Below are 57277 nucleotides of genomic sequence, written 5' to 3'. Positions count from 1 at the left end.
AGGTAAGTATGAGAATCGCTTCGGTGGAAGACGACAAGAGCCAGTCCGAGCTGATCCAGCAGATCCTGGTCTCGGCGGGCCATGAGTGCGAGTGCTTCGCCAGTGGCAGCACGTTCCTGCGGGCCCTGCGCGAGCAAGCGTTCGACCTGCTGGTGGTGGACTGGCAACTGCCCGATACCAGCGGCTTTGAGGTGGTGACCTGGGTGCGCCAGAACTCCGGGCGCAATCCCCCCATCCTGTTCCTGACCAGCCGCTCGCAGGAAGAGGACATTGTCGCCGGGCTGGGCGCGGGCGCCGACGACTACATGATCAAGCCGATCCGCCGCGCCGAGCTGGTGGCGCGCGTATCCGCGTTGCTGCGCCGCACGTATCCGCAGGCGCAGCAGGACAGCGCGCTGATCCGTGTGGGCAACTACGCTGTCGATCCGCAGGCCCGCACCGTGACCTGCGCAGAGAGCCGGGTAGACGTGTCGCCGCGCGAGTTCGACCTGGCGTTGTTCCTGTTCCGCAACCTGGGGCGCCTGGTGTCGCGCGAGGTGGTCGAGCAAGCCGTGTGGGGCCGCACCATCGGTGTCGGCTCGCGCACGCTCGATACCCATATCTCGCGGTTGCGGATCAAGCTGGCATTGCGGCCCGAGAACGGTGTGCGCCTGACTTCCGTGTATGCGCACGGTTACCGCTTCGAAGCCGCGGGCGACGGGGATATGCAGGGCCAGCAGGATTCGCAAGATTCACAGGATTTGCAGGATCAGCAGGGTTTGCAGGACAAGAAGGAAGACTGAGTTTATGAAGCGGTTCGACATGGCGGCAGGCAGGAAGGCAGGCGCTGGAGCGCACTCGCGCGCGGCATGCACGAGGGGCGCGAGGGGTGCGATCGGTGTGGCCGGCACGATCGGCATGGCCGGATTGGTTGGCGTGCTGGGTGCCGCATGGTCCCCAAACGCCGCGGCGCAGGCTGCAGGCGCCGAGGGCGCCAACTTTATCTACCAGGTGCGCCCGGGCGACACGCTGATTGGCGTGGCGGACCGCTTCATGGCCAATTCCGCCGGCTGGCGCGAACTGCAGGCACTGAACAAGGTGGCCGATCCCTACCGGCTGCCGCCCGGCATGCGCCTGCGCATCCCGCTGGCGCGCATCCCGGTGACGGAGGGCACCGCCCGCGTGGTCTTCGTGACGGGGCCGGCGAGCGCCGATGGCCGCACGTTGCAGGCTGGCATGGAGCTGCGCGAAGGCGCCCGCATCGAGACCGGCTCCGGCGGCACCGTCACCATGGAACTGGGTGACGGCTCACGCGTGACGTTGCCGCCGGCGACAGCCATGGAAGTCAAGCGGCTGCGCGCGTTCGCCCGCACGGGCCTGACCGATGCCGTGATCGGCATCGGTCAGGGCGAGGTGGAGTCGCGCGTGGCGCCGCGCGGCACCGGCGTGGGGCGGTTCGAGATCCGTACCCCATCGCTGGTGACCGGTGTGCGCGGCACGCGCTTTCGCGTGGGCACCGAGGACGGCGCCAGCCAGAGCGCCGTGCTCGAAGGCCAGGTGCAGGCCCGCTCGCGCCGCGGCCAGCAAGCGCTAGTGCATGCCGGCTACGGTGTCAGCGTATCGGCCACGGGCGCCCTGGCGCGGCCTGCCGCGCTGCTGCCGGCGCCGGCGCTGGTGCCGCTGCCCCGGCCGCTGCTGGCAAGCCATGCCACCGTGAGCTGGGGGGCGGTCGCACGGGCCGCCAGCTACCGCGTGGTGGTCTCGCGCGATGCAGCCCAGACGGAGTTGCTGTCCTCCCAGGCCGTGGACGGCACGCAGGCCGCGCTGCAAGACCTGCCCGAGGGCCAGCTCTACGTGGGCGTGAGCGCGCTCGATGCCCGGCACCTTGGCGGCGCGGGCGCGGTAATGCCGTTCGTGGTGCGCCTGAATCCGCCCGCGCCCTTTACGCTGGCGCCCGAGCGCGATGGCACCGCCTACGGCGAGACGGCGATGTTCACCTGGGCCGAAGTCGCAACTGCGGCGCAATATGAATGCGAAGTGGCGGCCAATGCGGACTTCACGCAAGGCGTCATGCAAATGCGCGGCACGGCGCCCTCGGCCAGCCAGGCGCTTGCGCCCGGCCGCTGGTGGTGGCGTGTGCGCTCGGTTGACGCCGGCGGGCAGCCGGGCCCCTGGAGCGAGCCGGTGGCGTTCGCGCTGGAGCCGTCGCCACCGCAGCCGCGCCTGGAGGACGATGGCGGCGACGCCTTGCGGATCGCATGGCCGGCCGCCGGTGGAGCCAGCGCCAATGGCGCGGCGCAAGCCTACCGCGTGCAGATGGCATCCGACGCCGCCTTTACGCAGATCGTGGCCGACGTCGGCACCGAGACCAATGCGGCGCGCCTGCCGCGGCCCGGCAGCGGCACGTATTTTGTGCGGGTGGCCCGCCTGGACCCGGCCCGCGAGCCGCATTTTTCAGCGCCCCAGCGCATCGAGGTGGTGCAGTACGTCCGCGATTCGCAGGGCCAGCCCGTGAGCGCCGGCTCACGCTGGCTCAATCGTGCCAACTAGCCTGGCGCAGCTCGCCGCGCGCGCGCGCTCGCTGGGCCGGGTACCCGGACGCATGATGGCCGGCTACCAGCGCCGTACGCTGGTCGAATGGGGCCTGTTGACGGCCGCCGTGCTGGCGCTGGTGGCAGCGTGCGCCCTGCTGGGTTGGAGCGAGCGCGCCGACAAGGCGGTCTACGACCTGTCGGTCGCGGCCCAGCATCACGCGCCCGGCGACGAGATCGTGATCGTCTCCATCGACGACCCCAGCATCTCCGCCATTGGCCGCTGGCCCTGGCGCCGCCGGGTGCTGGCCGACCTGATCGATCGCATTGCCGCCGACGCGCCTCGCGTGATCGGGGTCGACGTGATTCTCTCCGAGCCGGACGCCTCGCATCCCGAGGACGACCGCGCGCTGGCAGCCAGCATGGCGCGCGCCGGCAACGTCGTGCTGCCCGCGCTGGCCGAAGCGGGGCAGGGCGGCTTGCTGGTGCGCTATCCGCTGACGGGCCTGGGCAGCGAGGTGGGGCACATCAATATCGCGGTGGACCTCGACGGCATTGCCCGTCAGGTGTTCCTGCAGGAAGGGCTGCCGGGCCGCCAGCTCAATCATTTCTCTGCTGCGATGGTCGGCTTCGGCAAGCCGCCGCGGCCGGTGTCCGCCTACCGTCACGACGGTCCCGCGGATGACAGCGGCGCCGACGGCTGGACCCGGGACTACCGGTTGCGCATTCCGTTTGCCGGGCCGCCGGGGACGTTCCGGCAGGTCTCGGTACTCGATGTGCTGGGCGGCACGTTGCCGCGCGACTTCTTCCGCGGCAAGTCCGTGCTGGTAGGCGCTACGGCGAGCGGGCTGGGCGACGTGTTCCCCACGCCGGTATCGCGCAACGGCCACGGCATGAGTGGCGTGGAAATCATCGCCAACGCCATGCAGACGCTGCAGCGCGACACCGCCATCGTCACCCTGCCGGCGCCCTGGTTCTGGCTGTGCACGTTGCTGCCAGTGTTGCTGGCGAGCCTGGCCTCGCTGATGCTGACGCCGCGCAACGCGCTGCTGGTCACCATGGTGCTGCTGGCGGGCACGCTGGCGGCCAGCCTGCTGCTGGTGGCGTCTGGCCACTTCTGGTTCGCGCCGGCCAGCGCGGCGCTGGGTTGCAGCCTGTTCTACCCGCTGTGGAGCTGGCGGCGCCAGGAAGCCGCGCTGCAGTTTCTCACCGACGAGCTCGCACAGCTCGAGCAAGAGCCCGGCCTGCTGGCCATGCCCGCCGGCGAGGGCGAATCGGGCCGCAACCTCGATACCCGCATGCGCGCGGTCTACCGCATGACCACGCGACTGCGGGACTTGCGGCAATTCCTGGCGGACGGCCTCGAAGGCCTGCCCGAAGCCACCGTGATCTGCGATCCCGGCGGCCGCGTGCTGCTTGCCAATCGGCGCGGCCTGCTGCTGGCGCCACGCACGCTCGGGTCGCTGGGCGACATGAACGCACCGCCCCCCGGCATTCGCGAACTGATCGACGAAGTATTCGTCCAGCCCAAGGCCGGGCTGGACTATTGGGACCAGTTGCGCAGCGTCTATGCCAAGGGCGAGGCCGACGCCGCGCACCCGGTGCAGGCACCGCCCGGGGTGGAGCTCGAAGCGCGCGACGAACACCCGATGCTGCTGCGCGGCGCGCCGCTGCGCAGCGACACCGGCGGTGTCGCCGGCCTCATCGTCAGCGTCATCGATATCACCCAGGTGCGCATGGCCGAGCGGCGCCGCGAGGAGTCCCTGCGCTTTATCTCGCACGACATGCGGTCCCCGCAGTCCTCCATCCTTGCCCTGATCGACCTGCAGAACGAGCCCGGCCGGGCGCTGCCGGAGGCAGCCCTGCTGGCCCGCATCGGCGAGCACGCCAACCGCACGCTGGAACTCGCGGACGACTTTATCCGGCTGGCCCGTGCGGAAGCGACGCACCTTAACTTCATCGAGGTCGACCTGGCCGGCGTGGTGCTGGACGCCACCGACGAGTTATGGGCGCTGGCCAGCGCCGCACGGATCGAACTGAAGGTGGACGTCGACGTGGACGAGGAGCAGTCGCAGTTCCTGGCCGAGCCGGTGCTGCTGGTGCGGGCGATTGCCAACCTGGTGAGCAATGCCATCAAGTTCAGTCCGCCGCAAACGACCGTGAGTGTGCGCCTGTATCGCGTGCCGCAAGGGCTGGCGATCGATGTGGCGGACCAGGGCCGGGGCATCGCCGAGGAAGACCAGGGCCGCCTGTTCCAGCCCTTCTCGCGCCTGCGCGACACTGAGCAGGATGCGCCCGCCGGCAGCGGGTTAGGGCTGGTGTTCGTCAAGACCGTGGTGGAGCGTCATGGCGGCGAAATCAAGCTGACCAGCGCCGCGGGTGCCGGCGCCACCTTCACGATCTTCCTGCCCTGCTGATCCGCTCGCTGGCGCTCAGCGCGATGCGCGCGTGGCGGCTGGCTGTCCAGCCTGGCCCGCGGTGGTGACGGTGGCCGTGGCGCGGCTGTCCATCTGGCGGACCTTGCGCGCCGCGCGCTGCTCGTTGTCATCCTGCAGCGTCACGCACAGCACGGTGATGAGCGCGAACGCCACCATGCAAAGCGCGATGTAGCCCAGCAGTCTGTACCGTTCGGATCGCGATCCCATATTTAAGCCAGCTATGAATAGCGCAGCATTCTAGGGCGAGACCGCGTCGGCTACTGTCAACAAATGCAAGGACGGCAAGGACGCTCACCCAGGGGCCGCCGGGCGTGCTGCGCCGCGCATCGACGCTGGCCAGGCCTGGCGATACAATCACCGCGCAGAGCCCTTGCGCGCCGGGTCACGCCCACCCGCCGCCGATGGTGTCAAACGCCCCAACACGCTGCCACCGATGCACAGCAACATCGAGCCCCTCGACACAGGCGCCAGCGGGCGCCCGTTACGTCACTTGGTCGCCACCGAGGCCGCCATGGCGGCGGCGGGCCTGGACGGCTGGCAGCAACGCTACCAGCAGCTCACGCCCGGGCATTTTCTTGCGCAAGTGCAGCAGGCTACCTATGGCGACGTCCACGTCTTCCGCGAACGCACCAACCAGGCGTTGCTGGAGGAAGGCGAGGCACGGCGCGGCTATCTTTCCATCGCCTTGCCCCACCGCGAGTGTGCCGATGGCTGGTTCTCCGGCTACCGGATGAGCGGCGACACCGTGCTGCGCGCCGGCAACGGCCAGCCGCTGGCCATGCGCACCCCGCCGTCGCTGGACCTGCTCGGCGTGACGTTGCCGCTGCCCGCGCTGCAACGCGTGATGGAGCGCGAGGGGGTTCCGGAGCTGATCGCGCGCTTGCAGCCGGCCACGGAGGTGCGGCGCGCCGCGTCCGATGATTTCCGGGCGGCGATGCTGGCGGTGCTGGCTGCCTCAGCCATGCAGGGCGAAGTATTCAACCAGCGCTTTGTCGAGAGCGCCATGCGCGATGCGTTGCTGATGGCGGTGGTGTCCACGCTGACGCATGACCTTGGGGATGTCCTGCTGCCTACACCGCCTGCGCGGCGGCGGCTGGTCGCACAGGCATATGAGATGGTGCGCGCTGCGCCCGAGGCGCCCTGGAGCGTTCTGGCCCTGTGTGAACGGCTTGGGGTTTCAAGGCGGACGCTGCAATACAGTTTCAATGAGGTTACCGGGTTGGCGCCGTTGGAATTTGTTCGGGCTTTGCGGATGAATGGGGTGAGGCAGGCGTTGGGTGGACGGCAGGCGCAGGAGCCGGTGGGCGTGGTGGCGGCACGGTGGGGGTTTAATCATCTGCCGCGGTTCGCGGCGCAGTATCGGGCGTTTTTTGGCGAGTTGCCGTCGGCGACCGCGGGTAGGGGGAAGTGAGTCGCTGACAGGGTTGAGGGGGGCTGAGCCGGAACCGCACGATGCCATCGGTCCTGGTGCGATTGCCTTTGACGGCTCGGCCACTCGCTCGGTCACTCACTCACGGTCACGTTCGGCTTTCAGCAGCTTGAGGCGCGTCTGTCCATCGGGCGTGAAATGGGTGCCGAATCGCACCAGCCCGGCCTGATGCAGCTGACAACTCATGGTGAAGCTGAGCAACATGCCCGGTTCGGTTTCTTCGATCGCGATGTCGATGGATTTCAGCCTCGGCTCATAGCGCAGCAGCGTCGTTTCGATTTCGCGTTTGAGCGTGTGCGCCGACGCGGGTAGATGCCGGTAGATCCTGGACAGGTCGCCAAGCCCGTAATCCGGCAGATGCGCCAGGCTGCCGCGACGGCTATTGAGGATGCGCTGGATGTTGTCCCGCACGGACAGGAACGTCTGCGTCGCCGCATCGAAATCATCCACGGCCACGCCATTCGCAAAGTATCCCGTCACCGCTTCAAAGAGGCCCGGCCCGCTCCGCGTCACGCGCCGGCCCCGCTTGTCGTTGCCGTCTCTTCAAAGTCCAGGCCGATACCATCGTCCTCGGAGAATGACAGGTGAATCGATGCCGGCGCTTGCTGGTCAGACATGCGCACCAGCAGCTCACGCGACAGTACCGGCAGGATCTGCTGATCGAGCAGCGTGTCGATATTGCGGGCGCCGGAATCGGGCAGCAGGCAGGCCCGCACCAGCTCGGCCACCAGCGTGTCGCCGCACCGCAGCGGCACGCCAAAGCGGCGCGCGATGCGCTCAGCCACCTTGTCGAGCTTCATCCGCACGATCAGTGCCATGGCGTCGGCTGACAGCGGGCGGTAGACAATGGTCTGGAAGCGTGCCAGCAGCGCCGGCTGGAAGTGATCGACCAGCGTCGGGCGGATCGCTTCCATCAGCGTGCCGGTGGCAAGTTCGGTGCCGGCCATGACGGCGGCGTCGGCGGCCGCCAGAATCTGCTCGCTGCCGAGATTCGAGGTCATCAGGATGACGGTATTGCGAAAGTCGATCACCCGGCCTTCGCCGTCGCGCATGAAGCCGCGATCGAAGACCTGGTAGAACAGATTCAGTACGTCACGGTGCGCCTTCTCGACCTCGTCAAGCAGGATGACGCTGTAGGGCCGCTGGCGGACCGCTTCGGTCAGCACGCCTCCTTCCCCGTAGCCGACATACCCTGGCGGCGAACCCTTCAACTGCGAGACGGTGTGGGCTTCCTGGTATTCGGACAGGTTGATGGTGACAAGCGAACGCTCGCCGCCAAACATCAGGTCGGCCAACGCGCGCGCCGTTTCGGTCTTGCCCACGCCCGAAGGCCCCACCAGCAGGAACACGCCCAGCGGTGCATCCTCGGATTTGAGTCCTGCCTTGGCGGCCCGCAGGCTCTTGCCGAGCGCGGCTAGCGCCTCGTCCTGGCCGATCACGATGTGCCCCAAACGCCTTTCCAGCGCCAGCAACGTGGCCAGCTCGCTGGACAGCAGGCTGTCGACCGGAACCCCCGTCCAGTCGGCAATCACCTGTGCAATGGCAGTCTCGTCCACTTCCGCGTGGATCAGCGCGGCTTGGCCGTGCCTGGTCAGCATCTCGTGCGCGGCCTGGATCGACCGCGTCAGATCCCGCCGTGCCGACTCGTCGGCGGCGGCTTGCCATTGCGCACGCAACGCGATCAGTGTCTCGGCAGCCCCCTTCTGTTCGGCGAAGGCGCACTCAAACTGTTCGCGCTCGATGGCGAGTGCAGCCAGCCTGGCATCGATGGCCGTCAGTCGCTTGCCGACATCCGCGCCGATGGCCCCTTGGTCCTGCAGCAGGGCTGTCCGCTCGACCTCCAGCGCCGCGCGTTCCGCCTCGCAGGAGGAGATGGCGACCGGTGTGGCCTCCAGGCTCATGCGCACGCGGGCAGCGGCGGTGTCGAGCAGATCGACGGCCTTGTCCGGCAGTTGGCGTCCGGTCAGATAGCGGCGCGACAGCCGCACGGCGGCGGCGATGGCGGCATCGGTGATGTGAACGCCATGGTGCTGCGCATACCGCTCCTTCAGGCCGCGCAGCATCAGGCAGGCGCCGTCGTCATCGGGCTCGTCGACCTTCACCATCTGGAAGCGCCGCTCCAGCGCGGCGTCGCGCTCGAAGTACTGCTTGTATTCGGACCACGTCGTCGCCGCGATCGTGCGCAGTTCGCCGCGCGCCAGGGCGGGCTTGAGCAGGTTGGCGGCATCGGCGCCGCCTGCGGTGTTGCCCGCACCGATCAGCGTGTGGGCTTCGTCAATGAAAAGCAGCACCGGCGTTGGCGATTGCTGCACGGCCTCGATCACGTTCTTGAGGCGTTGCTCGAATTCGCCTTTGACGCCGGCGCCTGCCTGCAGAAGGCCCAGGTCCAGCGTCAGCACGCTGACGTTCTGTATGACCGCCGGAACATTGCCTTGCGCGATCTTGAGCGCAAGTCCTTCGACCAGCGCCGTCTTGCCCACGCCAGGTTCGCCAACCAGGATCGGGTTGTTCTTGCGCCGCCGCGCCAGGATGTCGACCATTTGGCGAATCTCGACGTCGCGGCCAAAAACGGGATCGATCTTGCCGTCACGGGCCTTCTGGGTGACGTCAGTCGTGAAGCGGGCCAGCGCCGATGTATCGGCCTGACCGGGCATTGGCCGGATTGGGGCGGGCGCCGCGGGCGTGGCGGGAGTGACTGGCGCTGACGACAACGGGGCGCAAGCCGGCCTGGCCGGCTCGCCAGCGCCGCGAGCGGCTGCCTCGGCCGAGATTTCGTCGAGTTCGTGCGTCAGCCGCTCGATCTGGACGGCTGATACGCTCAACAGCGGCCACGCGCCGGGCGCCCGCAGCAAGTGCGGGGTTTCGGCCAGTGCGGCCAGCAGGTGTGCGGAGCGGATGGACGTGGATTCTCCGGGCGTCGCAGCCTCTAGCGATGCGCGCATCCATGCGGCCTCCAGCCACTGGCCGAGGCGCTGTGACAGGCCAGGCTTGCCCCGCAGGTCATGCGGCAGACGGTCGACGGCGGCGAGCAGCCCGTTCCAGATGCCGTCCACATCGAGTTCATAGCGCCGCAGGATCGCCAGCAGATCGCCGTCGCCCAACTCCAGCAGCTTGATCAGCCAGTGCTCGACCTCGATGTCCCGGTGGGCGCGTGTTTCGCAGAGGCTGGCGGCGTCGGCCAGGGCACGGGCGCAATGGTCGTTGAGTCGACGCAGAAACGGAGAGAGGTCGCGGGCGGTCATGGAAGTGAAGAGGGACGCGGGGTGAAGGAGGGAGTGCGCGGCCCCTACGCCGGGTCCGCGCGAGATGGCAGGCCGGCGGCGGACGCCGGCCGGGCGCGTATTACGAGCGCTCGTTCCAGCTGTCGGCGTGGATGATGTTGCCGTCCTTGTACGACCAGGTGATCTTTTCGTAGCGCAGCTCGATGTCTTCGAGGTGGTTGTGCTTCTCGAAGGCCGGGTTCTTGATGTCCAGCATCTTCGGCGTGACGCCGACCACCTTCACGTTCTCGAGCTTGGTGTTGAAGTATTCCTTTTCCTTGCCGGCGTCGTCGATCTTGTACCACTTGATCTCGACCGACTTCAGGGTCTGGCCGCTGGTGACCGCCTTGTACAGGTACGGCGTCGAGGCATCGGTTTCCTTGGTGAACACCACCGGCTTGTGCACGCGCGTGCCAGTCAGCTTGCCGGTATTGGAATCCGTCGGAATACTGACGGCGTGATCGAAGGCGACCACTTCGACGCTGCCCTCGCGGCCATTGACCGTGACCGAGCCCTTGATATCGGCGCCGCCATCGTCCTTGATCCACATGTATGCGGGAATTGCCATTGCTTCTTTCTCCTTCTACTGGAATGAACAGGCCGGATGGCCCAAAGTTGTCCGGTTGTCGCGATCACCGTCGCGACAATCGGGGACGAGCGTGATCTCGACACGTCGGTTGGCGGCACGCCCCACCTCGGTGTCGTTGGCGGCTTTGGGACGCGTATCGCCATAGCCTTGAATCGCAAACCGGGTCGGCGGCAAGCCTGCCGCGTCGGCCAGCCAGTCACGCACTGACGCCGCGCGGGCCTCGGAGAGCTTGAGGTTGCTGCGAGGATTGCCGGCGGTGTCGGTGTGCCCGGCCACCAGCACGCGCTTGTACGGGTGGGCCTTGATCATCTCCAGCGCGCCGATCAGCACGCGATTCGAGCCGGGGTTGAGCGCCGCGCTGCCGCTCCTGAAGAGCGACAGGCTGTCCAGTTCGATGGTTGACGGCGGCGGTGGCGGCGGTTGATACGCGGCGATCAGGGCATCGAGCGGCGTCAGCAAGCCGGCACCACGATAGAAGCCCAGGCCAAGGCGCAGCGGTACGCCGAAGCGTGCGTATTGAGCGAGTTCGTCGCGATCGCGCTTGATGGCCTGCAGCGCATCGACACGGGCGGCGTCATGCTCCGGCTCAATGGCGCGATAGCGCGCCATATCGCCCACGACGCGCGCAACCAGCGCACGGTTCTGCCAGGCGGAAGCCGCCGCGGCGGCGCAGAAGGCCAGCGCGAGCCAGGCAAAGGCGTGGGCAAGGGCGCGCGGTAGCGCTCGCCGCACGGGCTGCAGGGCGATGCCCCGGATCAGGGGATCCGGCAGCGGGTAGCGTGCACGGCGGCCGTCCATGGCGGTGCGGGTAAGCGCGGTCGCTTGCTCGATGAAGCGGGCATACAACGAATCCGCGGCAGGGATGCCCTCGGTGGCGGTCACGCCGAATGCCGCGACGCGCACCTGACGGCTGCCGCGCTGGTGATCGACCAGCGCCGGGAGCAAGGCGCCGCAGGCCCAGCGCGCCAGGGCATCGAGCCGTGCGGCGCGGTGCATGCGGGCTTCGCGATCCGCTGGCAGCGCGGCCTGCCCGTACTGCAGGACGAGCGCGGCAATCTGGGCAGGCAACGTAGCGCCTTGCAGCATCTCGGTGCCCGAGACGCCGAACCACGGACGATCTTCCGGGGCGCCGTGGCTTCGGGTGGCTTCTTCCGCGTACACAGCGACGCAGACCGGAAGGCCGTAGCCAACCCCACGGCTGGCCTCGCCAATGGCCGAGCGCCAACGCCGAAGCCCGGCGTTCAGCGTGGCCGCATCGCGGGCCTGGTCGGCGCCGATCAGGTAGGCGATGGCATCCGGGCCCTGCCCTGCGCGCCAGCGCTTGAGTGCGTCAGCCACGTGTGCCAGCCGGGTCGGGTCGTCCACGCGCACCCAGATCGCAGCGTCCGTGATCCGGACCAGATCCTCGCCGAATGCCAGCGGCGGGGCGCCCGATGCGTCCCCGATGGCCAACACCAGCGGTGTATTGCGCCGGATACCACGGGGCAGCCCATCCAGCGACGCATCGATGGCTTGCAGCACCGGCTGCGAAGCGCTCTGCCGTGCGCGCACCCGCCGCGTGGCAACAAGGATCGCCAGAAGCGCCAGCCCGATCGTGAAGGCAGCGAGCAGCAGGTTCCACGTCGCCGGCCATGGCGAGCTGAGCGCCAGCCAGGCCAGCGTGAGCGCTGCGATCCAGCCGAAGAGTGTGCGGTAGGGGTAGCCGGTCACAAATGCCCTTTCAGCCAGCGAGCGGCGTGATCGCTGCGGCTAGCCACTGGTCCAGCGCGAGGTAGACGAGGCCCGCGCCGACGCAAGAAATCGTGATCCAGGCGAGCGGCGACAGATGAGCGCACCATCGACGCGCCTTGCCGTCTGTGACCAGCACCGGGCCGTCCGACTTGCGCCATCCGGCACGATCCAGGCGTTCATCGATGGCCTGCATCAGCGCGATACGTTCGCTGGCGCCATCCAGCGCGAACCTGCCGTGGAAACCCAGCCCCAATGTCGCGTAGAAAACGGTGAGCAGCGGCAGCACGGGCTTTGCCTCGCCCAGACGCCGCTCGATGCGAGCGATCAGCGCTTGCCCGGCATCGTGGCTCTGGAACTCCCGCACCTGCAGGGGCTCGCGTTCCCACGCGTCGCGATCGTCGTCGGGCAGCCTGCCCAGCGCGACTTCGTCCAGCAAAGCGCATTGGGCATAGACGGCATCCTCGACGACGTCGGCCGGTTGGCCGGCATCCGATAGCTCCTCACGCAGGCGAGACACCTGCTCGAGGCAAATTGCCTGGAAGGCTTCAAAGCCCATGGGTTTCGTATCGTCAGTGAGTTCAGTGACGGTCAGGGCCGTATCGCGCAAGGCGAGCGGCAGAATCGGGGCGGAGAAGGTTGTCATGCCGGCAGTACTGCGAAGAGTTCAAGTGATACGTCCGGCAGCGAAGCGGGAACGTAGAACTGACAGGCCCGCGCAGCCAGCATGCGCTCGAACGCCGGGTGCGCGCCGTCGAGCGCGAAATACTGGTTCTCGATGCGCACGGGGATAGCCGCGGGCAGGCGCGACATCGTCCGCAGCGGGATGCCGGGCAGCGCGGAATTGACGATCTGCTCGACCTCGTCCGGCGCGCCCGCTTTACACAGACGCGGCAGCTGTTCGAGCAGCGCATGGGCGGGGACGCCCGCCTGGACGGACAGGTAGTATTCGGCGCCTTCGACCAGGCGCTCGTCGAGGATCTTGCCGACCCAGACGGTGGGCCGCAAGCGTTCCAGGGTAACCGGTACCACCCGTGACGGGATCACCGTGTCGAGGAGGGTACGAATCAGCGACTCCAGCTCAGCGAACACGGGCTCCGGTGCGAGGTGGTCGTAAGGCGGGATGGCCTGCAGGGTCTCCATGGTGGAAAACGTCAGCAGCGACCCGGCCAGACGCGCGAGGATGCCATAGAGCCGCTCGGGATGCTGCTGCGGCACGGCGCACAGGCGAGCCAGTTCCGGCCAGTTACTGTTGACGCTGTGCAGCAGCCAGAACAACGCCACATCGGCAACCGCGTAATCGGCAATCTGGTCGGATCGCTCGCGACGGCGCACTGACAGGCTCGCGCTTTTGGCGCTCAGTATCTCGGAGAGCCGCTTCATGCGCTCGGTGAGCCGGTCGTTTGCCGACAGGAAGAGGCAGGGCGGCACAAAGGCCGGATCGCGCTCGAAGCGCCCCTGGGGCGTGCGCACCAGCCGAGCGACCGGGCAGGTCACGTAATCCACGTGCGATTCGAAATCGAACAGCAGCGCCACTGCGTGCCGCTCAACGCTGATCTCTTCCTTGCCGTCCCCATGCAGGTCGGCAACTTCAAGATACTCGCGCACGAAGCGGCGCGGCCGTGCGGGCCGTTCCCCGGCCTCGATGCAGTTGCCGCCTTGCGCATCCATCAGCGGCAGGCCGATCTGCACGACAACGGTGTCGATGTGCGCCGGCACGTCGCCCAGGTCGCGTGCGGCGGGCGTGCGGTCCGCCGTCTCGGTGTCGATCACTGTGCCGTCCGGCAGGCGCAGGGCCAGGGAACTTACCACCAGGCGATGAATGGACAAAGCCTGCTGGTCAAGGGCGACGCGAACAGTGCCCCACGGATCGGGGCTGGCAAGGCGCGCGACGCCCTCGTCGGCATACCGGTCCCACAGTGCCTGTTGCTGGAAATGCTGCGGGGTCATGAAAATGCCCTGCGCCCACAGAGGTCTGGTTATCTTCATTGTGATCGGCCGTTACGCGGAAAGGCCCTTTCCGCATGGGAGCGCCGCACGGTGGCTGTCGAGCCAGCGTGCAGCGGCGCTACGTCATGTCAGCGCGAATCGAGACTGATCGTGGCCGATCAGTTCTTCGCTTTCGGCATCTGCGACACGAGCGACAGATTGATGTCCATGCCTTCAATCTGGAAGTGCGGCACGATGAACAGCTTGATGCGGAAGAAGCCCGGGTTGTCCTCGATATCCTCGACGATCACCTTGGCCTCCCGCAGCGGATGGGAAGCCTGCAACTCATCGCCCGGATCGGTCATCTCGGTCACGAGTGTCTTGACCCAGGTGTTCAGCTCCAGCTCCAGCAGGCGGCGGTCCTTGGTGGTGCCGATGTTCTCGCGCTGAATCAGCTTCAGGTAGTGGGCAATCCGCGAGAGCAGGAAGATGTACGGCAGGCGCGCGTTGACGCGGCTGTTGGCCGTGGCTTCCTTGGTGTCGTAAAGCGCCGGCTTCTGGGCCGAATGGGCGGAGAAGAAGCACGCGAAGTCATGGTTCTTGTAGTAGGACAGCGGGATGAAGCCCAGATTGGCGAACTCGAACTCACGCGTTTCCGGGATCAGCACCTCGGTCGGGATCTTGGCCTGGTTGCCCGTGCCCAGGTCATACAGGTGGATCGGCAGGTCCTCGACCAGGCCGCCTGCCTGCGGGCCGCGAATCTGTACGCACCAGCCGTTCTTGATGAAACTCTGCACCATGTTCGCGGCGAACGCGAATGAAGCATTGGCCCACAGATAGCGGGTGTGATCGGGGCCCTTGACCGCCTCGGTGTAGTTGAAGGCGCGTACCGGCACGGTTTCCGGCCCATAGGGCAGCCGCGCCAGGAAATTCGGCAGCGTCAGGCCGATATAGCGGGCATCGTCCGACTCGCGGAAGCTCTTCCACTTCAAGTACTCGGCGCGATCGAAGTAGTTGCCGATGTCGCGGATGCTGGCCACCTCCTCCATCGATTCCTTGCCGAAGAAGGCCGGCGAGACGGAGCCGATGAACGGCATATGCGCCGCGGCGGAAACCTTGGAGATATTGCGCAGCAGGGCGATATCCTGCGGGCCGCGGCCGAACGCGTAGTTCGAGATGATCGAGCCGATCGGCTCGCCACCCGGGGTGTCGTATTCCTGGATGTAGGTGTGCAGGTACAGGCCGCTCTGGATGATCTCGGGGGTGTCCTCGAAATCCTGGCGCAACGCGTCTTTCGAGGCATCCAGCACTTCGATCCTGACGTTCTTGCGGAAGTCGGTGCGATCGACAAGGAACTTGAGGCCGCGCCAGGCCGATTCGATCTGCTGGAACGTCTCGTTGTGCATGATCGCGTCCAGCTGGCGGCTGATCTGCTGGTCAAGGTGCTCGATATGGAAATCGAGCAAGCTCTTGTCAAGGCGGTCCACCTGCTGCGACGAATCCTGGATCATCTTCAGGAATACGCTCATCGCCTGGGCGACGCGTTCATCCAGCGACGATTCGGCGAGTGCGTCTGCGCTCTGGAAGGATTCCACCGGGCGCGTGGCCTTGACCGGTGTCAGGTTGATCTTCTCGCACAGGGACTCGTAGACGCTTTTGCCGGGTGCATCCAGGACCGCGATGTCTGCTTCGCTATTGGCGCGCGCGGCGATTTCATGCTTTGCCATGGGATTCATTCCTCAAGGAAGACGTTTATTGGGCGGACGGTGCGGCCGGCGCGGCTTCGCCGATCTTCTGCAGATCGGTGCGCAGGCGCTCGGACAAGGCCGGGTCCTTGAGGATCTTTTCCAGTTCGCGGCGGAACATCGCGTTGTCGAGCAGGTTCGACTTCAGGTCGCGCAGCAGATTGCGGGCCGCCATCAGCGCGCGCAGCTCGGGCACCTTCCCGGCGACGACTTCCGGCTTGAAGTCGTCCATCGAGCGGAAGTCCAGGTCAACCGGCAACTCGGTGCCGTCGCCGACCAGGGTGTTCTCGACGGCAATCCTGGCTTTCGGGTTGAAGTCGGCGAGGACCGAATTGAAGTTGTTCTTGTTGATGGACACCTTCTCACGCTCGGCGAGCGCCCGCGTGTCCTGACCGTTGCTGTAGTCGCCCATCACCAGCAGCTTGAGCGGCAGTTCGACCTTCTTCTGCGCGCCACCGGTGTGCAGGTCGAGCTTGATATTGACCCGTGCCTTAGGCACTTCGTTCTGGAAACTCTCAGCCATCGTTTGTTCCTTTCTTATCTCTGATTTAAACGCTCTTTAGTTCTTGCGGTAACGATCAGTAAGGCAGCCAGTCGGAATTAGTAACATGGAGGCCTATGCGAGATAAATCGGACGAGTACGAATTTGCTCATAAATTGTTATTTTTTTTAAATTTGTAAAAACAACATTCATGTCATGCGAAAAGCCGTTTAGAGTCCTGCGTCAGGTTCGATCAAGCTGACAACGGAGCGAAGACCATGACGGATCTGGTTGAACAACGGCACGCCTGCGGTGGCGCACACTAGGCGTATTTTTTTACTGGACTGATCCACCGTGATCGTGCCCTGGCATCTGATCAATCAGGTGGATGAGCCGCTGCCGTGGGCAATCTCGTGCATCAATTCCCACCAACAACCCTGCCTCGCGCTTGCCCCAATGCGTGCTTTCAAAATCCTGGTTCTGGCGCTGTTGTACTGCTTTCTTTGCAGGAAGCCGAAGCCGGATCGGAAAGTGTCCCAGGGTCCGCGACGCCGCAAGCCGCATCGCACCGGACGACGCTTGCCGTCGAAGGCCGACTCTTCTCCGAGGGTGGCCGGATTGAAGGAGCGTGCGCTGGACATGGCTTACTTATTCGCCGGTGTCCTCATCGAGGCCCTTGCATCATCGAACGGGGCAGCACCAGAGCACCGCGACACCGCAAAACGCGCTTCAGGTCGTTCCTCGGAAACCGCTGGAGGCGGAGGCACGTTCGATGGAGGCGGTGCTTCGGGAAACTGGGACGATTCGCCTGCATCGGGAAGCGATGCAGTATCGGCATCCAAGGATGGAGCTGGGTCACGCCGTTAGGCTGGCGGTGTCCCTGCCAGATCGCACATGGATCGTGTCGAACGAGTGCCGGTGCTGTACTTGGGGATCCCGGGGGCGAATGGCGCCGCTGAGGACGCCGGCCACTCAGGTCTCGTTGCCTGTGAGCTGGGTGTCAGGTCGCCAGTTGCGGCAGGAACGACACGTCGACGTGGTAGCGCTTCGGATTTTTCCGATCCAGGAGGACGGTGATGTGCTCGCGCGTCACGTATTCGGTCGGATCGAACCAGATGTTGCCGCTGTAGAAGACATGAACTTGCGATGTCGCCGGGTCCAGCCATTGCGCCGTGATGCGGTAAGGTGAGCGTCCGTTGACTTGTACGCTTTCGTTCTCTTCGATGCCCTGAACGCGCGCCTGGACCGGTATGCCCTGGGTGCGCAAATAGGCTTCCCGGCGCGATGCGCGCCGTGCCAGTCCGATCATCGCGGCGCCGATGGTGAAGAACACGAGGCCGATGCCAGCGGCTATCGTCGCCGCCCCCCAAAGGGAGAAGAACGCGTCGGGTGTCGCGTCATTCGGCTTTTCCGGTGAATACAGTACCGGGACCGTATCGCCGACTGCGTAGCTCGGCGGGTTGCTGCCGCTCGACGCACGAAATTCGACGGTCCCACCCGGCGCCTGGAAGCGAATGACTGGTCTGTAGGTCGTCGAGCCACGGTCGCCCTGTGCATCGAGGGCCACGACGATGCCGTCCGTGCCCACCGCGTTCGACAGGAACGAACGCGTATGCAGACCGATGGCGCTCGCGCCAAGCAGCAACGCGATACCGATGGCGAGGAAGGTGTACTTGATGATGCCCAGCGTTTTCATGAAGTCAGTTTGATGGGAGTTTGATGGGAGCGCCTGACTTGTTCAGAAGACCGTCGACGCGGCCTCATCAGGTGCAGATGGTCTAATTCATCGGTTGGCACCCTGCCCTCGGATCGCTGTGCGTACAGCCACAGTGACCAGCGGCAGACCCCGGTCATCGGAAGCGAGCTGCAATGGAAGGCGGAACCCATGGCAGGCGAAAAGACACTGCAGTCCCGTGCCCGATCCCTTGGCGCCGCGTGACATCACAGAGCCGATTCAAGCGATTTCCAATGCTCGCGACAACGCCCCGCAGGACGTGCCGCCGCGATTATTAGCATGGATGCCCCTTGGGATAAATAGGACAAGTACGAATTCGCTATAAAAGTGATATTTTTTTCAACAATTGTAATAATGCTATTTATGACATAAAAAAATCCGTTTAGAGTCCTGCGTCAGGTTCGATCAAGCTGACAATGGAGCGAAGACCATGACGGATCCGGTTGAACAACGGCACGCCGACGGTGGCGCGCACCAGGCGTATTTCCTCGAGGTGCCCGGCGCGGCCAGCGCCGCCGAGCTGTCGGTGGTGTCGTTCGAAGCGGTGGAGCGCCTGGGTGACACGTACACCGTGACGATCCAGCTGACGCACCCGTTGCCGCTCGATCAGGCCGACTATCTCGGCAAGGACGCCACGTTCCTGATCGATGGCAGATATCGCGCGGCAACGTGACCTGATGGAACAGCGCCTCCTGAATCTCCAGCAGGCAGTCATTCTACTGAGCGCACCCGCGGGCATCGCGCTCGCCACCGCTGAGAGCATCCAGCTCGCAGCCAACGGCAATGTGATCGCGTCGGCCGGCTCGAATCTCGACCTCGGGGCAGGCAAGCGCATCACCATTGCCGCGGGGCAGGGCGCATCGATCTTTGCCCAGGACAATGGCATCAAGCTCGTGGCCGCGAAGGCCGATTTCTCGGCAGCGGCACACGCTGGGCAGATGCAGCTCGCGTCGTCGAAAGACATGATTCTCTCGAGCGTCAACGGCAAGCTCAATGCGGTGTCTGCCGGTGCGCTGACTTTATTCAGTCAGGGCGCCTATATCAAGCTCGAAGGCGGCAATATCGAACTGGGGTGTCCGGGCAGCATTACGTTGAAGACCGGCAACTTCACGTGGCAGGCACCTGCGAGCCTGAACCCGTCCATGCCGGAGCTTCCGGTGGGTGTCTGCCGCCAGTGCCTGCTCAATTCGCATACCGGCGCCGAAGCCATGACCGAGAAGGGCTGAATATGACCGAGATCGTTCAGCAGTTGGACGCAAAGGAGGTGGATTCGGCGTGGGCTGCGTTTCAGTCTCGCGTCGAAGCCGCACGTCACAAGTATGACCAGCTTGACCTGCCGACCCACCTGTATGCGCTCGTCGATACGCGTGGATTGCCCGATCTTCGCGAAGCCTTGGAGCGTCTCGACTCGATACCCTTCGCTGCGCTTTGGGACGGGACCGACCTGTCGGCGTTCAAGGACATAGCACCGTTGCTGATCAAGGTCGATCTCGGCGCTACCGCAACCGATGCGGACATGCCTCGCCAACTGCTCAAGCGTCTCTGGCGGTTTTCGGACGAGAGACTCATGGTGACCTGGATCTGGACGCCACATGGCCTGGAAGAACTCGCGGATCATTTCCGGGGGTATTGCGAGTACACGCTACCGGACCGGCGTGCGTTTTACCTGCATTTCTACGACAACCGGATACTTGAGCGGCTACGCCTGACCTGGACACAGGATGAATGGACGCGCTTTGCATCCGTCGCATTCGAGATCTGGTATCGCAACCGCTTCGGCGAAGATAGCGCGTGGAGCGCCGATACGCTATCCCAGCCAAGCGGCGTGGCCCCGCTTCAGCTATCCGACGAGCAGCAACTGAGACTGCACGCCCTGGGATATGCCGACAAGGTGGCGATGCAGCTCACCGAAGTCTATGGCGTGCTGCTGGAACACCTGTCGTCCGATGCCTTGTATCTCGCCGTCCATACCCAGATCGAGAGAGCAAGGTGCCACGGCGTGCGCGACGAACTGGACATGCTTTGGTACGTAGCCAAGGGGCTCCTTGTCTCGCCGCAGTTTGATGAGCATCCTTTGATCCATCCGAAGCTGTTGGCCGCTTCGTATGGGCACATCTCATTTTCCGAGGCGCTCTCGCTAGTTGGAGACGCGTGCCGGGAAGATTTCAAGAAGGTCGAAACCAGATGAATGGAAGACGAGTCGCCATCTGGCAACTGCTACTCTCCCTGGTGCTGGTCTCCGGCTGCGATGCGTTCACCGCCGAACCGTCGCGCGGTGCACATTTTCGCTATCCCGGCACCAGCGAGTACATCACAGCAGGCGCGCCGCCCGGATCGAAGGGAGTTTCGATGGGAATCCAGCGCGCGACGCTGCGGGACATGCTGTACGAGGCGTTGACGGCAGGTGCGCTGCTGGAAAGGATGGATGCGCTATTTCGGCACCAAGGTCCGTCATTCACGAGCCTCCGCCTTGCGCACCCCGTCTCTGCCGGCGAGGACAGCGTCCAGGTCCCCGACCTGATCAAGGCATACCGCAGCGTGGTGCCGCTCGAAGCAGGCCGCAACTTCACGCCCCATATGGAAGTACTCCTGCGCTGGCGGCGGTACGGTATCCATCGCCCGCGTTCGAGGAAATGGTCTCGCGCCATGCAGATGAGGTAAAGCGCGCGCACTTCGCCGTGGAGCAGGAAGTCAAGGATGCCGAGGCCGCGTATCAAGTGGAGCGCCGACGCTCCCCTGTCGATCCGGTGGCACTGTCCAAGGCACTGACCAGATGGCATGCGGCGCGGGACGCGCAAGCCCGGGCCCTCCGCGTGACGGCCCGGGAATTATCCCGCCCGAACGTCTGGGAGCGTATCGCGAAGGAGGCGCGGGAGCAGGCCTGGCGCTTGTCGCTGCAGACCGAACTGCAGAAGTCAGCCAATCGCCTCCGCAGCATGAAGGGCCGGATGGAGTTGTCATACGACGCAGACCTTGACGAGAGCGTAAGGACGATAGAGGCAGCCGTTCTGACACCGGAAGCCGCGGCGCTTGCTCAGGCCTGGGCGGATGGGTTGGACGGAAGAAATCCACTGCCGCCAGAGGTCATGACGCTGTTTGATCTGTTGATCCTTGGGCAGACGCGAGAGCGCTCTTGAATGGCGTGAAGACGGGAAGGCAATCGCTCTGGCTTTTGGTCTTGTCATTGATGCTTGCTACCGGGGGGGGATGCGCTTTCTTCGGAGCCGTCTTACGACGGCCTGAGTGTAGGGGCATTTAACTACACGCCATACAACCTGAGTCCACGAGTTGAAGCGTGATCATTTCGAGTATATCCAGTCAGGAGCTGCCCATGGTTAAAGCGACGCAACCCGATCACGCTGACCGGCCCAAAACAGGGTGCTAGAGGTCATGCTGACGGGACACACAATCAGCCTCTTTTTTTTCAAGAGTTCGATCGCCATCGCAATTGCGACGACGCAGACCGCAAGCTGAAGTGAACATGAGAAACAGATTCTTTTACGCGCTACTTCTGTCCCTGACACTCATCACCGGCTGCGATGCGTTTTCGTCCGAGCCGACGTATGGCGGTTTGAGCATTGGGGGCTTTAACTACACGCCGTATAACCTGAGTCGGTTCGTTGTCTACGACAGGTATGGCAATACGGCCGGCGGCGGCGGCGATCTGATGCCGGGCTCCGGTCAGGGAAGTCTCAGTTGTTGCTACAAATTGAAAGGAACGGATTTCACGGTGAAATGGGACGTCTACGATGCAGACGAGGCGATCAAGGACCTCTACGCGCCGATCCGGAAGATTCACAAGGTTACAGAGGTTCATTTACCCCCGACAAAGCTCGAAGGTGGAGCCGGCACGCGCATCCTCGGCCTGCACTTCTACCCGGACGATCACATCGAATTCGAGTTTCGACAGGATCTCGGCGGCACGCGGATCTTCTACGCAAAAATTGATGACTGGCTAGTCAAGAAACAAGGCAAGACCTTTGATCCGCACTCGGGGGAGGACGCCGCGGCATTTCGCCGCACAGCCCGAATTGCGTCGGAAGGCTGGATCAAGCATCGCCTCACCAACACGCAGGACCTTGAACAGTACGTCTATTACACGCTTTTGATTAATTCAAAGTTTGATGAGCATCCCGCCGTCCTGAAGATATTGGCCGAGACGAAGGGCAAGCCCGGTGCGTTTGGTGCGGCAATGGAGGAGTTGCCAGCGACGATTGTTGATGAACTGAAACGTGACCAATTCAAGCACATCCAATCAGGAGCCGCCCATGGCTGAAGCGACCAAACTCGACCCCGCCAACCGGACCCCAAGCAAGGTGCTCGACGGCATGCTGATGGTACACAAAGACTGGCTCTCTTTCACGCGCACAGTCGCCATCGCGATCACGACGACGCAGATCACAAGCTGAGGCGAACATGAAAAACGGATTCTTTTATGCGCTACTTCTGTCCCTGACACTCATCACCGGGTGCGATGCGTCTTCGTCCGAGCCGACGTATGGCGGGTTGAGCATTGGGGGCTTCAACTACACACCGTATAACCTCGATCGATTCGTCATCACCGATAAATATGGGAACAAGGCCGGTGGTGGCGGTGATCTGATGCCCGGGGCTGGTCAGGGAAGCCTCAGTTGCTGCTACAAGCTGAAGGGAACGGACTTCACGGTGGACTGGTATGTCGTTGATCAGGATGAATTCATGAAGGATCCTTATGGTCCACTTAAAGAGATCCATAAAATATCTCAAGTACATTTCCCACCGACAGAGCTAAAAGGCGGTGCCGGTCAACGCATCCTCGGCTTGCACTTCTACCCGGACGATCACATCGAATTCGAGTTTCGACAGGATCTCGGTGGCACGCGGATCTTCTACGCAAAAATTGATGACTGGCTAGTCAAGAAACAAGGCAAGACCTTTGATCCGCACTCGGGGGAGGACGCCGCGGCATTTCGCCGCACAGCCCGAATTGCGTCGGAAGGCTGGATCAAGCATCGCCTCACCAACACGCAGGACCTTGAACAGTACGTCTATTACACGCTTTTGATTAATTCAAAGTTTGATGAGCATCCCGCCGTCCTGAAGATATTGGCCGAGACGAAGGGCAAGCCCGGTGCGTTTGGTGCGGCAATGGAGGAGTTGCCAGCGACGATTGTTGATGAACTGAAACGTGACCAATTCAAGCACATCCAATCAGGAGCCGCCCATGGCTGAAGCGACCAAACTCGACCCCGCCAACCGGACCCCAAGCAAGGTGCTCGACGGCATGCTGATGGCACACAAGCCGTACAAGAGCGACGACTGCATCCGTTGCGGTGCGGTAATCAGGATGGGATTCTTCTTTGACGGGTTCGGCCGCCATCGTGACTATGACGATCCCTCGACGTCACGCTATTCAAACATTTGCTGGCTATGGGAGGGGCATCGGGACATGCTCGATCGTCGGCGAGAGCAGGCGAATATCCGAAATTTTCCAGCAGTTTTTGCATTCCGCTTTTCGAATAGCCACTGCCATTCCGTCATCGCTTCACGGGCTGCCGCCATACCGCCGTAGCCGACCAGATTCCACCTCTTCGGACTCTCTGGCCGCGCGCACGCTACCAGAAAATCGTCTTGCGAAGGCGACGTCGTTCCGAGAAAGGCGACTTGCAGCCCCACCTTCCATCGTTGGCATTGCAACGAAACTGTAATCAAAAACATCAAATTTTTTTAAATTTCTTCAAAAAATAGGACACGTCCGATTGATCCTTTCCGCAGTCCCCCAGTAGCATGTCTACCGAATCAGGCCGGAGCGCCAAGCGCACAGCGTTTTGCAGCCCGCATTTTGAATAGACGTGGTTGCGTAGTGCGCTGCGATGCCAAGCATCAAGTCACCTGTCGTTCCTGGCGTGCGCAACCAATCCGCCACGAAACGTGCCGCCAAGCGGCAGGCGTGACAACGGAGAAGACATGGGCGTGATCGACGAATTCGAGGCATACGGCGCAAGGCTGCCCGGGCACCAGGCCTACCATCTGGACGTCCCTCGCGCGGCCAGCGCGGCGGAGCTGTCGGTGGTGTCGTTCGAGGCGGTCGAGCGATTGGGAGACCTCTACACCGTCACGATCCGGCTAACCCACCCGCTGGAACTCGACCGGGCCGAATACCTCAATCGTGACGCGACCTTCGTGATCGACCCCGGCGACGGCAGCGAACCGCGCCGGTTCGCGGGGTGGATATCGGCGTTCTCACGCACGAAACGCACGCGCGATTTCTTCGCCTACGAAATCGTGCTCAGGCCACTGGCCGCGCGGCTCGAACTTGTGCAGACCACGTGCATCTACCAGAACAAGACGGCCCCCCAGATCATCGAGGCTATCCTGCGCCGGCACGATCTCCAGGGCCACCAATTTGCCCTCAAGCTGCGCCGCGAGTATACCCAGCATAAATTCCGCTTCCAGTACCAGCTATCCGACTGGGAATATGTCCAGTTGCTGATGCGCCAGGAAGGGCTGTATTGCTACTTCATCCCGGGCAAGTTCGGCGAGATGATCGTCTTTGGCGACGACATCGACCACTACGTCTACCAGCCCGAACTGCGTGTGCCATATCGCGAGACCGCCGGCCTGGAAGCCGGCATCGAGGCGGTATCCGACATCCAGGTGCATGCGAAGACCGTGCCCGAGTCGGTCCTGGTTGCCGACTACAACCCGGATCAGGCGTGGGAACCCATCAAGGGCGAGGCCAACGTCGCGCGCAAGGACAAGACAACGTACGGCCAGCAGTATATCTACGGCACGCATCATCTGGACAAGGCCGAGGCGAAGTGGGAGGCGCAGCTGCGCCACGAGGCCCTGCTGGCCGGCCAGCTCGTCTATGCGGGCGAGAGCAACGTGATCAGACTGCACTCCGGGCGCATCCTGCGCCTGGACGAGCCATTGGCCGAAGCCCCCAACGGCCAGGTCATCACCGAAGTCATCCATACCGGCGGGCGTGATGCCGCTTACCGCAACACCTACAAGGCCATCCCGTCGGACCGGCGCTTTCGCCTGCCGTTGGACGAGGAGAACTGGCCGAAAATCCAGGGCACGCTGAGCGCGCGCATCACCTCGCCCGGCCAATACAAATACGCGTACCTGACAAAAGCGGGCCACTACGTCGTCCGCTTCGATTTCGATTTCGAGCAATGGCCGAAGGGCATGGAAAGCGCGCCCATACCCCTGGCAAGACAGTATGCCGGCGGCCTGCAAACCGGGATGCACTTCCCGCTCATCGAGGGCACCGAAGTCGCCATTGCCTTTCGCGACGGCAACCCGAACAAGCCCTATATCGCGCACGCGCTGCACAACAGCCGGCAAGAGGACCTGATCACCACGCGGGACCGCTTGCTGTCGCGCAATCTCATCCAGACGCAGAGCGGCAACTTATTCGACCTTGAAGACTGGAAGGGCGAGGAACACGTACAGATCTCCACCGAGCATTCGGGCAAAAGCCAGCTGACCCTGGGGCATATGCCCACTGCCAAACGCCAGAAGCGCGGTGAAGGCTTCGAACTGCGCACCGACGCCTGGGGTGCGATCCGCAGTGGCAAGGGGCTGTTCATTTCGGCGGATGGCCAGCCGAAAGCCGAGGGGCAGCAGCTCGATATGCAGCAGGCCATGGTTGCGCTCGATCACGCCATGGCGAGGATGCAGGCACTGTCCAATGCGGTGCAGCGGGCGCAGGCCAGCCTGTCGGATCTGCAGCGCCAGGCCGCGTTGAAGGACGAGAAGATCAAGGACTTGCAGCAGGCGGTCCTGCTGCTCTCCGCGCCCGGTGGCATTGCCGCGGTGACGCCCGGCTCGATCCAGCACAGTGCGGGCGAGACGCTCACGCTTTGCGCCGGAAAGAACGTGGACATCGGCGCCTCCGAGAATCTCACGGTGGCGGTCAGCCAGGCCATATCCCTGTTCGCGCACCACGACGGCATGAAGCTGTTCGCCGCGGAGGGCGCCCTGCAGGCCCAGGCGCAGACCGGGAAGATGGAACTGGCCGCAAACCAGGATCTTACCCTGACCAGCACGGACGGCCAGGTACAGATCGCGGCCGCGAAATCGCTGATGCTGGTGTGTCAGGGCGCCTACATCAAGCTTGAAGGCGGCGCGGTCGAAATCGGTTGCCCGGGCAACCTGAAGATCCGGGCGGCGGATTTTGATCTTCAGCCGCCCGCCTCCAAAGCGCTGGCCAGCAGTTTGCCCCCCGCATGCGCGTCGCGCGCGGGGGCTGCCGCAGCAGGCGGTGCGGGCATGGTGCCAAGGTAATCTCATGGACACGGTACACAACATACTGGAGCGATTGCGCACGCTGCGCGACATGCATGGCTTTCGCCACGTGTTCGTCGTGGTTGACCCGCTGTGCGCAAGCGTGCCGCTGGAAAGCTGGTCGGGGCGCGTTCCATCGGGCCGGCAGTGGGCGCTGCGCGATCCGCAGATGCGGGATGCGGCCTTCCCCTGCCCGAAAATGCTGGCGCTCGGCGAGGATAGCGATGCCTTGCTGGAAGAGACCATTCGCGTAGCCGGCGCGGCAGAGGATGCCGATGCCAAGGCCATGCCGAACCCGGCGGTGTGCGGCTGGCTGTTTGCCCGGGGCATCGCCGCGGATGTGCCGCGGCATCTCGTCGCCGCGATGCAGCAGCGCAATGCGAAGTTTGAACCTGTCCTGCTGCGCTACATCGATCCGCGCGTCTTGCCGCGCCTGAACCGCTTCCTGGAGCCTGAGCAGCGGCAGCAGCTGCTTGGCCCGGTCGAGCACTGGTTTGCCCTGGACAGGTTCGGCCACCTGGCCGATCTGCAGACCCAGCCGCCGGCACCCTACGTGCCACCCGGCCTGACGCTGACAGAACAGCAGTGGGCACGCATCGCCAGCCTGGAGAGTTTCAACAGGTCGCTTGCCGCCTATGAGAAGACCATGGGCGCGCCCTTGCCTGCCGCTCGGGAAGACGAGATGGACGCTGCCATCGCGCGTGCGGCGCAAAGCGGGATCACGCAGGTTCCCGACGTGATGACGTTCGCGCTCTATTCACTCATCGTTCACCCGGAGTTCGACCGGCATCCTGCCGTCGCGCAAGCGATGGCGGGAGTGGGAGCGCAGGGAACGGCACTGGCGGATTCACTGGACCAGCTCCCCGAGCAAGTGTGGAGCGAATTGAAGCAGGATGGATCGGAGAGCATTGGCGCATGACAAACCGGCAGGCAATCAGCAATACGATCAGATCGACCGTTCCGCCAAAAGCATCGACGGGGAAAAAAGACTGCACCTTCTGCAAGCCCGAAGGCTTCAAGTTTTTGCCGCTGCGCTACGCCGTGGTGTGCGGGGTGGACGACGCGCACGTGCCGATGTGGCCAGCGATGTCGCATCCGCTCGGTGAAGGGGTGGTCGACAAGGCGTTCGTGACATCGCGCTACACGGTTCGCATGCTGCGCCAGGGATTCGTGTACGTGCTGGTTGGCCGCAAGACCGGCCAGCCTCAGTGGCAGGCCTACTCCGCGTCCGCCGGCGGGATGCTGGCCAGCTTTCCGGTGGGCAACCCGCCGGCCGTGCCTCCGGTGTTTACCTGCGATCTGGCAACGGACGGCGTTGGCGCATCCTTCGTCTCGATCGAAAAGATCGATCAGGTGAAGTCGATCCACGTGCTGTTCTCTCCGGACGTGCTGCCGATGGAGATGCTGGACAAGCGCGCGAAGGACAAGCTCGGCATGCAGCAACTGCCCCCGCAAAGCTGGCAGGGGCATGCGCATGTCCTCGCCGCGCAGGATCTGCCTAAATGGGTCGCCGAGTTCAAGCTCAATACCGATGGCATGGACACGGTCTCGCCCAGCGACCCGAAAAAGGCAGGCCGGGCGCCGTTTGCACGGCAGTTGTTCCCGTTGATGGGCGGGCCGGGCGAAAGAGCGGCCGACTTTGACCGCCACCGGCAACGGCTGACGGCGCTGGCCAGGCAGCTCGGGCAGATGAAGAGCCCGGCATTGGTCCTGTGGGACCCGATCGGCATCACGCAGGAGCTGAACTTCCGGCATCGCTCGCTGGACGTGCAATTGCAGCAGGCCATGAAGCCTCACGAGTGGGAGATGGAGACGTCATACCGGATCATGGGGCTGAAGCAGCGGGTGTTGAGCCAGGCAGCCGAGCCACCGGAGAAATTTCCGTCGAATCCGCTGATGGCGGCCAAGATCGGCATCAATCCGGCCTATCTGGAGTGGCAGCGCGATCCGCAGGGCTGGGTAAAGCGCAGGCAGGACGCCGCATGGGGGCGCTATGCATCGTGCTATGACGAGCCCAGGCGGGCAAGGACGCTCAAAGCGGTGGAAGAGAAGCTCGCGCCGTGGTTCGCGGATGTGGAAAGGCGCTTCGCCGATCTCAAGGCGTGGCTGACAAGCCGCGCGCTGATGAACGCATTCGAGCACTATCACCCGGACAATATCGAATGCGGCCTGCTGTTCGAGTACCAGGCTTCGTTATGCACCTATGCGCTGGCGACGTCGAAAGGCGGCGAAGCCATGCTGCGCGAGTGGGCGCGGGACGCGAGCGTGGCCAACACGAACCTGTTGAACCGGCAGATGCTGTTCAACCAGAAGGCGGCAATCGACGAGTTCAGGAAAGCCGTGGGTGCCTTGCAGGGCAAGGCCACCATCGATGCCGCATCGCTGCAGCAAATGGTGTCCAACGTTGCCGGCGTGATAGACAAGGCCAACGCCATCGCGCAGCTGGCCGAGCAAGGCATGCTTCCAGCGATCACCGCAGGGGTTCCCGCCAAGTTGCTCAGCGGCGCCTTGCTCTTCTCGACGGTGGGCCAGACGGCGCTCACGAGAACGAGCGGCGCGGTGGACAAGCTGTACGCGTTCGTCCTGTATCTGCGCGGCGGCGCCTTGGCATTCATGCAGGGCTCGGCCGATGCCGTGATTGGCGTCTTCAACGCGAGCTATGCGTCCAAGGCGCACATACCGGTGGCGGAGGCGCAGGCCCATCGCGCCACGCTGAAGCAGGCGATGATGGCCAACAAGAGTGAATTTGCCGCCCTGCGCTTCGGTACCGGGCTCGCCCTGATCGAAAGCTGGAATCTCGCGCTCAGGTACGCCGCGGCGCAGGGGAAGTCGCCCGGCAGCCGGGAGCAGTGGGACCTGTATGCCGCATGCGCCGCGACGGCAGGTGCGATTGCCGTATCCGTGGCGAGCCTGAGCAAGATCGTCAAGCCCGCATCGGCATGGTTCGAGCATCTGATGCTCACTAGCGGCACGCTGGGTGGATTCGCGGCGGGGGTCGTGGCGGTTGAGAGCTTGGTTGATGCGGCTGGCGCATGGCAAGAAGGGAGGACCTTCGCAGTTTTCGCTCTGGCCAGCAAGGCGGCGATGAACGGAGTTGCCGCCGCCGGATCGATCTATGTGGGTGTCCTGTATAGCGGGCCGCTGCTTCAGCGGATCGGAGCCATCCTGGGCGAGAACTGGATAGGATGGTCGGCAACAAGGCTTGGTGCAGGAATTGCCAAGCGCGCCGTTGCGGAGGCGGCGTTATTCGGCTTGAAGACCACGGTGCGCGTTGGGGCAGAGATAGTGGTGGGGTTCATTGGCTGGGCGCTCATCGTCGAACAGGTGGGAGAGTTGGCAATCCTCGCTGTCTCGGACAACAAGATGCAGGTGTGGCTGACGCGCTGCAAGTTCAGCAAGTCAAAGGATGGGTACCGCGGACTGTGGGGAACCCTCATTCATGACAAGGACGCAGGTAAGCCATACGGTAGCCTCGACGAGGAAATGAAGTCATTCGATGTCGCTTTGAAGGAGAGCCCGTAATGTGGATCGAAGAAGCGATCAATCTTGGTCTGAAGGATGGGCTACTAATCGACGAGGGCGTTTCGCTTGCCGGTGGCATGCCGCACGGCCAACGCGCTTCGGAGCGGGTGACGAGCAACTGCTCGGTGTACCAGAAGAACGAGACGTTTCTTGAGGTGTGTGGACAGTTCGAAGGCCAGCGCGGGCTCCCCGGCTTTGCAGTTGCGTTTATCCCGGCAGGCATGCTCATAGGTTTTGGGTACTTGTGTTCCCTTCCCCTCGGTGATTGGATTCGCGGCACCATGCCTGATGGGCAACCCTACGGCTGGGATCACGATTTGGCCGGAGTGTTCCTCATCTCACTGTTTCTCTTCCTGCTCTGGCTAGCCAAAAAGCTCGTCCTTCCCCTCCTGCGAAAAGACTACTTCACGAGCCGCCGGATCCTGATCCGCTTCAACCGGGTGACGCGCAAGGTCTATGTCCACACGCCATTGTTTGCAGGCGGCATCAAGACCTACGACTGGGATGCTGCGCAGTCCACGCTGGACAACAAGGCGGCGATGTCGCCGGTGCCGGTGAGTGAGGCGGAGGCCAACAGCGGCAGCGGGCGGTTGATTCTGGGCTGGGTCGACGTGGAAGCGCGCAAGGCGCTGGGGATGGTGTTTATCGGACGTCCCGCAGGTAATGCGGCTAGAGGGCGCGCGTGGTGGGAATATATCCGCCGCTATATGGAAGAGGGGCCGGACAGCGTGCCCAAGCCGTTTCCGCGCTTGTGGAAAGGGGTGTGGCCGCAGTATTCGCTGCTGAACATGTTCTACCTGTACCCCGAGCGGCTGATCCACGGTGGCCCGCTATGGTGGTTGATACTGCCGCTGCTCGCACCGGTCGATCTTGTGCGCGCGGCCTTGCACTGGCTGGCGATGCTGCTGTGCGTGGAGCCGCGGTTCCCGCCGGAGATCGAGCAGGCGGGGCGCGTGCAAGGCGCATTCGATGTCGCATCGAAAGAGAGGCCGTGATGTGGATCGAAGAAGCGATCAATCTTGGTCTGAAGGATGGGCTACCAATCGACGAGGACGTCTCGCTTGCCGGTGGCATGCCGCACGGCCAACGCGCTTCGGAGCGGGTGACGAGCAACTGCTCGGTGTACCAGAAGAACGAGACGTTTCTTGAGGTGTGCGGGCAGTTTGAAGGGCAGCGGGGGCTTGCCGGTTTCGCGGTTGCATTCATACCAACAGCGTTGCTACTCTTCGTCAGCTACTTTTCTTTGTACTTTATCGGTAATTGGATTCGCGGAACGTGGCCGGGCGGGGAGCCATATGGCAGTGAGCACAACATAGTCGGTGTACTCCACATTGGGCTAACTCTTTTTCTGTTCTGGCTGGCCAAAAAGCTCGTCCTTCCCCTCCTGCGAAAAGACTACTTCACGAGCCGCCGTATCCTGATCCGCTTCAATCGGGTGACGCGCAAGGTCTATGTCCACAACCCTTTGTTTGCAGGCGGCATCAAGACCTACGACTGGGATGCCGCGCAGGCCACGCTGGACAACAAGGCGGCGATGTCGCCGGTGCCGGTGAGTGAGGCCGAGGCCAACAGCGGCAGCGGGCGGCTGATCCTGGGCTGGGTCGACGTGGAAGCGCGCAAGGCGCTGGGGATGGTGTTTATCGGACGTGCCGCAGGCAATGCGGCTAGAGGGCGCGCGTGGTGGGAATATATCCGCCGCTATATGGAAGAGGGGCCGGACAGCGTGCCCAAGCCGTTTCCGCGCTTGTGGAAAGGGGTGTGGCCGCAGTACTCGCTGCTGAACATGTTCTACCTGTACCCCGAGCGGCTGATCCACGGTGGCCCGCTGTGGTGGCTGATACTGCCGCTGCTCGCGCCGGTCGATCTTGTGCGCGCGGCCTTGCACTGGCTTGCGATGCTGCTGTGCGTGGAGCCGCGGTTCCCGCCGGAGATCGAGCAGGCGGGGCGCGTGCAAGGCGCATTCGGTGTCGTATCGAAAGAGAACCTGTAATGTGGATCGAAGAAGCGACCAATGAGGTGATCAAGGAAGGGGTTTACCTCGATGACGATGAATCGGTGACGGGGGGCATGCCGCTTGACCAGCGCGCCTCGGAGAAGGTGACGAGCAACTGCTCGGTGTACCAGAAGAACGAGACGTTTCTTGAGGTGTGCGGGCATTTTGAAGGGCAGCGGGGCCTTGTCGGTTTCGCGGTGGCATTCATACCGGCAGCATTGATACTCTTCAGCGCCTACTTTTCTTTGTACATCATTGTTGATTGGATTCTCGGAACAAGTCCAAACGGGGATCCATATGGCAGTGAGCACAACATAGTCGGCGTACTCTTCATTTCATCAACTCTCTTTCTGCTCTGGCTAGCCAAAAAGCTCGTCCTGCCTATTCTGCGAAAAGACTACTTCACGAGCCGCCGTATCCTGATCCGCTTCAACCGGGTAACGCGCAAGGTCTATGTCCACACCCCATTGTTTGCAGGTGGCATCAAGACCTACGCTTGGGATGCCGCGCAGGCCGCGCTGGACAACAAGGCAGCGATGTCGTCCGTCCCGGTGAGTGAAGAGGAGGCCAACAGCGGTAGCGGGCGGCTGATCCTGGGCTGGGTCGACGTGGAGGCGCGCAAGGCGCTGGGGATGGTGTTCATCGGACGTGCGGCAGGCAATGCGGCCCGGGGGCGCGCGTGGTGGGAATATATCCGCCGCTATATGGAAGAGGGGGCGGACAGCGTGCCCAAGCCGTTTCCGCGCTTGTGGAAAGGAGTGTGGCCGCAGTACTCGCTGCTGAACATGTTCTACCTGTACCCCGAGCGGCTGATCCACGGTGGTCCGCTATGGTGGCTGATACTGCCGCTGCTCGCGCCGGTCGATCTTGTGCGTGCGGCCTTGCACTGGCTGGCGATGCTGCTGTGCGTGGAGCCGCGATTTCCCCCGGAGATCGAGCAGGCGGGGCGCGTGCAAAGCTGGCGGGATACACAGGGACTGAACGGGCCATGCCAGCAGGATGGCCAATAGCACACTAAGTGGGAGCAGATACGCATGGCTCAGATAGCACGCATAGGCGATGACAACGATCATGGCGGTAAGGTACTGACCGGGTCGACGACGATGAAGTTTGGCAAGCGGGGCGTGGCCCGGAAAGGAGACCGGGTGTCGTGTCCGCTGCATGGGGAGAACGAGATCATCGAAGGCTCCGAAACCTTTCGCGACGGTGGGGTCCCCGTTGCCCTGCATGGGCACCGGTGTGCATGCGGATGCCGTCTGATCGCGTCGTTCGCCAACGCGCATATCGGGTGAGCCATGCCAGTGCATTTGGATGCTGTGCCCGCAGCTGTTCCCATGCCGCCGCCCATACGCCAGGTCGTGTGGCTGTTGTTGTTGGGATGCATGATCGGCGCCGGCGCGGTGGCGACGCTGCTGGCGTGGCCGAAAGACACGCCGGCGTCCGGGAACTGGTTCTGGAGTTGTCTGCTGGTGTTTCCTACGCTTGCGTGGGCATTCTTGCTCGGGCTGCGCCTGTACGTTCATGATGGAAAGACCAACTACGCGCGGGATCGCAATCGCCGCCGCGAGGACCGCCTGAGGACGGAGACCCTGCGCGGACAGCGCCCGATTGCGGTTCTGGATGCCGTGTACGAAACGGCGATGGGCGACGCTGACCTGGGTGACAAGCTGGCAAACGGCGGCGAAGGCATGCAGGCGGTCTATCCACCGGAGGATGGCGATCCGGTTCGATGCTCGATGCTGCCTGAAGCTGTGCGCGGACGGTGTGGCGACGCGGCTTCGCTGACAGCGCTGTTCAGGCGCACGCTGAAACGCATGGCGCCACGGTTGCAGGCCATGCCACGCAAGGTGCCGATCCATGTCTGCCTGCAAGTGAGTGCGGGGGGTGATGCCGCGTTCGTCGAGCAGGCATGGCGGGAGGCGGCAGACGACGATCTGCCGATCATCGCGAGCCTTCGGATGATCGAAGCCGAGGCTGGCCTGCTGATACTCGATCAATGGCTCGACACGCAGGAAACCGGGCGTAGCGGCAGCGTGTTTCTTGTCGTCGCGCTCCAGCTCCACCAGACGCCGCTGGACCAGACCGGGGAGGCCGTGGCCGCGGTGCTGCTCGCAAAAGGCATGCGGCCACACGACGCGACGCCGGTGGCGAATCTGCATCGTCCTGTGGCGTTCGCCCAGGCCGATGTGGATGCGCGGTGCGCCGACGCATTGCTGTGGGGTAAGCAGGCCGCAGGCCAGATCGGCGGATTGTGGACCGGCGGCCTGGATGCCTCCGGCCTGAATGCCGTGACAGCCGCAGCCGATCGGGCGGGTGCCGGCTCCGCGAACGCCGAGGAGCTGGTGCATTTTGACCTGGATATGGCGTTAGGCCATACCGGCATGGCTGCCGGGTGGCTGGCCGCCGCGGCAGCCATCGAGCGATGCCAGGGGGAACGGCAGCCGCAGCTGGTTGCCATTTCTGAGAACGGCCATCACCGCGCGCTGGTGGTCGCTCCAGCCAACACCTGATTCTTCACCGGGACGGAAACATGATTCAAGGCCTGCGTCGAGGTTCGACGCTCATGATACTGGTGGTGCTGGTTGTCGCTACGCTGATGATCTGGCTGGATGTTCAGATGCTGGGTCTCGCGCAACCGGAAGCAAAATGGCGTGCGCAGGTCATCGTGCTGGTTGCTGTGATCGCGCTGTTCTTCGTGTGCGGTGCGATCAATGCTGTTTTGTCGAGGTTATGGGGAAAGCAATTCGATGCGGCGCATCGCCAGGCTTCCCCCGATGCGGATACGGCAGCGTCGTCGCCGGCGCCCGCTGGTCACGATGCCGATCTCGGGGGATTGAGCGCTTGCCTGCGTGTCGAGCACGGCCGGTGCTGGCGCTACCGCCAGCCCTGGCTGCTGCTCACCGGCGACGACGCCGCCATCGCCCGGCTCCTGCCCGAACTGGCAGAACAAGGCTGGCTGATCACCCCCGACGCGGTGTTGCTATGGAGCAAGACCAACAAGGAGGGCTGGCCGGACGCCGACTGGCTCGAGCAGCTCTACCGGCTGCGCCGCCGCCGCCCGGTGGACGCGGTGATTCTCGCAACGGACAGTGCAGCGGATCTGCAGGCGCAGCGCCGCGGCACCCATCCCGATGGCATGCGCCTCGCGCGCATCGCCGAATTGCTGCGCTGGTCCGCCCCGGTCTACCTGCTCGATGTGGCGGAGGCGAGAACGGTGGGCCACGGCCTCATGCCGGTCATCGGTTGCGAGCTGCCGCGCCAGGCCGACGCGGACGCCATCGATGGCGCGCTGCGGACGCTGCGCGACCAGCTGGCTCAGCGCGTCGTCGCGCAGCTGATGGAGGGCAACCGCGACCGCTATATGGGAGAGCTTTCCCAGCGGCTCGACACCCGCGGCAAAGCGCTCGCCGACTGGATTGCCGGATTGGGGGGCCGGCAGCGCCGGCGCATCCCTGTGGACGGCATCGTCTTTGCGCCGTATCCACGGCCTGTCGCCGGCGATGCGGACGTGCCGAGCAGCGCCGACCTGCCGCTCTGGCATTACCTGGGCGAAGCCGCCCGCCGCCAGCCGGGACAGCGCGTTGGCTGGCACCCGGTCACGGTGTCTGCCGTCGTGGGCCTGACGGCCATCGGCCTGTGGAGCGCCGGCATGTTGGTGTCCGGCGTGCGCAACGCGCAAGACGTCAGCGCTGCGCAACAAGTGATTCAGGATGTCCAGTCGGCCCCCAACCCGGCCGCGCGCCTGCGCGCACTCCTTGCCTTGCAGCAGCAGATCGAGCGCTACGCGTACCGCACCCAGCATCATGCGCCGCTCGCAACCCGCTTTGGCCTGAATCGCGATCCGGCGATCCTCGCCGCGCTGTGGAAGCCTTACGCGCAGGCCAGCCGCGAGCTGCTCGTCGCGCCCGTGCAGCGGGATCTGGAGGCATCGCTGGTGGATCTCGCGCAACTGCGCACCACGGTGCTGGATGCGGCAACCAACCGGGTGGCGCTGGGCGGCCACCAGGCGCTCAAGACCTATCTGATGCTGGCTAACCCCGAACGGGCCGAGCCGGCCTTCCTGGCCCCGCAACTGGTGCAGCATTGGTCCACCGAGGCCCGGATCACGCCGGGCGCTCGGCAGGACCTCGCCGAGCGCCTGCTCACCTTCTATGCGGCGCATTTGAAGTCCAACCCGGCCGGGCGCATCGCGCCGCGGCCCGAGCTGGTGGCCGGCGCCCGCCAGACGCTGCTGGCCGTGATCGGGGAGCGCAACGCCGAGGACACCGTCTATCGGGGCGTGATCCAGGCCTTTGGCGAGCACGCTGGCAGCAAGTATCCGGACCAGACCCTGGCGGCGCTGACCGCCGGCACCGATCCCCGGGGGCTGGTGCGAGCCGCTGCCATCGTGCCCGGGGTCTTCACCCGCCAGGCCTATGAGGGCTACGTGGCGAGCGCGATCGAGCAGGCCGCCAGGCGCACGGAGATCGCCAATGACTGGGTGCTGACCGACGGCAAGCCGCAGCAGCCGCAGCAGCAGACTGAGAGCCGCTCGGCCGAAGCCCTGCAGGCCGCGTTGACCGAGCAGTACTTCGCCGACTACGCAGAGCACTGGCAGGGCTTCATGAACAGCCTGCAGTGGGAGGCCGCGCCCACCCTGCCGGCCGCGATCGCGCAGCTCAAGCTGATGGCCGACGCGCGCCAGTCGCCGGTGATCGCGCTGATGAAGTCGCTCGCATACCAGGGTGGCGCCGGCGCCCGCCAGGACTCGCTGTCCGACACGTTGGTGGCCAAGACGCAGGACCTGTTGGGCAAGAAGCCGGCGGGGCCGGAGGTGGCGAAGCCGGATGCGGCGGGGCCACTGGGCGCAGCCTTTGGCCCGGTGCTGCGGCTGGTGGCGCAGGGCCAGCCCGGCAGCACCAACTCTGCCACCCATGCGGGCACCAGCGCGGGCGTCAGCGGTGACCTGAGCCTGCAACGGTTCCTCGACCGCGCGACCGCACTGCGCTTGCGCCTGCAGCAGGTCAGCAACAGCGCCGATGCCGATGCGCAGGCCCGCCAGATGGCGCAGGCGCTGTTCCAGGACAAGGGCTCGGAACTGGCCGACACCCAGGCCTATGCCCAGCTGATGGCGGCCAGCCTCGGCAGCCAGTGGGCGGGCATGGGCGAGACGCTGTTCGTGCGCCCCATCGTGCAGGCGACGCAGACGGTGCTGCAACCGGCGCAGGCGAGCCTGAACGACGCGTGGCGGCAAAGCATCGCGATGACATGGAGCCGCTCGTTTGCCGGACGCTATCCGTTTGCGGACACCGCCAACGATGCCTCGCTGACTGAGCTGGCGCGCTTCCTGCGCCCGCACAGCGGCTTGATCGGGTCCTTCCTCGGCACGCAGCTGGCGGGCGTGCTCGAGCTGCAGGGCGATCAGTGGCTGCCGGCGGCCACCGGCGGGCAGGCGCAGTCCTTCGATCCGGCCTTCCTCAACGCGATCAACACCTTGCAGCGCATGGCGGCGCACCTGCTGGCGCAGGGCGAGCCGCAGTACCGCTTCGAGTTCAAGCCGATCCCGACCCCGGGCCTGACCGACACGCTGCTGACCCTAGATGGGCAGACGCTGCACTACTACAACCAGCGCGAAACGTGGCAGGCGATGACGTGGCCGGGCAAGAACCTGCAGGACCCGGGTACCCGGCTGCAATGGCAGACCGAGCGCGCGGGCACCAACAAGAGTTATGAGTTCGGCGGCCGCTGGGGCCTGGTGCGGATGCTGGAGCGGGCGCACATCGAACCGGTGGATAGCGCGAACTACCAGTTGACGTGGCAGGCGAGGCCGGAAGCGCCGGATGCGTTGGAAGAGCCCGGCGCGCCGAAGGCCGCTGCCGAGCGCCAGGCCGATGCGCACAGCCGGACCTTCGCCGACGATCCCGACAGCCTGACCGCGCGCAGCGCCCAGGCGCCCGTTGCGGCGGACGTGATCTATCCGGTGCGCTACCTGATGCGCACCGAGGTCGGGCAGGGGCCGCTGGAGTTGCTGGCGTTGCGGGGCTTCGTGCTGCCAACGCGGATCTTCGTGGGCCGGGAGCCGCAGGCCGCGGCACGGGCCACGCCTGGTCCGCGCAAGTAGAGACAAACAGGGACAAACGACAAACCATGTTCAACAAGCTCCTCAACGCGCTCTTCGGCTCGCGTGCCCCTGCGGATCTCGCTCGCTCCACACAGGCGCGCTGGGACCCATGGCTGCAACCCATCCGTCCCGACGCCCCGGCGGGCGACGATCCGGGCTACGACGACGGCTTCCTCGCCATCAAGGATGAGGTGGCCAAGCTGTCCGGCGTGAACGACACGCTGATCGTCGAGTCCGCCGAGCGGCTGCTCAAGCTGACCGCCAAGGATTTGCGTCTTGCCGTGTATTACGTCTACGGGCGCATGCGGCGCGATGGCGCGGAAGGGGTCGCCGCCGGCTTCGAGCTGCTGTCGGCACTGGTCGACCGCTTTGGCGCCCGGCTGCTGCCCGCCCGGGCCGAGAGCCGCAAGGCGGCGCTCGAATGGCTGGCCGGCGCGACGTTCACCGACCGGCTCGACCGGGTGCCAGGCCTGGCCGGCGCGCAGCTGGAACGCACCCTGTCGGCACTGGCGCTGATTCTGGAGCGCACGGCGCAGTGGCCGGAACCGGCTCGCCCGGCGCTGGATGGGCTCATCCGTCGCTTCGAGGGCCGGGTCGAATCACCGGCGGCCACCGGCAACCCGGGTGGGGACGCGCCATCCGGTCCTGCGGCCGCCTCGGTCCTGCCCGCCTTGGGCGAGGTGGCCTCGACCCGCGATCTGCTGGATCGGGCGCGCCAGATGGCGCAGTACCTGCGCCAGCAACCGCAGGGCTATCTCGCGGCCTACCGCCTGATGCGCTGCGTGCGGTGGGATACGTTGACCGAGATCCCGCCGCACGAGCACAGCGGCAAGACGCGCCTGGTGGCGCCGCGCGCCGAACTGCGGGCCCAGCTCAAGCGCCTGATGCTGCAAAAGCAGTGGCCGGAACTGCTCGACCGCGTCGAGCAGGCCTTTGCCGAAGGCGCCAATCATTTCTGGCTGGACCTGCAGTACTACGCTTTCACGGCCCAGGATCAGGCAGGCGGCGCGTACGCCCGCGCGCGCGACTGGCTTGCCACCGACTGCGCACTCATGCTCGAACGCCTGCCCGGCCTCGATCAACTGGCCTTCACGGACGGCACGCCGTTTGCGGATGACACCACATTGGCGTGGATCGCGCGCCATGCCACCGTGCGCGATGTCGAGCGCGGCGAGCCCATGGCGCCGGTAGCGGTCGCATCCGCCAGCACCGACTGGGCGGAGACGGAAGCCCAGGCGGCGGACCTCGCCGCCCAACAGAGCCTCGATGCCGCGTTCGCCTGGTTGCAGGGCCTGCCGGCGCCGGACGGCGAGCGCGACCGCTTCGTGCGGCAACTGGTGATGGCGCGCGTGGCCGAGCGTGTGGGCCGCGCGGACACGGCGTTGCACTTGCTGGGCGCCCTCGAGATGAGCGCGCAACGCTTTCAGCTGACCACCTGGGAGCCTTCACTCGCATTCGAGGCCAAGCAACAGCTGCTGCGCTTGCTCAAGGCCCGCATGACGCGCAAGGATGTGGACAAGGCCGCCCTTGCCCAGCGTATCGATGCCCTGGCCGGCGATCTGACCGCCATCGACCCGGCCCGTGCCGTGGCCATCGCCTGACCGGCGAGTTAACTGACAGCCTCATGACCGATCCCACCCAAGACAACGACATCCTGCGTTACTACGAAGCGGAAATGCGCTACCTGCGCGAAGCCGGCAAGGAGTTCGCCCAGGCGTTTCCCGACCGTGCACGGATGCTCAATATCGACCGCGTCGGCGAGCGCGATCCGCATGTCGAGCGGCTGTTCGAGGGCTTCGCCTTCCTGATGGGGCGGCTGCGCCATAAGCTGGACGATGAGCTGCCCGAGCTGACCGAAGGGCTGGTCAGCATGCTGTGGCCGCACTACCTGCGCATGATCCCGTCGCTGTCGATCCTCGAGTTGTCTCCGAACACCGACACGTTGCAGCGCCACGAAACCCTGCCGGCCGGACTGGAGGTGCTGTCCGACCCTGTGCCGCTTGGCACCCAGGCAGGCGGTGGCAACGATGCGGTGGAATGCATCTACCGGACCACGCAAGCGGTCGACTTGTATCCGCTGCGCCTGACCGAGGCCAACGCCTACGCGCGCGAGGATGGCCGCTCGGTGATCCGGCTAAGGCTCGAACCACAGGCGCAGGCACTGCGCGAGCAACTGGCGGTGCCGCGCCTGCGGCTCTACCTGCATGCCGACCGGCCATTGGCGCTGGCGTTGTACGCCGCACTCACCGCTCAGCCGCAGGCAATGCAGGTGCGCTTCCCCGGCTACCCCGCGGAACGCCCGGGCGCGCCCCAGGCCATGCCCGGGCTGGCGCTGGAAGCAGCCGGCTTCGACGCGCAGGCACGCCTGTGGCCCAAGCCGGACAATGCCTTTGGTGGCTACCAGCTGCTGCTGGAGTACTTCACCTTTCCCGAGAAGTTCATGTTCGTGGACCTGGTCGGGCTGGACATGGGCGCCATCCCGCCAGATACGGCGCATGTTGACGTGGAGGTGGTGCTGGCCAAGCCCTTCCCCGACGACCTGCGCTTCTCGGCGGAGAATGTGCGGCTCTTCTGCACGCCCATCATCAACCTGTTCGGACTGGAAGCGGATCCGATCAAGGTCACGCACGTCGAGACCGAGTACCGGGTGCGGGCCATGGAGCAACACGGGCAGCATGTCGAAGCGTACTCGGTCGACACCGTGCGGGGCTTCGAGGCAGCGAGCGGCGCGCGCTTCGAGTACGCGCCGTTCGCCGCCTTTCGCCACCGCGGTGGCATGCTGCGCCACGAGATGCCGGAGCGCTACTTCCACACCCGCATGCGCCGCGGGCCCTCGGGCAAGTTCGACACCTGGGTGGTGCTGGGCGGCCATGCCTGGGAGCAGCAACAGACCCTGCCCGAGGAGACGCTGTCGCTGTCGGTCACGGGCACCAACGGCATGCTGCCCCGCAAGGGTCTGCGCGAGGCCGGCATCACGCGTATGCGGGGCGGGTTCGCCAATATCGGCGCGGTGCGCAACCTGACGGCGCCGACCCTGCCGGTGTACCCGCCCACCGCTGACCGCTTCCACTGGCGCGTGCTGTCGCACCTGGCGCCAAACTACCTGTCGCTGCTCGATGCCGAAGTCCTGCGCGGCAGTCTTGCCCTCTACGACTGGACGGAAGGCGAGATGAACCGCCGGCGCATCGACGCCATCACCGACGTGCGGCACCGGCCCCTGCAAAAGCTCGTCAAGGGCGGCCTGCTGCGTGGCGTGGAGATCGAGGTGGTGCTGGACAGCACCCGCTTTGCCGGCGAGGGCGACGTCGAGCTCTTCGGCGAGATGCTCAACCGCTTCCTGTCGCTCTACGCCACGCTGAATCTGTATACCCGGCTGGTGATCGTGTCGCAGCCAAGCGGCAAGCGGTTGGCATGGCCCGACAGCAAGGCAGAGGGGGCACCGTTTTGAGCCTGCCGAGTCTGCCTGCAATGGGAGCGCGGCAGAGTGCCTTGCTGCCCGCGCTGCTTGCCCAAGCGCCGCAGATGAACTTCTTCCGGCTCTGCGAGCTGATCGAGTTGTCTGCGCCGCAGTGTCCGCCGCTGGGCACGACCGATTCCCCGGCCAATGAACCGGTGCGTTTCCGCTCGCATGGGCGGCTGGGCTTCCCGGGACGGGAGATTGACGCGGTGGAGCACGATGGCGACCACCCCGAGCGGCCGCCGGTGGTGCGGACCACCTTCCTGGGCCTTTACGGCGTGGATGCGCGCATGCCCTCCTACTTCGTGGACGAGATTGCCCAGCGCCGCGACGGGGCAGAGCCGCTGGCGGCCTTCCTGGACCTGTTTCACCACCGGATCGTCACGCAGTTCTACCGCGTCGCGCGCAAGTACCGCTATCCGGTGGGCTTCCGGCGCGGCGGACAAGACGACGTGTCGTGTTACCTGCTGAGCCTGCTCGGGCTGGGCCTGGGCAAGCCGGGTGCCGAAGAGACCGTCCCCACACGGAAGCTGTTGTCGATGCTAGGGCTGGCCAGCCAGCGCACACGCACCGCCGAAGGCCTTGCCGGCGTGCTGCAGCATGCCGTGCCGGACGCGCGCATCACGGTGGAGGAGTTCTACCCCGTGTGGGTGCGCCTCGATGCCACCGAGCGGATGCCGCTGGGAGAAAACTGTGTGCTCGGGCGCGGCTTTTATGACCGCGCAAACACCGTACGCGTGGTGATCGCGCCGCAGGCACGCGACTCGGTGCTGGGGCTGATGCCGGGCCGTGCCATGCACCGGGAGGTGACGGCGCTGTTGCGCTTCTACCTGGGGTATGAAGCGCACGCGCATCTGGAGATGCACGTCAGGCCAGCGCTGATGCCGGCACCGGCCTTGAATTCTGACCAGGTGAGCCTGGGCTACACCACGCAGCTCAGGCAGCCCGACGAAGCCGAAGCCACGGGCGCCAGCGATGCCGTCACCCGTGTGCAGCTCGGCAACTGGCGCGGGCACAGCTCGGCGCTGCCAACGCAACGCTGAACCCGCACTGTCAATGAAACGCGGCAAAACGCTACAGCTACACAAAGAGGATCAACACGATGAGGCGACAGCTTCGAAACGGCGGCCTACTGCTGGTTGCCACGCATATAGCCGGTTGCGGCGTGGGCCAGGCCGTAAAGGACAGCACGGTGGAGGCGGCAAAATGGGCCTTCACGACGCAGGTCAAGACCCTGCGCCTCGATCTCACCAGCCGGTCGTCGTTAAATACAAACGGCGCCGGGCAATCGTTGTCGACGGTGGTGCGGATCTACCAGTTGAAGACGCCGCAGGCCTTCGAGCAACTGAGCTACGCGCAGTTGCAGACGAATGATCTCGTTTCCCTCAAGCCCGATCTGCTGGCGGCCAAGGACGTCATCCTGCGCCCCGATGCGAGCGTGAGCCTGAGCGAGCCGATGCATGCCGAGGCGGAGTATGTCGGAGTCATCGCGCTCTTCCGCAGCCCTGACAAGGAGACGGTCTGGAAGCTGGTGGTGCCGAAGAAGCAGTGGAAGAAGACCGACCCGGTGAGGATCGAGGTGCGCGGCAGCACGCTGGAGCTGGCGGGAGCCAGCTTTGACGGTCCGGGCGCCGTGGATGGCGGCGTCATTGTGCGTTTCGCCAGCACGTTCCGCGATAGTGAGTACATTGCGCCACATGTAAGTTAAGCTGCGGCTTATGACGACTGCATTCCCGCAATTTCCTGATATATCGCCGTGCTACTTCCCAAATGCCTTAGAGCCACTTCTGCCACTTCTGCCACTTCAGCTGCTTTCCTCGCTCTGGCCCTCGCTATCGCGTGCTTGAATCCGGCGTTCGCGGACGATTTCCTGGTGCCAGGCATTTATCGTGTCGAGCCAGACTCCCATCTGAGCCCGGCCAACAGAATGCCGGAAGCCGAGGCAAGCCGCTTCAAGGAGCGTTTCGAGCACGCCCTGCCCAAGTCGGCGGATATCACCTATGCCGTGGTGTCGCACGAACCCGGTTCGGGCGGCAACAGGGTTCACTTTCTTGTAGACAAGGACTACAGGACCGACGTGAACTCCGCGAACAAGCTATGCGTGGCCTACGCCTTTCCGGGCTGGAACGACTACTCGGCATCTCAGCCGTTCTGCCGAACCAACATTAGCAACGAGTCTGAGGCACTGCTGAAACAGCGGACGGCGGCGGCGTTCACCGTGACCTGGCAGCCCAGGAAGACCTACCTGGGCACCGAGACCATTCGGCCACAACGCAAGCCAACGGCCGACGAGGTCGGCGCTTGCGCGCTTGGCGTTTGCAGCCCCGAGGCATATGGCAAGGGGGTCAACCATTATGAGATGGCTTACTACGCGGATGGCTTTGCACTCGACAGGGTCCGGCCTTACCAGACAATCTTGTATCTCACCAAGGAGGTGGCACTGTTTGCCCGAGCCGAACGTGACACGATCCTGACCCGTCTCGGCGCGGGGACTTATGTTCCCGTCCTCTCCACGGATGGGCAATGGTACGAAATCGAACGCGTCGGGCGAGACGGCTCGATCACCCACGGCTGGATCGACCGCGACGATGCGGTCGCAGTGAATTGGGTTGCGCAACGTGCCAGAACGAGCAATTTCCTGTTTCGCGTTGCATTTATCGAGGACGAGCTGACATCCGACTCTCCGCATGCGGTCGCCATTGAGATCATCGATCGGAAATCCGGAGTTCGTACTCAGGTCATTCGTGACTTTGATTCCGATCCCGGCTTTGCGGCGCCCGCGGATGCCTTGCGCGTGGTGGACGCCAATTTCGACGGCCATCCGGACATTGCGATTTTTGGCATGTCGGGCGGTGCCGGGCCGAACAGCACTGAGAACTTCTTCCTGTTTGACGCTGCCCGGCGACGGTTTGTTTTTGATGAGATCTTGTCGGGACTGTCGCAGATCGTCATCGACTCCCGCACGCGCTCCGTTCACTCGGCGCAGCGCAATAGCTGCTGCAGCCACTCGGCGCAAACTTTCCGTTACGTCGGCAGAACACTGACGCTGGTTTCGACCTGGGACGAAAGCCTGACGGCCGACGGCAAATGGCTGGAGACAACCATAGGCCGCACGCGTAATGGGGAGCTGCATTACCAGACACGACGAACAAAGCCGAAGCGGTGATACACCAGGGACGGCGTGGCGCACCCCGCCTGCCGCTTGCGGGATGGCCCGTTGAATGCGCAATCCTCAAGCGGTGCTTTACCCCATCATCGCCGACGGCAGCCGCTTCCCCACCCAATCCCGCTCTTCTTCATAGGCCCGCGCCAGGCGCAACACCGACAAATCGTCCCGCGGCCGCCCAATCAACTGCATCCCCATTGGCAACCCCTGCGGCCCAAATCCCACCGGCACGCTAATCGCCGGACATCCCGACAGCGTCCAGGGAAACACCACTTCCATCCAGCGATGATAGGTGTCCATCTCGCGCCCGGCGATCTGCTTCGGCCAGGGCTGGTTCACGTCGAATGGGAAGACTTGCGCTGTCGGCACCGCGATGTAGTCGAACTGCTTGAACACGGCAAGCAGCGCTTGATACCAGGCGCTGCGTTCCATGCTGGCGGCATAGACGTCGCTTGCGTTGAGCTTGAGCATGCCTTCGATCTCCCAGATCGCGGAGTCCTTGAGCAGCGCGCGCTTGGCCGGGTCCTGGTAGAAGGGCAGCATGCCGTTGCCGACCAGGAAATGACGGTGCACCAGCCAGGTCTTCCAGAGCCGTTCCGGCGAGAACGGGGGCTTGATGGCTTCCACCTGCACGCCAAAGGCCGGGAAGGCGTTGAGGGCATCCTCGCACAGCGGCAGGATGCCGGCTTCCATGGGCAGGTAGCCGTCCCAGTCGCCCAGCCATGCCACGCGCTTGCCCTTGAGGTTGGTCTTCAGCACGTCGGCCACATTGGCCGGGGTGAGCGTGGCCAGTACTGGGTCCTGCGCGAGCGCCTGCGGCGTGCGCGCATCGGGGCCGGCCTGTGTGGCCAGCAGCAGGGCCACGTCGGCGACGGTGCGGGCCATGGGCCCTTCGTAGCCGAGTTGCTGGATAAAGACTTCCGGGGCGGGGCCGTAGGGCACGCGGCCGGCGCTGGGGCGCATGCCGTAGACGTTGCAAAAGCCGGCCGGGTTGCGCAGCGAACCGCCGAAGTCGCTGCCGTCCGCTACCGGCAGCATGCGCAGTGCCAGCGCGGCGGCCGCGCCGCCGCTGCTGCCGCCGGCGGTGCGGCTTGCATCGAAGGGATTGCGGGTGGCGCCGTAGACGGGGTTGAAGGTTTGCGAGCCCAGGCCGAACTCCGGCGTGTTGGTCTTGCCGATCAGCACGGCGCCCGCGGCGCGTGCGCGCTCCACGATGATGGCGTCCGCCGTGGGCACGTTGTCCCGGAAGATGGGTGAGCCGAAGGTGGTGCGGATGCCGCGCGTGAGCGCCAGGTCCTTGGGGGCTTGCGGCATGCCGTGCATCCAGCCGGCGGAGCCGCCAGCGGCGAGGGCCTGGTCGCAGGCGGTGGCTTCCTGCAGCAGCACTTCAGGCTCACGCAGCGCGACGATGGCGTTGGCGCCGGGATTTACCCGTGCGATGTGGTCCAGGTAGGCCGCCATGACCTCGCGGGCCGACAGCTTGCGGGCATGGATTTCGCGCGAGAGTTGCCAGGCCGGCATCATGACGATGGGATTCGGGCCGCCAGCCGTGGTGGCGGGGCCGGATGCGCCCGGTGCGCCGTTCTTGCCGGCGGGGGGCGCCGCGCTGGCGCTGCTGGCAGCTACGCCAGCGGCGATGCCGGCTAGCGTGGCACCTGCCAGGTGGCCCAGCAAATGGCGCCGCGAAGGTTGTCCGGGGGCGGGGCCATTGACGGCGTTGCGCGCATTGCCGCTATCACGGTCTGTGTTGCCTGTGGGGGTCATCGTGTCGTTCCTCGTTCCGGTTTTTTTTGTCCCGCGTCTTTGTTTGCGTGAGTTTGTCACATTGGCCCGGCGCTCGCGCGGGCGGTCTTGTCCGGCGCCGGCGTCGGGCCACTGCCCAGGATCGCCGCGCGGTGCGCGCTCACGTCGTCGAGCGGCTGGCGGCGATAGCGGCCCACCTCCTCGGTGCTGAACGCCTGCACGTCGTTGTGGCCGGTGAGCGCGGGCATCAGCCAGTTCATCAGCCCGGCGATCTCCGCGTCGCTCAGGGCGGAGGCCGAGGTGCCCGGCACCTGGATCAGGAACGCGCGCCCGGCCGGCGTGGCAAGCAGCAAGGGCACGGTCTCGCGCATGTCGGGGATGCCGGCCGAAGGCTTGCCGCGTGCATCGGGCTGGTGGCAGCCGGAGCAGTGCAGCAGGTAGTTGTCACGCGCGTGGCGCAGCTCGGCCTGCGCGCTCGCGGTCGTGGCCAGCGTGGACAGCGCCAGCAGGCACAGCCCGCGCTGCGCGGCCGCGCGCAAGGTGCGTGCTCTGCGCGATGCCATGCTATTGCCCCGCCTCGCGCAGCTTGCGCACGGCGCCCGGGGTCTTGCGCTCGGCGCGTGCGCGGGCCAGCGTATCGGTGGTCACGGCCTGCTCGGGCGCACCGTTGCTCACCGCCAGCCACGACAGCACGGCGGCCAGCGAGGCATCCGGCAGCGTGGCGAAGCTGGGCATGACGCCGTTGAACGACTGGCCCTGCGACTGGATCGGGCCAGCGAGGCCGTGGGTCAGCACATTGGCCAGGTAGGCCTGGCCTGCCGGTGTGGCGAGCCGCTCGCGCAGCGCGCCGGCCAGCGGCGGCGCCACGCCGGCAATGCCGGAGGCATCGGCATTGTGGCAAGCGGCGCAGTGCGTGCCGAACAAGGCCTTGCCCTGGTCGGCCAGCGACTCGGCAAGGGCGATGCTGGCGGGCGCCACGCATGCCAGGCACAGCGCGAGGTGTGAGAGAGGCCGCTTCATTCCTGGACTCCGAGAATGATCGAGGTGGTGCAATGGAACATGGTGCTGTCGTTGCTCATGCACCAGTTCACATCGTTGTGCACGCCCAGCCGGTAGCCCGGCCGTTCGCGCTCGTTGGTGTTGCACTCGCAGCGCCCGCAGGTGGTCTTGCCGCAGCAATCGTTGTAGCTGACCATGTAGGCCCTGCCGTCGGCCGGGTTGTGGCAGGTGCCGACCCACGACACGCGCGAAGGCTCGGTGCCGGGCGGGCAGGAGGTGGAAGTGCCGCCGCAGCATGCGCACAGAAAGCCATCCACCGCGCAGTACTTCCAGTAGTCGCACGCGGTTTCGTCCTGCGCTTGCGGGCCGGCGGCCTTGCTGCCGTGCGCTCCCGCCGCGTGCGCGCTGCGGTCGAAGGGCAGCACTGGCAGCGCCATGGTCCCCACCATGACCTTGCCAAGCGTGGCCAGCACGCTGCGCCGGCTCGTGCGCTGCGCCGCGCGCCGGGTCTGGTGTTCGAAGAATCGGTCCATCCACATGGTTTTTCTCTCCCTGCCTTCAGGCACGCGTTTCCAGGAACTGCTGCACCGAGCCCACGTTAAGGTCCATCGCGGTGAACAGGCTCTCCAGCTGCTCGCGCGAATTCACCAGGCCCTTGGCGCGCAGCGTGCCACGCTCGTCCATCAGCACGCCGTACGGCAGCTTGCCGATCTGCAGGTGCATGCCGAGCTCGGGCGACAGCACATAGGGGAAGGCTTCCAGCCCTGCCTGGCGCAGGAAGGCCAGGTGCTCGGGCTGTTCGCCGTCGGAGGCGAGCACCACGCGCAGCCAGCCGGCCTCGCTGGCCTGCATCGACTTGAGTACCGGCAGCAGCTTCTTGCAGACCGGGCAGGTGGGCGAGAGAAAGAACAGCAGCGTGCTGCGGGGCTGCGCGCCGCCCACCGCCACCGGGCCGCCGCGCACATCCTGCAAGGCAAAGGGCGGCAGCGCCTCGCCCACGCGCGGGCCGGCGTCGATCACCAGCGCGCCCATCGGCGCGACGCGCTCGAACAGGATGCCGACCTGGCGGGCCAGGGCATAGAAACCGAAGAGCAGCGCCAGCACGGCGATCCACAGCACGATATTGGCAATCACAAGGGCAGTCATGGGAGTCTCACGAGAGGGTGGAATGCGTAGGGTGGCTGGAAGCCAGGTGGCCGGTGCGGCGGGTAGCGCGGTCGGCATTGACCAGCAATTGCGTGACGCCGAGCCAGAGCAGCAACAGCGCGAGCGCGCAGAAGCCGGCGGCCAGGGTGTCGAGCCGCGTGAACGCACGGGGTGCCGCGCCGGCTGCCAGTCCGGCAGCCGCGATCGTGGCCAGCACCAGCACGGCTAGCAAGCCAAGGTTGCGCAGCAGCAGGCCGGTTGATAGCCGCAGGTTGTCGGCGTCGCTGCCGCAGCCGCAGCGGATGTCGCGCCGCCCGCGCAGCAGGTTGATGCCCACCGCTGCGCTGGCTACCGCCACCACGCATGCCGTCAGCAGCGCCGCGCCCGGGTGCAGCGGCGCGGCAACCAGCGCGGCCAGGCTGGCCGTCTCGGCGCCCAGGTAGGCAAGCGCTACCGGGCGCGACCATGCGTCGGGCACCAGCCGGTACGCGCTGACGGCGCCCCAGAAGCCGGAGAAGTCGCGCAGCTTGGGCCACAGGGAGTGCGCCAGTACCAGTGCGGCGGCGGCGGAACACGCCGCCACCACGACCGGATCGCGCAACACGTCGGAGACCACGGCGGCGGCGCTCATTGATGCAGCTCCAGCTGCACCGCGTTCTCCGCGACCTGGTCCAGGCGCGCCACCGGCTTGAGGCCGCGGGCCGGGTCCAGCGACACCACGCCGGCCTTGGCGGCGTCCAGCACATACAGCGTCGGCTGCGGCCCTTGCGTGATGGTGAGCGCCAGCGCATTCTGCCCCGGCGCGCGGGCGATGCGCTTGTGCTGCGCCAGGTCGATGGTCCAGATCTCGGCGGCGGGGGTCTTGTGCGATCCCTCCTTGCTGCGCGGATGCATGCCCAGGTACAGGCGGCCCGTGGCCGCGTGCAGCGCGAACAACTGGTAGCCGCCCGGCTTCCAGCCCGCCTTGCGGTCCGCCGCGTCCACCACGGGCCAGGGCTGCGCGAAGACGGGTGTCTCGCCCGAGAGATCCGCGCTGTAGACGTTGCCGTTGAAGGACACGAAGGTCAGCGTGTTGCCCACGCGCTCGCTGTGCAGGAAGACCGGATCGGCATCGGGATCGAACATGCGCGCGCTGCGCTTTTGCCCGCTGGGCTGGCCGGCGGCGTCATGCGTCACCGTCAGCATCGTGCCGTCGCTGCACAGGGTGCGAAAACGCTGGCTGGACGCCTCGGTGGCAAATATGCCCCAGCAGCCCGGGGTTTGCGCCTCCGCCACGAACTTGCCGGCCTGCAGGTCGACGATGCTGACCGAGGTGGCGGGCGTGGCATTCTGCACATAGAGAAAGTGCCCGTCGGCGGATACCGCGGCGATACCCCGGTAGTTCAGTGACTGTGCGTGCTTGGGCGGGATCACGATCTCGCTGCGGTAGGCCAGCGTGGCGGTGTCGTACAGGCTCACCACATCGGCCCGCTCGCCGCGCGCGAGCCGCGTGTAGAACGTGGAGATCACATACAGCGTGCGCTTGTCCGGGGACAACACGCTCTGGCCGCCGAACGCGGTGGGCACCAGCCCAAGGTAGCGCATGCGCTTGCCGTCCACCACGTGCAGGCGCCCGTCCACCATGTGCTTGAACGCCACATCGGAGATGTAGAGCCGGCCATCGTCGGCGGGCGCGAGCGGCTGCACGGAGAGGGTTTCCGGCTGCAGTTCGCCGGTGTTGGTGGCATCGCTGGCGTGGCCGGCATTGGGGGCGGCGGCGGCTGGCAAGGCTAGCACGCTCAACATCGTCGCTGCGGCTAATCCGCGTACCACGCCAGGCCGTCGGGTGATGGCCTTGGTGCTTACCTCGTTCACTGGATGGCTCCTTGGGATGCGCTTTGCAATGGGGCCAGTCTACGAACGGGGGCGGCGCGGGCGTTATCCGAAATCGGCAACGGCGGCACGGGGATATTCACCAATGCCGGCCCGCCTGCGTGGCACGCTGGTGCGTGCCGTCATGGCGGCCTGCGGTGCGTGGCGCCCACATGCCACGGCGGGCGCGCCTGCCCGCGGTGCGCGCCATCCGGCGCCACGGCGACCCTGCACGGTTGCTGTGCATGCAGGGCCATTTGGGGGGTTAATGCTCAGGCGAAGGCTTATCCGTTTTCGGAAACGGAGCAGAATGGGCAGTGGGGCTGAGGAGGGCGAAGGCGCCGCAGCCGGGGTGGCAGTAGCGGCGGCAAGAGCGGCTGCAGAGCGGCGCCGGAGCGGCCCGAGGCTGCCACCATGCTACGATCCGCGCCTAATACGGAGAATGAAGATGTTTTATACCTGCCAGAACCAGTCGTGCCAGACGCGTTGGGACCCCAAGGACGTCACGGTCAAGGACGAAGGCCAGGGACCGCTGTTTCGCTGCCCGGTGTGCAACTCCCGCAACCCGGTCGTGCCCCAGCGCAAGTCCGACGGCACCATCGTCTACAAGCAGCGCACCCGCTAAGGGGCTGCGCCCGGGGGCTGCTCAAGGCCTTTCATGGCCTGTCATGGCCCGTTGACGCGCCGGCCAGGCGCGCTCAGCCGCCGGCCCGCTTGACGGTCATCCCGCGCTGCTTGAGCTTTTCCACTACCGTGTCGCAGTGGTCGCCCTGGATTTCGATCACGCCGTCCTTGACGGTGCCGCCCGAGCCGCAGGCGGCCTTCAGTTCCTTGCCCAACTGTGCCAGCGACAGCGCGTCCAGCACCACGCCGCGCACCAGCGTCACTCCCTTGCCCTTGCGGCCCTTGGTCTCCCGCGACACCCGCACGATGCCGTCCCCTTGCGCGGGCGGCTGCGCCTTGCCGCACGTGCAGGCCGCCAGCGCATTGCCGCAGCCGGGGCACATGCGGCCGTGTTCGGTGGAGTAGACCAGCGAGCTGGCGGGTTTCGGGTGAGACATGACAGGCGTTCCGGGTGACGGGCTGGCTGGCGCAGCCCGGGGCAGGCAGCGTACGACAAGCGCGCGGCGCCTGCAAGGGGGGCGATGGCGCATTTCAGGTGCCGCTTGCTGCCCTCGCCGACGGTCATGGCTCACTCGCCGTAGCGCTGCCCCTGCGCGATCAGCTCCGGCGTACCGATGACGCCGTTCAGCCCGTCGAAATCCAGCATGGCATCGCGCATCGGCGCGGTGGTGCCATGCTCGAGCAGGCTGCCGTAGTAGCGCTTCATCTGCGCGCCGATGAAGCGCACCACGCCACCCGGGAAAATCACGATGCGAAAGCCCCGGCCGGCAAGTTCGGCGGCGCTCTGCACTGGCGTCTTGCCGCCTTCCACCATATTGGCCAGCAAGGGAACGCGCCCGGCAAAGTGCGCGCAGACGCGCGCCATGTCTTGCTCGGTGCGCAAGGCTTCGATAAACAGCGCGTCGACACCGCATGCCACATAGGCCTCGGCGCGTTCGATCGCCGCGTCCAGTCCCTCGATGGCCACTGCATCGGTGCGGGCCAGGATCAGCGTGCGCGACGAAGTGCGCGCGTCCAGTGCGGCCTTGAGCTTGCCGCACATCTCGGCTGCCGAGACAACGCGCTTGTTGTCCAGGTGGCCGCAGCGCTTGGGAAAGGTCTGGTCCTCGAGCTGGATCATGGCCGCGCCGGCGCGTTCCAGCGTGCGCACGGTCCGGATCACGTTGAGCGCATTGCCGTAGCCGGTATCGGCATCGACGATCAGCGGCAAGTCGACGCGGTCGGTGATCCTGCCGACGATATCCACCGTCTCGGTGGCGGTGGTCAGGCCCACGTCCGAGCGCCCGAGCTGCGTGTAGGCCACGGCGGCGCCAGACAGGTAGAGCGCTTCAAATCCCGCTTGCGCGGCGACCAGCGCCGAGAACGCGTCGTAGACGCCGGGCACCAGCAGCACGCGCGGTTGGCGCAGGCGGTCGGCGAGGGATGGAGTTGTCATTGTTGTTTGCGGTGTGGCCGCCCATGGCCGGCGTGGAAAACGCCGGCATGGCGCTTGCCCTTCGAGGGAAGGTGGTGCGGCATGATAGCGAATAACGAGCGAGCGCTCAGCCACTGGCGCGAGGCGCGCCATGTCCATACATTAGGGGGCGAAAGTGTCAGAGCGAAAGGTGCCCGGGCCTTCGTTGAAGGCGCTCACCAGGCACGCAATGTCTGCATCTGGCCCGGGTGCTTGACGGTGGGGCACTTGTGCGGCGCCCCCTTGCACACTGTCGGTGGCGCTGCCTAGCGCCCGACAGGGCTTCCGTAAAATGCACCAGTGCGGGGATTCGAAACGATGTAGGTATTGCGTCTTGCCCAAGTCTGGGCAGCCATGAAGACTTCGGGCTCGCGCTGGCTCCAGTCACTCGTCATGAGTGGTGCAGCTTCCTGCTCCGTCGTGGCATACACGACGGCCTGGTGAAGGGCGGCCCGGCCTTGGCTTCCTGGAATGGTAATGGTGCGAATCGTCACGCGCATCGTCAAAGGCCTCAACGTGTTTGGACTGCAAAGTATGGCTGCCTTTCAAGGACAGTATTGTGACAGCGTAGTGTCCTGATCCGCCCTGGAAGGCTGTGCCATGGGGGCTTGGCGAAGCCGTGACAATCGGGTTTGCGGCCTCGCGGTGAATAGGGAGCATCCATGCCTGATCATACGCGCAAGCACTAATCGGGCCAACGACATCTGTTGTGGCGCGTCGACAGGCTGGGGAACCGCCCGCGGCGCGCACCGCGGCCATTCGGTTTCAGGCTTCAGCCGGGTTCGTCGCCGATCCGAGCGAGAAATAGATTACCCGGCACATTTCTACCGGCTGGATTACCGGCTGGAGAATGCAATCTCCCCGCGCCAGCGCCCGCGACTAAAGCGCTGCCTTGTCGATCGCAATGCCGAGTTCGCCCGCCATGCGCTCCACCAGTGCCTGAAGCCGGTTCACCTTTTCCGCCAGTTCCTTTTGCTCGGCTTTGAGCGACTCGAATTCGGAGGGCGAGATGCTGTCGTCGGTGCCGCCGCGCTCGCCGATGTCATCGATGCTGACTTCGCCGCACAGCAGGTGCATCCAGCGGTTCTCACGTCCGCCGGGAGCGCGCGGCAGCTTGACGACAAAGGGTGGCCCGGCGGCGGCCAGCTCCTCCAGGAACACCTCGACCGACGAGATGTCGGCAAATGCGTGCAGGCGCGCGGAGTTCAGCCTCAGCTCCGCGGCCGTCTGGGGCCCGCGCAGCAGCAGCGTGGTGAGCAACGCGACCGACTGGCTCGGCACGCCCAGCACGCGTTTCATATTCTGCTCGAATCGCGGCACGCGGCTGCTGCTGCCTTCCATGGCCAGGCTCAGGCGCTTCAGGCCATCGATGGCGGTGAGGATCTCGGCCTCGGAGGCATTCATCACCGGTGAGCGCGCGGTCTTCTGGTTGCAGCCGGATGCCAGTGCGTTGAGCGACAGCGGATAGGTGTCCGGCACCGTGTGCTGCTTCTCGACCAGCACGGCCAGCACGCGCCCTTCAAGCTGCGTCAGGGAACGGATGGCCGGGCGTGCGGGGGTGTCGGGATTGGGATTCATGAGTGGTATCGCTAGGTGAAGCTGCTTGCCCCGGGCCGGTCCGCGGATCAGCGGATCCGCTGATCGTGGGTCGGCCGGAGGCGCTTTGTTTGGTGGGCATATGATATCCGGTCAGGGGGCGGGGCAATGTGAGTTTGCGTGAACCTGGCGCCCGTGTGGCGCGCCCCTAAGGGTTGCCGGCCTCCCGCAGGGCATCGGCGATCAAGGCGACCGCTGGCGCAACTGCCGCATCCCGCTGGGTAATGAACACCATCCGCCCGGAGGCGAACGGCGTGCGCAAGCGCACCTGGTGCACCATGGACGTCTGCGCGTAGTGGCGCACGGCGCTGGCCGGCGCAACCGTCAGGAAGCCACTCGCGGCAACCATCGACAAGCTGCTGTGAAACGAGATCGATTCGATACGCGGCACGGGCGGCAACTGACCGCTATCGAGAAACGGCTGCTCGAAGATCTCCCGCGTGTGGGTGCCGCGCGGCGGCAGGATCCAAGGCCCTTCATGCAGTGCCGGCAGGCTTACCTCGCGGCGCCTGGCCAGCGGGTGGTCCCGCGCGCAGGCAATGGCCAGGTGTTCGTCCCATAGCGGCGTGATGTCCAGCCGTTCCCGCGGCTGCGCGGGATGACTGGTTTCCAGCCGGCCTATGACACAGTCGAGCTCGCCACCGGCGAGCAGCCCGAGCAGGCCGCTGACGGTGTGCTCCCTTACCTGCAAGCGCGGCAGCACACCCTGCCGGCTCAGCGTGGCGATCAGCCTTGGCAGCACGTTGACCCCGACCAGCGGCAGCACGCCCATCCGCACCAGCGGGATCTCCGGGCGGGCCGCCAGGGCCTCGCTGGCCGCATCCAGTGCGCCCAGCGCAATGCGCAGGCGCTCCAGCGCGCGCTCGCCCGCCGGGCTCAGGCGGCCGCCTCGCGTAGTGCGCTCGATCAGCGTGCAGCCGAAGGCTTGCTCCAGCTCCTGCAGCATCTTGGTCACCGCCGGCTGGCTGATGTGCATGGCCTCGGCGGCAGCGGTCAGGGAGCCGGTTCGCGCCACCAGGTCCAGCAGCCGCAGATGGCGGATACGCAGGCGGTCGATCCGGTTCGGATGAGCGGTGCTCGGCGCAGCCACGCGCGCAGGGGAAACCGTTGCCATAACCAATCCTGATGGATTCATAAGAACTGGATCATTGTCTCGAATGATGACGCGGCGTGACAATCGGGCAAAACCAGAAAGGAGACCTGAGATGCCTGCATCCACCCGCCGCACGCGCCGCCTGATGCTGCGGACCCTGCTGACGCTGCCCGTTGCGGCAGCATCCGGCCTGCCGGCTTCGGCGTTTGCCGCGGACAACTACCCCAGCCGCCCGATTCGCCTGGTGGTGCCGTATGCCGCTGGCGGCGGCCCGGATATCCAGGCGCGCAAGCTGGCCGAAGTGCTGGGCAGGGAGCTTGGCCAGCCGATCGTGGTGGAGAACAAGGTGGGCGCGGCAGGCATCCTTGCTGCCGAGTCCGTGGCGCAGCAGCCGGCCGATGGCTACACCTTGCTGCTGGGCGCCTCCACCCATGTCGCGCAGAAGCTCTTGCAGCCATCCGTCAAGTTCGATCCGGCGGCGTTCACCCACGTGATCCGCATCGGCGTCAGCCCCGCCGTGCTGGTGGTGGGGGCGAATTCGCCGTACCGCACCGTGGGCGAACTGGTGGCCGCCGCGCGGCGCTCGCCCGGCTCGCTGAACTATGCATCGGGCGGCATCGGCTCGGCCGCGCATATCTGCGGCGCGGCCTTCGCATCGGCCACAGGCATCAACGCGGTCCATATCCCCTACAAGGGCTCGGTGGAGATCGTGCCGTCGCTGATCAAGGGCGACACGCAATTCGGCTTTCCGGTAGCGACCACCGCGGTGCCGCAGATCGGCAATGGCAAGGTGCGCGCGCTGGCTGTGACCTCGGTGCAGCGGATCCCCGCGCTGCCTGGCGTGCCGACCCTGAACGAGGCGCTTGGGCGCAGCGATCTCACGCTGGATGCCTGGAGTGGCATCTGGGCCCCGGCAAACCTGCCTAAGCCCTTGGTGGCGCGCTTGCATGCCGCCATGCTGAGGGCACTGGCGGATCCCGGGCTGCGCCGCTTCTATGCCGAGACGGGGGCGCTCATCGAACCGAGCCCCACGCCCGAATCCTTCACCCGCCTTGTCGCCGAGGAAACCGCCAGGATGCGGCAGGTGATCGAGAAAAACCACATCACGATCGAGTGAGCCAGCCATGCCTGTCACCGCTACCCATTCATTCACCCCGCTCGCGGGCATCCGCGTGCTCGATTTCTCGCACGTCATCGCCGGTCCCTTCGCCACCTTCCTGCTGGCGCAGCTCGGGGCCGACGTGACCAAAGTGGAAAACGCCAACGGCGGCGATGTCATGCGCCGCGCCGGACGCGGCCGCGAGGGCTTCGTCGCGCTCAACGCTGGCAAGTCGTCGCTGGCCCTCGACCTTGGCAGCGAGCAAGGGCGCCAGCATGCGCTAGAGCTCGCCGCCACCTGCGATGTCTTCGTCGACAACCTGCGGCCGGGCGTGCTGGAGCGCTTCGGGCTCGGCTTCGAGGCGGTGCTTGCGCTGAATCCGCGCGTGGTCTATTGCAGCATCTCCGGCTTTGGCCGCGGCGCGCCGGCATGGCGCGGCCGGCCCGCTTACGACCATGTGGTGCAGGCTGCCACCGGCATGGCCTACATGGCGGGCAACGAGGGCGATCCGCCCATCAAGACGGGGTTCCCGGTCATCGATTCCGCCACGGGGCTGCTCGCCGCCTTCGCCATCCTGGCCGGCGTACGCGACAGCGAGCGCACCGGGCGCGGCATGCTGCTCGATATCTCCATGGCCAGCGCCGGCATGCAGCTGATGTACCCCATGGCCTGTGACGCGCTCACGCGCGGCGCCACGCCACCCCGGCAGGGCAACCAGGGCTACTCCGGCAGCCCCTCCGCCGATTTCTTCCGCACGCGCGATGGCTGGCTGGCCATTGGCGCCAACACGCCGGGCCAGTTGCTGGCATTGCTCGAAGCGCTGGGCCTTGGCCATCTGGCGCGGGATCCCGCCTTGTTCAATCCGCCGCTGGAACGCAGCGGCCTGCCTGCCTTTGTGCGCTCGCTCGATCCGGGCGCGCTCAAGGAGGCGCTCGCCGCCGCGCTGGCCGATGGCCTGGCCACGGAGCTGGAAGCGCGGCTTAGCGCGTGCGGCATTCCGGCCGCGCGCCTGCGCAACATCGCGGAGTTTGCCGCTGAATCCCGGGACAACGGCAGCCTGGAAACCATCGAGCTGCGCGATGGCGATGCCGCTGTGGTCTCGCCGGGGCTTGGTTTCCGGGTGCGCACCGGACGCTAGGCCGGGCCGCTTGGCTGCAACCGCGCGTTACCGGTATTGACCCTCGGGATGGATGGGCATCACGACCTGTCCATCCCTTTTTCACGATACGAGATCGTGCGCCATAAGGCTGGCGGGTAGTTGATCCGTTTACCTACACTCCGCTAATTGTGTAGATCAGGCTAAGGCTAACTGACGTA

At 65.4% G+C, this 57277-nt stretch carries 50 protein-coding genes and 1 pseudogene; 30 read left to right on the top strand and 21 right to left on the bottom strand.

Going from position 1 to position 57277, the window contains the following annotated elements; translation table 11 throughout:
- Positions 1-8 precede the first annotated feature (8 nt).
- From ACX12D_RS28710 to ACX12D_RS28700, 3 genes are read left to right on the top strand one after another with little or no spacing between them, the layout of a single operon-like run.
- Positions 9-782 carry a response regulator transcription factor gene (locus tag ACX12D_RS28710; protein WP_459374452.1) on the top strand — a complete coding sequence of 258 codons (774 nt, stop codon included), beginning with the start codon at positions 9-11 and terminating at the stop codon, positions 780-782.
- A 4-nt stretch (positions 783-786) separates the two neighbouring features.
- Positions 787-2529, top strand: coding sequence for a FecR domain-containing protein (locus ACX12D_RS28705; protein WP_459374451.1), 1743 nt, complete (start codon positions 787-789; stop codon positions 2527-2529).
- Between the two features lie 52 nt (positions 2530-2581).
- Entirely contained in the window at positions 2582-4927 is a 2346-nt protein-coding gene (locus ACX12D_RS28700; protein WP_459376549.1) for a CHASE2 domain-containing protein, read from the top strand.
- A 15-nt stretch (positions 4928-4942) separates the two neighbouring features.
- Here the strand turns inward: ACX12D_RS28700 and ACX12D_RS28695 are convergent, their stop codons facing one another.
- A complete protein-coding gene (locus tag ACX12D_RS28695; protein ID WP_441636090.1) occupies positions 4943-5155 on the bottom strand; it encodes a hypothetical protein in 213 nt (70 codons plus the stop codon).
- A gap of 226 nt (positions 5156-5381) precedes the next feature.
- Between ACX12D_RS28695 and ACX12D_RS28690 the strand changes: the two genes are divergently transcribed.
- Complete coding sequence (locus tag ACX12D_RS28690; protein WP_459374450.1) at positions 5382-6359, top strand: helix-turn-helix domain-containing protein; 978 nt, start codon at positions 5382-5384, stop codon at positions 6357-6359.
- Positions 6360-6455: 96 nt separating this feature from the next.
- Here the strand turns inward: ACX12D_RS28690 and tssE are convergent, their stop codons facing one another.
- The 9 genes from tssE to ACX12D_RS28645 form a co-directional block, all read right to left on the bottom strand.
- Positions 6456-6890: a type VI secretion system baseplate subunit TssE gene (gene tssE / locus ACX12D_RS28685; RefSeq protein WP_441636086.1), complete on the bottom strand. Its 435-nt coding sequence runs from the start codon at positions 6888-6890 to the stop codon at positions 6456-6458.
- Positions 6887-9619 carry a type VI secretion system ATPase TssH gene (gene tssH, locus ACX12D_RS28680; RefSeq protein WP_459374449.1) on the bottom strand — a complete coding sequence of 911 codons (2733 nt, stop codon included), beginning with the start codon at positions 9617-9619 and terminating at the stop codon, positions 6887-6889. Before tssH ends, tssE begins: the two co-directional genes overlap by 4 nt.
- Before the next feature lie 100 nt (positions 9620-9719).
- Positions 9720-10205, bottom strand: coding sequence for an Hcp family type VI secretion system effector (locus ACX12D_RS28675; protein WP_043353024.1), 486 nt, complete (start codon positions 10203-10205; stop codon positions 9720-9722).
- 15 nt (positions 10206-10220) lie between these two features.
- Complete coding sequence (locus ACX12D_RS28670) at positions 10221-11936, bottom strand: OmpA family protein (protein WP_459374448.1); 1716 nt, start codon at positions 11934-11936, stop codon at positions 10221-10223.
- A gap of 10 nt (positions 11937-11946) precedes the next feature.
- A complete protein-coding gene (locus tag ACX12D_RS28665; protein WP_459374446.1) occupies positions 11947-12600 on the bottom strand; it encodes a DotU/TssL family secretion system protein in 654 nt (217 codons plus the stop codon).
- Positions 12597-13943, bottom strand: a complete 1347-nt coding sequence (gene tssK / locus ACX12D_RS28660; RefSeq protein ID WP_459374444.1) for a type VI secretion system baseplate subunit TssK — start codon at positions 13941-13943, stop codon at positions 12597-12599. The genes ACX12D_RS28665 and tssK overlap by 4 nt, the downstream gene beginning before the upstream one ends.
- Positions 13944-14062: 119 nt before the next feature.
- A complete protein-coding gene (gene tssC / locus ACX12D_RS28655; protein WP_459374443.1) occupies positions 14063-15610 on the bottom strand; it encodes a type VI secretion system contractile sheath large subunit in 1548 nt (515 codons plus the stop codon).
- A 25-nt stretch (positions 15611-15635) separates the two neighbouring features.
- Complete coding sequence (tssB, locus tag ACX12D_RS28650) at positions 15636-16151, bottom strand: type VI secretion system contractile sheath small subunit (RefSeq protein WP_459374441.1); 516 nt, start codon at positions 16149-16151, stop codon at positions 15636-15638.
- A gap of 958 nt (positions 16152-17109) precedes the next feature.
- Positions 17110-17805 carry a DUF3592 domain-containing protein gene (locus tag ACX12D_RS28645; RefSeq protein ID WP_459374440.1) on the bottom strand — a complete coding sequence of 232 codons (696 nt, stop codon included), beginning with the start codon at positions 17803-17805 and terminating at the stop codon, positions 17110-17112.
- Between the two features lie 469 nt (positions 17806-18274).
- On the opposite strand from ACX12D_RS28645, the pseudogene ACX12D_RS28640 reads away from it, so the two are divergent.
- From ACX12D_RS28640 to ACX12D_RS28530, 23 genes and pseudogenes are all read left to right on the top strand, one after another.
- A pseudogene (locus ACX12D_RS28640) lies at positions 18275-18493 on the top strand (hypothetical protein); the annotation flags it as partial.
- A 28-nt stretch (positions 18494-18521) separates the two neighbouring features.
- Positions 18522-19070, top strand: coding sequence for a DUF2345 domain-containing protein (locus ACX12D_RS28635; RefSeq protein WP_459374439.1), 549 nt, complete (start codon positions 18522-18524; stop codon positions 19068-19070).
- Positions 19071-19072: 2 nt separating this feature from the next.
- Positions 19073-20032 (top strand): DUF4123 domain-containing protein, encoded by a 960-nt coding sequence (locus tag ACX12D_RS28630; protein ID WP_459374438.1) that lies wholly within the window; start codon positions 19073-19075, stop codon positions 20030-20032.
- Entirely contained in the window at positions 20029-20505 is a 477-nt protein-coding gene (locus ACX12D_RS28625) for a hypothetical protein (protein ID WP_459374437.1), read from the top strand. The genes ACX12D_RS28630 and ACX12D_RS28625 overlap by 4 nt, the downstream gene beginning before the upstream one ends.
- Positions 20506-20522: 17 nt before the next feature.
- Positions 20523-20981, top strand: coding sequence for a hypothetical protein (locus tag ACX12D_RS28620; protein ID WP_459374436.1), 459 nt, complete (start codon positions 20523-20525; stop codon positions 20979-20981).
- Positions 20982-21325: 344 nt separating this feature from the next.
- The gene (locus ACX12D_RS28615; RefSeq protein ID WP_459374435.1) at positions 21326-22120 is read left to right on the top strand and encodes a hypothetical protein; all 795 of its coding nucleotides are present in this window, start codon (positions 21326-21328) and stop codon (positions 22118-22120) included.
- Positions 22113-22253 carry a hypothetical protein gene (locus tag ACX12D_RS28610; protein WP_459374434.1) on the top strand — a complete coding sequence of 47 codons (141 nt, stop codon included), beginning with the start codon at positions 22113-22115 and terminating at the stop codon, positions 22251-22253. Before ACX12D_RS28615 ends, ACX12D_RS28610 begins: the two co-directional genes overlap by 8 nt.
- Before the next feature lie 7 nt (positions 22254-22260).
- The gene (locus ACX12D_RS28605; protein ID WP_459374433.1) at positions 22261-23055 is read left to right on the top strand and encodes a hypothetical protein; all 795 of its coding nucleotides are present in this window, start codon (positions 22261-22263) and stop codon (positions 23053-23055) included.
- Positions 23048-23395: a hypothetical protein gene (locus tag ACX12D_RS28600; protein ID WP_459374432.1), complete on the top strand. Its 348-nt coding sequence runs from the start codon at positions 23048-23050 to the stop codon at positions 23393-23395. Before ACX12D_RS28605 ends, ACX12D_RS28600 begins: the two co-directional genes overlap by 8 nt.
- A 395-nt stretch (positions 23396-23790) precedes the next feature.
- The gene (locus tag ACX12D_RS28595) at positions 23791-26118 is read left to right on the top strand and encodes a type VI secretion system Vgr family protein (protein WP_459374431.1); all 2328 of its coding nucleotides are present in this window, start codon (positions 23791-23793) and stop codon (positions 26116-26118) included.
- Between the two features lie 4 nt (positions 26119-26122).
- The gene (locus tag ACX12D_RS28590) at positions 26123-27037 is read left to right on the top strand and encodes a DUF4123 domain-containing protein (RefSeq protein WP_459374430.1); all 915 of its coding nucleotides are present in this window, start codon (positions 26123-26125) and stop codon (positions 27035-27037) included.
- Positions 27034-29640 (top strand): T6SS effector BTH_I2691 family protein, encoded by a 2607-nt coding sequence (locus ACX12D_RS28585; RefSeq protein ID WP_459374429.1) that lies wholly within the window; start codon positions 27034-27036, stop codon positions 29638-29640. Before ACX12D_RS28590 ends, ACX12D_RS28585 begins: the two co-directional genes overlap by 4 nt.
- On the top strand, positions 29640-30635 hold the full coding sequence (locus tag ACX12D_RS28580) for a DUF6708 domain-containing protein (protein WP_459374428.1): 996 nt from the start codon (positions 29640-29642) through the stop codon (positions 30633-30635). The genes ACX12D_RS28585 and ACX12D_RS28580 overlap by 1 nt, the downstream gene beginning before the upstream one ends.
- Positions 30635-31630 carry a DUF6708 domain-containing protein gene (locus tag ACX12D_RS28575; protein WP_459374427.1) on the top strand — a complete coding sequence of 332 codons (996 nt, stop codon included), beginning with the start codon at positions 30635-30637 and terminating at the stop codon, positions 31628-31630. The genes ACX12D_RS28580 and ACX12D_RS28575 overlap by 1 nt, the downstream gene beginning before the upstream one ends.
- On the top strand, positions 31630-32643 hold the full coding sequence (locus tag ACX12D_RS28570; protein ID WP_459374426.1) for a DUF6708 domain-containing protein: 1014 nt from the start codon (positions 31630-31632) through the stop codon (positions 32641-32643). Before ACX12D_RS28575 ends, ACX12D_RS28570 begins: the two co-directional genes overlap by 1 nt.
- 24 nt (positions 32644-32667) lie before the next feature.
- Entirely contained in the window at positions 32668-32925 is a 258-nt protein-coding gene (locus tag ACX12D_RS28565; protein WP_459374425.1) for a PAAR domain-containing protein, read from the top strand.
- 42 nt (positions 32926-32967) lie between these two features.
- Positions 32968-34143, top strand: a complete 1176-nt coding sequence (locus ACX12D_RS28560; RefSeq protein ID WP_459374424.1) for a hypothetical protein — start codon at positions 32968-32970, stop codon at positions 34141-34143.
- 20 nt (positions 34144-34163) lie between these two features.
- Positions 34164-37733 (top strand): ImcF-related family protein, encoded by a 3570-nt coding sequence (locus ACX12D_RS28555; RefSeq protein ID WP_459374423.1) that lies wholly within the window; start codon positions 34164-34166, stop codon positions 37731-37733.
- Between the two features lie 26 nt (positions 37734-37759).
- Entirely contained in the window at positions 37760-39334 is a 1575-nt protein-coding gene (gene tssA, locus ACX12D_RS28550; RefSeq protein ID WP_459374422.1) for a type VI secretion system protein TssA, read from the top strand.
- Positions 39335-39357: 23 nt separating this feature from the next.
- Positions 39358-41181 (top strand): type VI secretion system baseplate subunit TssF, encoded by a 1824-nt coding sequence (tssF, locus tag ACX12D_RS28545; protein WP_459374421.1) that lies wholly within the window; start codon positions 39358-39360, stop codon positions 41179-41181.
- A gap of 20 nt (positions 41182-41201) precedes the next feature.
- Positions 41202-42233: a type VI secretion system baseplate subunit TssG gene (gene tssG, locus ACX12D_RS28540; protein ID WP_459374420.1), complete on the top strand. Its 1032-nt coding sequence runs from the start codon at positions 41202-41204 to the stop codon at positions 42231-42233.
- Between the two features lie 59 nt (positions 42234-42292).
- Positions 42293-42898, top strand: coding sequence for a type VI secretion system lipoprotein TssJ (gene tssJ, locus ACX12D_RS28535; protein ID WP_459374419.1), 606 nt, complete (start codon positions 42293-42295; stop codon positions 42896-42898).
- Between the two features lie 135 nt (positions 42899-43033).
- Positions 43034-44356, top strand: a complete 1323-nt coding sequence (locus ACX12D_RS28530; RefSeq protein WP_459374418.1) for an XAC2610-related protein — start codon at positions 43034-43036, stop codon at positions 44354-44356.
- Positions 44357-44434: 78 nt separating this feature from the next.
- On the opposite strand, the gene ACX12D_RS28525 is transcribed toward ACX12D_RS28530, so the two are convergent.
- The 7 genes from ACX12D_RS28525 to ACX12D_RS28495 form a co-directional block, all read right to left on the bottom strand.
- On the bottom strand, positions 44435-45880 hold the full coding sequence (locus ACX12D_RS28525; protein WP_459376548.1) for an amidase: 1446 nt from the start codon (positions 45878-45880) through the stop codon (positions 44435-44437).
- Between the two features lie 296 nt (positions 45881-46176).
- Complete coding sequence (locus ACX12D_RS28520; protein ID WP_459374417.1) at positions 46177-46662, bottom strand: c-type cytochrome; 486 nt, start codon at positions 46660-46662, stop codon at positions 46177-46179.
- 1 nt (position 46663) lies between these two features.
- Positions 46664-47119, bottom strand: a complete 456-nt coding sequence (locus ACX12D_RS28515; protein ID WP_459374416.1) for a c-type cytochrome — start codon at positions 47117-47119, stop codon at positions 46664-46666.
- Positions 47116-47637: a methylamine dehydrogenase light chain gene (locus tag ACX12D_RS28510; RefSeq protein ID WP_459374415.1), complete on the bottom strand. Its 522-nt coding sequence runs from the start codon at positions 47635-47637 to the stop codon at positions 47116-47118. The genes ACX12D_RS28515 and ACX12D_RS28510 overlap by 4 nt, the downstream gene beginning before the upstream one ends.
- 19 nt (positions 47638-47656) lie before the next feature.
- Positions 47657-48244, bottom strand: coding sequence for a methylamine dehydrogenase accessory protein MauD (mauD, locus tag ACX12D_RS28505; protein ID WP_150984382.1), 588 nt, complete (start codon positions 48242-48244; stop codon positions 47657-47659).
- A 7-nt stretch (positions 48245-48251) separates the two neighbouring features.
- Positions 48252-48875: a MauE/DoxX family redox-associated membrane protein gene (locus ACX12D_RS28500; RefSeq protein ID WP_459374414.1), complete on the bottom strand. Its 624-nt coding sequence runs from the start codon at positions 48873-48875 to the stop codon at positions 48252-48254.
- A complete protein-coding gene (locus ACX12D_RS28495; protein WP_459374413.1) occupies positions 48872-50098 on the bottom strand; it encodes an amine dehydrogenase large subunit in 1227 nt (408 codons plus the stop codon). Before ACX12D_RS28495 ends, ACX12D_RS28500 begins: the two co-directional genes overlap by 4 nt.
- A 445-nt stretch (positions 50099-50543) precedes the next feature.
- Here ACX12D_RS28495 and ACX12D_RS28490 point away from each other — a divergent pair, with 445 nt between their 5' ends.
- A complete protein-coding gene (locus ACX12D_RS28490) occupies positions 50544-50720 on the top strand; it encodes a hypothetical protein (RefSeq protein WP_170301757.1) in 177 nt (58 codons plus the stop codon).
- A gap of 73 nt (positions 50721-50793) precedes the next feature.
- On the opposite strand, the gene ACX12D_RS28485 is transcribed toward ACX12D_RS28490, so the two are convergent.
- From ACX12D_RS28485 to ACX12D_RS28470, 4 genes are all read right to left on the bottom strand, one after another.
- Positions 50794-51156, bottom strand: a complete 363-nt coding sequence (locus ACX12D_RS28485; RefSeq protein WP_459374412.1) for a translation initiation factor Sui1 — start codon at positions 51154-51156, stop codon at positions 50794-50796.
- 131 nt (positions 51157-51287) lie between these two features.
- The gene (locus ACX12D_RS28480) at positions 51288-52154 is read right to left on the bottom strand and encodes an isocitrate lyase/PEP mutase family protein (protein WP_459374411.1); all 867 of its coding nucleotides are present in this window, start codon (positions 52152-52154) and stop codon (positions 51288-51290) included.
- Positions 52155-53051: 897 nt separating this feature from the next.
- Entirely contained in the window at positions 53052-53750 is a 699-nt protein-coding gene (locus ACX12D_RS28475) for a YceH family protein (RefSeq protein WP_441636441.1), read from the bottom strand.
- A 166-nt stretch (positions 53751-53916) separates the two neighbouring features.
- Positions 53917-54882: a LysR family transcriptional regulator gene (locus tag ACX12D_RS28470; protein WP_459374410.1), complete on the bottom strand. Its 966-nt coding sequence runs from the start codon at positions 54880-54882 to the stop codon at positions 53917-53919.
- Between the two features lie 91 nt (positions 54883-54973).
- On the opposite strand from ACX12D_RS28470, the gene ACX12D_RS28465 reads away from it, so the two are divergent.
- Both ACX12D_RS28465 and ACX12D_RS28460 read left to right on the top strand, forming a co-directional pair.
- Positions 54974-55978, top strand: a complete 1005-nt coding sequence (locus tag ACX12D_RS28465; protein ID WP_459374409.1) for a Bug family tripartite tricarboxylate transporter substrate binding protein — start codon at positions 54974-54976, stop codon at positions 55976-55978.
- 7 nt (positions 55979-55985) lie between these two features.
- Entirely contained in the window at positions 55986-57098 is a 1113-nt protein-coding gene (locus ACX12D_RS28460; RefSeq protein WP_459374407.1) for a CaiB/BaiF CoA transferase family protein, read from the top strand.
- Positions 57099-57277: the final 179 nt, after the last annotated feature.

It is taken from the genome of Cupriavidus sp. PET2-C1 (assembly GCF_054515855.1).
Note: the sequence above shows the minus strand (reverse complement) of the source record. Positions and strands in the feature narration are given on the sequence as shown.

What these genes read in the sequence shown, in the direction of transcription:
- ACX12D_RS28710 (WP_459374452.1), top strand. Translation starts at nt 9, where the DNA reads ATGAGAATCGCTTCGGTGGAAGACGACAAGAGCCAGTCCGAGCTGATC.
- ACX12D_RS28705 (WP_459374451.1), top strand. Translation starts at nt 787, where the DNA reads ATGAAGCGGTTCGACATGGCGGCAGGCAGGAAGGCAGGCGCTGGAGCG.
- ACX12D_RS28700 (WP_459376549.1), top strand. Translation starts at nt 2,582, where the DNA reads ATGATGGCCGGCTACCAGCGCCGTACGCTGGTCGAATGGGGCCTGTTG.
- ACX12D_RS28695 (WP_441636090.1), bottom strand. Translation starts at nt 5,155, where the DNA reads ATGGGATCGCGATCCGAACGGTACAGACTGCTGGGCTACATCGCGCTT.
- ACX12D_RS28690 (WP_459374450.1), top strand. Translation starts at nt 5,382, where the DNA reads ATGCACAGCAACATCGAGCCCCTCGACACAGGCGCCAGCGGGCGCCCG.
- tssH (WP_459374449.1), bottom strand. Translation starts at nt 9,619, where the DNA reads ATGACCGCCCGCGACCTCTCTCCGTTTCTGCGTCGACTCAACGACCAT.
- ACX12D_RS28675 (WP_043353024.1), bottom strand. Translation starts at nt 10,205, where the DNA reads ATGGCAATTCCCGCATACATGTGGATCAAGGACGATGGCGGCGCCGAT.
- ACX12D_RS28665 (WP_459374446.1), bottom strand. Translation starts at nt 12,600, where the DNA reads ATGACAACCTTCTCCGCCCCGATTCTGCCGCTCGCCTTGCGCGATACG.
- tssK (WP_459374444.1), bottom strand. Translation starts at nt 13,943, where the DNA reads ATGAAGATAACCAGACCTCTGTGGGCGCAGGGCATTTTCATGACCCCG.
- tssC (WP_459374443.1), bottom strand. Translation starts at nt 15,610, where the DNA reads ATGGCAAAGCATGAAATCGCCGCGCGCGCCAATAGCGAAGCAGACATC.
- tssB (WP_459374441.1), bottom strand. Translation starts at nt 16,151, where the DNA reads ATGGCTGAGAGTTTCCAGAACGAAGTGCCTAAGGCACGGGTCAATATC.
- ACX12D_RS28645 (WP_459374440.1), bottom strand. Translation starts at nt 17,805, where the DNA reads ATGAAAACGCTGGGCATCATCAAGTACACCTTCCTCGCCATCGGTATC.
- ACX12D_RS28635 (WP_459374439.1), top strand. Translation starts at nt 18,522, where the DNA reads ATGGAACAGCGCCTCCTGAATCTCCAGCAGGCAGTCATTCTACTGAGC.
- ACX12D_RS28630 (WP_459374438.1), top strand. Translation starts at nt 19,073, where the DNA reads ATGACCGAGATCGTTCAGCAGTTGGACGCAAAGGAGGTGGATTCGGCG.
- ACX12D_RS28625 (WP_459374437.1), top strand. Translation starts at nt 20,029, where the DNA reads ATGAATGGAAGACGAGTCGCCATCTGGCAACTGCTACTCTCCCTGGTG.
- ACX12D_RS28615 (WP_459374435.1), top strand. Translation starts at nt 21,326, where the DNA reads ATGAGAAACAGATTCTTTTACGCGCTACTTCTGTCCCTGACACTCATC.
- ACX12D_RS28610 (WP_459374434.1), top strand. Translation starts at nt 22,113, where the DNA reads ATGGCTGAAGCGACCAAACTCGACCCCGCCAACCGGACCCCAAGCAAG.
- ACX12D_RS28605 (WP_459374433.1), top strand. Translation starts at nt 22,261, where the DNA reads ATGAAAAACGGATTCTTTTATGCGCTACTTCTGTCCCTGACACTCATC.
- ACX12D_RS28600 (WP_459374432.1), top strand. Translation starts at nt 23,048, where the DNA reads ATGGCTGAAGCGACCAAACTCGACCCCGCCAACCGGACCCCAAGCAAG.
- ACX12D_RS28595 (WP_459374431.1), top strand. Translation starts at nt 23,791, where the DNA reads ATGGGCGTGATCGACGAATTCGAGGCATACGGCGCAAGGCTGCCCGGG.
- ACX12D_RS28590 (WP_459374430.1), top strand. Translation starts at nt 26,123, where the DNA reads ATGGACACGGTACACAACATACTGGAGCGATTGCGCACGCTGCGCGAC.
- ACX12D_RS28585 (WP_459374429.1), top strand. Translation starts at nt 27,034, where the DNA reads ATGACAAACCGGCAGGCAATCAGCAATACGATCAGATCGACCGTTCCG.
- ACX12D_RS28580 (WP_459374428.1), top strand. Translation starts at nt 29,640, where the DNA reads ATGTGGATCGAAGAAGCGATCAATCTTGGTCTGAAGGATGGGCTACTA.
- ACX12D_RS28575 (WP_459374427.1), top strand. Translation starts at nt 30,635, where the DNA reads ATGTGGATCGAAGAAGCGATCAATCTTGGTCTGAAGGATGGGCTACCA.
- ACX12D_RS28570 (WP_459374426.1), top strand. Translation starts at nt 31,630, where the DNA reads ATGTGGATCGAAGAAGCGACCAATGAGGTGATCAAGGAAGGGGTTTAC.
- ACX12D_RS28565 (WP_459374425.1), top strand. Translation starts at nt 32,668, where the DNA reads ATGGCTCAGATAGCACGCATAGGCGATGACAACGATCATGGCGGTAAG.
- ACX12D_RS28560 (WP_459374424.1), top strand. Translation starts at nt 32,968, where the DNA reads ATGCCGCCGCCCATACGCCAGGTCGTGTGGCTGTTGTTGTTGGGATGC.
- ACX12D_RS28555 (WP_459374423.1), top strand. Translation starts at nt 34,164, where the DNA reads ATGATTCAAGGCCTGCGTCGAGGTTCGACGCTCATGATACTGGTGGTG.
- tssA (WP_459374422.1), top strand. Translation starts at nt 37,760, where the DNA reads ATGTTCAACAAGCTCCTCAACGCGCTCTTCGGCTCGCGTGCCCCTGCG.
- tssF (WP_459374421.1), top strand. Translation starts at nt 39,358, where the DNA reads ATGACCGATCCCACCCAAGACAACGACATCCTGCGTTACTACGAAGCG.
- tssG (WP_459374420.1), top strand. Translation starts at nt 41,202, where the DNA reads ATGGGAGCGCGGCAGAGTGCCTTGCTGCCCGCGCTGCTTGCCCAAGCG.
- tssJ (WP_459374419.1), top strand. Translation starts at nt 42,293, where the DNA reads ATGAGGCGACAGCTTCGAAACGGCGGCCTACTGCTGGTTGCCACGCAT.
- ACX12D_RS28525 (WP_459376548.1), bottom strand. Translation starts at nt 45,880, where the DNA reads ATGATGCCGGCCTGGCAACTCTCGCGCGAAATCCATGCCCGCAAGCTG.
- ACX12D_RS28520 (WP_459374417.1), bottom strand. Translation starts at nt 46,662, where the DNA reads ATGGCATCGCGCAGAGCACGCACCTTGCGCGCGGCCGCGCAGCGCGGG.
- ACX12D_RS28515 (WP_459374416.1), bottom strand. Translation starts at nt 47,119, where the DNA reads ATGAAGCGGCCTCTCTCACACCTCGCGCTGTGCCTGGCATGCGTGGCG.
- ACX12D_RS28510 (WP_459374415.1), bottom strand. Translation starts at nt 47,637, where the DNA reads ATGTGGATGGACCGATTCTTCGAACACCAGACCCGGCGCGCGGCGCAG.
- mauD (WP_150984382.1), bottom strand. Translation starts at nt 48,244, where the DNA reads ATGACTGCCCTTGTGATTGCCAATATCGTGCTGTGGATCGCCGTGCTG.
- ACX12D_RS28500 (WP_459374414.1), bottom strand. Translation starts at nt 48,875, where the DNA reads ATGAGCGCCGCCGCCGTGGTCTCCGACGTGTTGCGCGATCCGGTCGTG.
- ACX12D_RS28490 (WP_170301757.1), top strand. Translation starts at nt 50,544, where the DNA reads ATGTTTTATACCTGCCAGAACCAGTCGTGCCAGACGCGTTGGGACCCC.
- ACX12D_RS28485 (WP_459374412.1), bottom strand. Translation starts at nt 51,156, where the DNA reads ATGTCTCACCCGAAACCCGCCAGCTCGCTGGTCTACTCCACCGAACAC.
- ACX12D_RS28480 (WP_459374411.1), bottom strand. Translation starts at nt 52,154, where the DNA reads ATGACAACTCCATCCCTCGCCGACCGCCTGCGCCAACCGCGCGTGCTG.
- ACX12D_RS28475 (WP_441636441.1), bottom strand. Translation starts at nt 53,750, where the DNA reads ATGAATCCCAATCCCGACACCCCCGCACGCCCGGCCATCCGTTCCCTG.
- ACX12D_RS28470 (WP_459374410.1), bottom strand. Translation starts at nt 54,882, where the DNA reads ATGGCAACGGTTTCCCCTGCGCGCGTGGCTGCGCCGAGCACCGCTCAT.
- ACX12D_RS28465 (WP_459374409.1), top strand. Translation starts at nt 54,974, where the DNA reads ATGCCTGCATCCACCCGCCGCACGCGCCGCCTGATGCTGCGGACCCTG.
- ACX12D_RS28460 (WP_459374407.1), top strand. Translation starts at nt 55,986, where the DNA reads ATGCCTGTCACCGCTACCCATTCATTCACCCCGCTCGCGGGCATCCGC.